The following is a 57,671-nucleotide window of genomic DNA, read 5'->3' on the forward strand; positions in this document are numbered from 1 at the left end:
CAGCAAAAACGTCGTGGTCCGTGATCTGGAACTGGGCAACGGTGCAGGTGGCCTTGGCGGATCAAACATTATCTTCGATGGGCTTGTCTCAACCGAAGACAGCGTCAGCTTTCAGAATGTGGATGGGCTTACAGTCCGCGATTCCTCAATTTATGACATCGCCTTCGACGCCCCGCCGCGCGGCGCGTCGCAATGGGAAACCGAACCGAAACAAGGCTCTTATTTCCACAATGTCGACCACCTCCTGCTGGAGGGCAATTTCTACGACCACAATGGCTGGACCGAAGGGTATGATCCCGATGGCAGCGCCGATTCTGGCATGACGCCCAATGTGTTCAGCCACAACGTATATATTCAACACACCGTGACCGATATCACGGTGCGCGACAACATCATCATGCGCGGGTCTTCCTTTGGCGCTCAGGTGCGTCCCGGCGGGTTCATCGAAGACAATGTCTTCGCCGACAACAACGCCGCGGTAAATTTCTTGGGGGCGCACAAAGCCAATGATGAACAACAAAATGGCCATTTCACGCTCTTCACCGATAACCTAATCACCTCTGGCGGCTCAAAAACCGTCGGCGAGAGCGGCAGCATCGGTACACTGACCCGTGGCGTTGACGCCTATGGCTGGGACTCGATCCTGCATGACAACATCGTCGCCCATCTCGCCGATCCGGACAATCCCGAGGAACAGGCCAGCAAGCTCAGCCCTGGCGGTGCGCTTCGAGTTACCAGCCGGACCGATTACGACGATACGATCGTCTACAATTGGGTCGCTTCAAACGACAATCCTTCGGCCAATAACTTCGACTCCCCCAATCGCAACATCGCAGGGCTTGATACCGAAACCCTCGATCAGACCACGCTGCAGCGGTTTGCGGCAGAATTGTTGGGGAAACCCACCGCCACGATCGACGATTTGGCACAATTTCTGCGCGCCCAGGGGGATGTCGACCCAGATAATCCACTGACCGCCGATGACATCATCGCCTATTTCCAAAACGGGTTTGGCATCGCCGAAGACGTGCGGACCGAAGCAGCGACATTGCGCTTTGTCCCCAACGATCTGGGGGATGGGATCCGTTGGGACAACCGGCTGAACTGGGACACCGAAGATCTCCCAGGCACGATTGACGGCGACTCTGTCGATCTGGCGGGAAATTGGGTGAATTTTGGCGGCACAACACAGGTCGATGATCTGGATTTCGGATCGGGCGGGCGCCTGTCGGTCAATAGCGGCCGCCTTGATGTGACCGGCGACATCGATCTCGGCGCCAATGGCGGGGAGGTCGATATCGACCGCGTCGGCCAATTCTGGATAGATGGTTTCAGTGATACCGACACATTCGACATCGATGTGAACAGCGGGCGCTTTGCCAATACCGGCGATGTAACGGGCCAGATCGATCTGCATGTCACAGGCGGCCAGGCCATCTTGGCCACGGGCGGCGCCGAATTCGAAGTTAACGATGGCAGCCGCATCTTGGTGGATGGCAGCGATGCGCGTGTCGGTTTCGATGGCGATGATGGCGATACGGCGATCCTGGATATTGGCGATAATGGCGGTTTGGCCTTCATCGCCGATGAGAACGGATTGGGTGTGATCAGCGAGTTTCGCTCAGGCGCCCATGGCGACGCCCCCAATGTCCTGTCGGGCATCGATCTTGGGGACGGGACCCTGGCCCTCGATATCTCGGCCCTGGCTGGATCGGCTTTCGAGCAAACGTTCCTGGAGGCCGATGAGATTGTCGGCATGTTCGACAGGATCGAAATCTCGGGCCTGCAGGATGATCAAGATGTAACCCTGACCTTCGACTACGATGCCGATACGGTGATGCTCTCGCTGACGGCTGCAGGCCAAGGCAATGGGGTGGCCAATATCGCAACTGCCGGCGACATGATGAATGCCCAGAATAGCGGGGCCGCACTTTGGGACGCGCTAACCGATGGCCAAGGGACTTATTCGGACACCGAACCGCCGGTGATCGAGCCTGAGGCAGATGGCAATAGCGACCTGCTTTTGGTCTAAAGCATTAAATTTCGCGCGCGAAACTCTCAGGGCTTTCGCGTGCGAAATCGGCTCTATTCAACAGATTCAGAGTCTAACGGGCTGCCAGCCAAGCCACGAGATCGCGCTGCAACGCCTCTGTCACGCGCGGCCCCGAGAGAACAACCTTGCCCTTGCGGCCGTCCAACCGAATACCGGGCGCAACTTCCGGCGGGCTTTGCCGGGGCGCGGCGGAGGGCTTGCGCAAGGCAGCCTCCAACATGGTCCGCTCTGCCTCGGCATCGGTGGGAGCAGCATCGATCAAATCAGCGCGCAGGCGGTCAGCCAGGCCCGGATCAGATCCCAAGGCTTTGACCAAAGCCAAGCCAAGCCGCTCTGGAATGCCCGCAGGAAAGCGCAAAACATCCCCCAGAGCACCGTGCAGGGTTACGAAGGATCCGATCTTGGATCGCTTCGGGGCACTGGCACGCGGAAAGAGCGCCGCAATCGCCGCCTGAGGGCTGGCATAAAGCCCCAACCGCGCGGCTTCGGCGGCCAAATGGGCACGTTCGTAAAACGAGATCCCGGCGCGGATTTCGTTCTCCTCAACCATGGCAAGATACGCCTCGGCCGAGCTGGCCGGCGTCCGTACTAATGCCAAGACCTCGCTGGCCCCAATCTGGCGCAACGCCATCACCCGCCGCAGCCCTGAAATCAGGCCATAGCCACCGGTTTCAAACGTCACCACTTCGATGGGCACTTGCTGTCCCCGCGCCTCCAGCGAGGCGCGCAAGGCGGCCATATCATCGTCATCGAAGGCCATTCGATCCCGCACCAGATGCCCGGTTTCGACAGCCTCCAGGGGCACTCTCTGGATCAGCCGCCCGTCCTCTCGGGCCTCGGTCAGAGTGCGGGCCACTTCGGCAAAGGCCGATTGTTCGGCGGCCTCGCCGGCAACCTGGGCGATCGGAGGCCGGCTACCTGGCCCGGATTGCGATCCCGTATCGCCAGTTAGAGCCGGTTCGGTACTGCCCAGAAGGGCCGGGGACAGACGTTTGCGTTTGGCCATAGGATCGCCCTCTCCGTCTTTGTGCTATTCGGCAGCCTGGGCCTGGGCCCGTTCGTCACGCCGCCACGATCCCACCAGCAATCGCTTAAGCCCGGCATAGGTGGCATCGAAGGCCGCGCGCCCCCTGGCATAGGTTTCGCGGTTGAAATCGCGGTAATCGGCTTCATAGATCCCGGCCACCTGTTCACCTGCCTGCCCGATCAGCGCCGTATAATCTTGCCGCCAGGGGCTGAGCGCGCCGCCCATATAGGCCTGCATCAACGCCGCCATCTCAACCTGCTGGGATCCGTCATAGCGGGTGATCACAGCGCGCACCGCATCCCATTCGAACCGTGTCTCTGCCAGGCCCAGGGCACGCGCGGCCATATTCTCGGTCTCTTCAATAGATGAAAACGTGGCGTGGAGCATATCGAAAAAGCGACCTGTGGAATCGAATTCCAGGAATGAGGCACCAAGGGGCACCAGCAGGATGTCCGCCGCAGCCAGAGCGTTGATTGTCAGATAGCCCAGGGCAGGGGGTGTATCGAGGATCACGATGTCATAGGTGTCCAGGACGCCATCTGCCTCCAGACGGTCGCCCAGGGCCTCCCACAGCTTCCAGCCGCGCCCTTGCATCCGCCAGACAGGGATCTGGAACTCGGCCCAATACAGATCCAGTTGTGCCCCGATCAGATCGATATTGGGCCAATGGGTTTTCTGCACCAGATCCGAAGCGCCGATCTTCAATGCCTCATCCAAGGTTTCGTCCAGGGCTTGCGGCGCCTCCCCTCGGTCCATGCGGCGGCGATTGTCCTCGCGCAGATGCTCACCGTAATGGCGCGCCAGCAGCGGAAAGACCGTCGCCCATTCATCATCCACGCGCCCTCCGAAGATCGAGGTCATCGATCCCTGGCTGTCAAGATCCACCACCAGGACCCGGTAGCCATCCAATGCTGCTGACATTGCCAGATGGGCCGCGGTCGAGGTCTTGCCGACGCCGCCCTTGAAATTCGCAACTGCCACGATCTTTGCGGGCAAGCCTTTCGGGCGGTAGGGCAGGTAATCCTTGGTCTTCGATCCTTCGCTGGCGAAATGAGCCCGCAGCCGCAGCACCTCATCGAGTGTAAACCATTTGGCCCCGCCATCGGTTTCGGTCATGCCTTGGGGCAGATCGGGATTTTGGCGCAGGACCCTGCGAAAATGGGCTGGAGCCACTGGGATAAGGTAGCGCGTGATTTCCCAGGTCGAAAACCGGCGCAGGGATTTTTGTCCCGAGGCATCCAGCCCCCGTCCGATCAGATCATTGCGGCCCTTTGCACAGGCCTTTGACAACGCGGCAAATCCGTCTGTCGTGGTCGGCGCGCTCAACTCATCGGCTGCGCTATCGGGGGCAATCCCCATATAAGGGGGGCTGTCTTCGGTGATAGACATGGCACCTCACGGCTCGATGTGACGCTTTTCTTTCAGCATACCGCAAAACGCGTCACATGGAAGCAAAACCGCAACATTGGCCCCCAAAGCCTCTGTTTTTCTCAGTATATTTCGGTTCTCAAAGCCGATCCCAGAAAAACTTCACGTGTTATTTTCTGTTATCTATTAGTTAAGGTTTCCAGATAGTCAGACAACCCGCTGAATTATAGGTATATTTTTTGCTTCATCAGTGCGTAAGCGACTCTGAACCCACGATCTGCCGACTCCGAACCCACGACAAGGCGATTCCGAAACCCCGACGGGCTGACTTGAAGTGCTGGACGACTTATCCACAGCCCCCTAAGCTCGGTGTCACCGAAACCACGATAACGACTCGGGCAGATAAATATGGTAGCGGCAGGCGGGGCGATGACGCCCCACGGGGATTTTTTCCTCTGCGATATCTTTGATCCCATTCCCAAGGGGGATATGGGCACGATGGAGCATCCGATCTTCTCGCTGGCCACCCGGCCGGATCGGCGGATCTTGGATTATTATCACAACGGCATCGCGGTGCAGGTCGTGCCGTCTGTGAAGGGGCGGGCCACAATCCACGACAAAGACATCCTGATCTTCTGCGTCTCGCAATTAATGGCGGCGATCAATGCGGGCAAACCGGTAGGTCGGACATTGCATCTGGTGGCCCATGATCTTCTGGCGGCCACCTGCCGCGACACGTCGGGCGATGGGTATCGCCGCCTGCGCGACGCTTTCGAACGCCTGGCAGGAACCCGCATCACCACCAATCTGACCACGGGAGGGGTCGAGGTGACCCAGGGCTTCGGCCTAATCGAGGCGTGGCAGATCGTGCGCCGCACCCGCGCGGGCCGAATGATCAGCGTTTCGGTCACCCTGTCGGAATGGCTCTACCGTGCGGCTTTGTCGAAATCGGTCCTGACCCTCAATCGGGACTACTTTCGCTTGCGAAAGCCTTTGGAGCGGCGGATCTACGAGTTGGCGCGCAAACATTGTGGGCGCCAAGATCAATGGCGGGTCTCGGTGGACACATTGCTGAAGAAATCCGGCTCCGCCTCGCCGCGGCGCGTGTTCCGCGCCATGCTGCGCGAGATGATCGCGGCCGACCCGCTGCCCGATTACAGTCTGACAGAAGAGCCAGGGGATATTTTACGTGTCACGCCCCGCGATGCGGTGATCGAGGCGGCAGGCACACCGATTGTGTCTGCGGATACGTTGGATCAGGCCCGTGCCATGATGCCGGGCTGGGACGTCTATGCATTGGAGGCGGAATGGCGGGCCTGGTGGGCCCAGACAGGGCGACCCCGGTTGCGCTCTCCGGATCGGGCCTTCCTGGGCTGGGTTCGGGCCAAAGCGCAATCTGGCGGAGGACAATAGGGCAGGGCGCTGCGCATCACGCCAGCAGCGCAGCCAGGATACATTCGGACCGGGCCACCACGAAACGGTCGGCCACCACCACGTCGCCCGCCACGAAATCGGCGCGGATCTGATCACGTAGATGAGCCCGCAAGGCTGCGGGGCAATCATAGGCTGCAGCCATGCTCAGATAGGGAGTGTCCAAGAATTCCGCAGTCACCGCTGACAGGCCCCGTTCCGCACGATAGGCCCGCCCGATCCGCTCTGGTGCCACGATATCATCCAATGCCGCACGGAGCCGGTCCAGCTGTTCCCCCAGCGCCGCGCTTTCGGCATCGGGCCGACAGGCCAACGCACTGGCCATGCCGCCACCACCCACCACAATGACGGCCCCGATCAGGATATTGCGCCGGTTGAAGACCTTCCGTGTCATGCCGCCATCCTTTGCTTGAGGTGATCGGCCAGCCGGATCGACAGCGCCACCATGGTCATCGTCGGATTGGCCCGCCCGCCCGTGGGCATCACGCTGCCCCCGGCCAGATACAGGTTTTCACTGCCCCATAGCCGACCATCGACATCAACCACGCCATCTTCCGGCGCCGCAGACATTCGGGTGGTGCCCATCTGGTGCCAGGATGTGTTGCTGGCCCAATAGGGCTCGTCAAAATGATCTTCCAATTCGACCCGTCCCAAGCCAGCGGCACCGACGGCTTGACCGATCAGGGTGGTGGTGCGGATGATGCTGTCGCGATCCGCATCGGAGGGCGACCAATGCAGATTGGCCAGAAATTGGCCCAACGCATCGCGCTCGTCCGATAGGGTCACGCGATTGTCGCGATCCGGACGCTGCTCAACCTCGTATTTCAGCAATAGCCGCGTGGTGGCTCCCTCGCGGTCGATCATTCCCAGCGCATCGGCCGCCAACACATCGGCATTGGTGATCGCATTGCAATAGGCTTCCGAGAACTGGAAGTTGCGCCCCGGATCTCCCAACATCCACTTCGCGATCCCGCGCAGGGCGCTCCACCCCTGATTGGCCTCGCGGATCCGTGGATCGCGGGTTTCATCGAAAGGGATCAGGTAGAACTGGATATTGTTCAGCCCTTCACGGGCCAGCACATCTTCCGACAGGCTCCACAGAAAGCGGATCGTTGTGCCATCCGTGTCAGGCGGCAGGCTCCAATAGATCTGCGGCGGCAAGGGGTCGTCCAGCCACAAGAACCCCGCCCCCGCCGCGGGATGATCCATATAGCCACGCCCCAGCAGATCCCCTTCATTTCCCAACTGGGTCGCGGCACGGGCATTATAGGCCAGAAGCTGGCGAGCATTTTCCACCGCACCGCAGGCCAAAACCACGAACCGCGCCCGGAATTCGCGCGCCACACCGGACAATGTCCGCGTGGTCACGCCCCGGATCTGTCCGTCGCCATCGATGTCCAGCCCAGTCACATTGGTCCAGAGCCATAGGTCGATATCCTCGGCATCGGCCAGCGCCTGTTCATAGGTGGGGCCAAATTGCATATCCGACTGCCGGATCACCACGGTGCGCAGGATCTCCGCATCGGGCAACATCAGGTCATCGCGGCTGACATCGCCGATTTCCAGCGGATCATATTCTGGCCGCCCAATCTGAAAATACGGATGGGCCCGTTCGTAATAGGGCCACATCTCATCATAGGAGATCGGCCAGCCGGTCAGCCCCCCCAAAGGCGCGCGTTCGAAATCGATACGGTCCATCGGCACGCAGCGCCCCCCCCAATGGTTGGTGGCACCGCCCAGAAACCGCAACCGAATGGCCGCCAGATCGACGGCATCATGGCCCGTGACAATGCCGTCATTGAGCATCTGCGTATCGGGGTCGAAGTCGGTATCGCCGCTTTCCAGCAGCCCGATCCGCAGGCCCTGACCGGACAATTCCAGCGCCAGCGTAATGCCAACGGGCCCGGCCCCCACGATGAGGATATCGTAATCCTGTGGCGCGGAGGCCTCGGCGCTGCGACCGTCGATGATCATGGGCGGACCTCCTTCATCTGATCCGCGCCTCTATATCAGCGCGCCCATCACCAGACCAGTCGCTGCTCTGCGGCATTGGCGTCATTTTTATCGTTGGTGCAACGGGCTATGCCTTGATAGACCAGCGCGGATCTCGACCGTATGAAGGCCTGCCCGTTCCATGTCTATGCCGCGCCCTGCGCCTGCCTCTGACCGTAACGCCGCTCGGGTCTCTGACGCCCCCGATTTCTTTTTGGTCGGGGCGCCGAAATGTGCGACTTCCAGCCTTCATATGCTGTTGATCCGCCATGGGCGGATTTTCATGTGCAGCCCGAAAGAGCCGCATTTCTTCTGCCCGGATCTGCCCGGCCTGTCGGAAGTGGCCGATCGGGCCGCCTATGATGCATTGTTTGCCGATGCGCCGGCCGATGCGCTTTTGGGAGAGGCCTCGGCTTTCTATCTGATGAGTGCCGAGGCGCCCGCGCAAATCTACGCCGCCAATCCGGAGGCCCGGATCATTCTGTCCCTGCGCAATCCAGCCGATGCGGCCCGTTCGTTGTATCATCAATTGCGCGACGGGTTCCGCGAAGACCGCCCCACCTTCCAAGAGGCTTGGGCCCTGCAAGCAGATCGGGCCCGGGGCCAATCCTTGCCGCCCTATTGCCCCGAGCCGCGGCAGTTGCAGTATCGCGAGGTATATTCCTATGCCGATCAGGTGGCGCGGTATCTCGAGATGTTTGGCCCCGATCAGGTGTTGGTCCTGCGGTTCGAAGAGATCGCGCAGGATCCCTCAGGGGTGGTGTCGCGGGTACTCGATTTCCTGGATCTGCCCGATTTCGACGAACCGGTGAGCCTGCCGCGCACGAATACCCGCCGCGAGCCACGCTTTCCCGGCCTGTCACAATTCATCGCAGCGCCGCCATTCTGGATCCGGCCCCTGGTTTCGCCTGCGAAACGGGTGTTGAACGCCATCGGGATCAAGCCGAGCGTGGTGATGATGAATCATCTGTCGCGGCCCGCCGAACCGAAGACAAGAACAGACACAGATACGCAGTTCAGAGCCGAAATCATAACCGAGTTTTCCGAAGATATCGCTCGGTTGGAGGCGTTGATCGGGGCTGATTTGTCGGCCTGGCGCAACTGAGGGGGCAGGGATGGCGGATCGCCCCTCCTGGAGCTTGTGTATCGCCACGCTCAACCGCCGCGAGGCGCTGTTGCGCACGCTGGATTACGCCAAGCGGCAAACATGTCCTCCGGCGCAGATCGTTGTGGTCGACGTCTCCGACGATTGGCAGGACGTTGCTGTGCTGGCGCAAGCCATCCTGTCCGATGCGCCTGGGATCGTGCTGGATTACACGACCAGCCTGATCCGGTCATCGGCCACGCAACGCAATGAGGGTATCGCGCGCTGCACCGGAGATATCGTCTTTCTGCTTGATGACGACAGTTTCCTGTTCCCAGATTGTGCCGAGCGGATCTTGGATATCTATGCCGCCGATCATCAGGGTGCGGTGGCCGGGGTGGCAGCGGTTCTGGTGCCGGATCTGCCCCCGGCCGCGCCCGATACGGCCCTGGGCGATCTGCCACAACGCAAGGCGTCCGGGCGGCGCGCCGGCGCGGGGGTGAAGGCGCGGGTGCTTCAGACCGGGATAGGGCGATGGTTCAATCGCAAAATCCTGCTGCAAAATAAGGACGAGCTGTTCCTGAAATATGATGAGCCGCGCCATCGCGCCGTGCCAGCTGCCCTGGCGGGTGTGGTGGATGTCACTGCTATCGCCTTCATGCCGGGCAGTGCGACAACCGTGCGCCGGTCCATTGCTCTGGCCGAACCCTTCGATCCGGCGCTGCGCTATTACGCGGCGTTCGAGGATCTGGATGCGGCCTATCGCTATGGGCGCCATGGGGTGGTTTTACGGGCCAATGACGCCCATTTGCACCATTTCGAGGCCGCGGGTGGCCGGCTCAAGCGCCAAAAACTGGTGATCTTCCAGCTTCTCAACATGCTCATTTTCCTCAAACGCCATGCCGCCAATCCCGATACATTCGTGCCACTCTACCGCCGTCTATTGCGGCGGCGTCTATTGGGCGAGGCGTTGAAGGATCTTTTATCGGGGCGGCTTACCCTGCCACAGGCGCGCGGCGTGTTGCGGGTCATGGGCCTGTGGCGCGATGTTTGGGCCCGCGATACCGCCGAGATCGAGGCATGGTATCCCCGCATTCAGCAAGACATCTTGGATCGATTAGATTAGCACCGCCGCACTGGCACAGACCCGACGCCCCAGGCACGACCCTCCGGAGACCCGCCCCGATGCCCATTGCCCGCGTGAACGATACGATCTTGTTCTTCGTGCATGTGCCTAAATGTGGCGGCACTTCGATCAAACGGTTCCTGCAGGATCATGGGCGCACGGCCTTGGATGGGCGCGGGGGACGGGATGATTGGTCGAGATCCACCGCCGACCACGTCCATGCCGCGATCTACGACCATCTTGTGCCGGTGAATTTCTATGATGACGGCTTCATCATTTTTCGCGATCCGGTGGATCGGTTGCGCAGCGAGTTTCGGATGTTTGCCCGCCCGGCCCGGCGCAGTTGGAATCCGATCAATTGGATCCTGGCCGCCCTGGCCCGTTTGCGGGGGCGGCCGCTCTATGGATATCAGTTTTTTCACACGACCTGGTGGGTGGATCCCGATATCTGGGTGCGGGGTGCGCTGTTGGTGGCCCGGTTCATGCCTTACCGCGGCAACAACCATTACCGTCCGCAATCGGAATTCTGGCGCGAGGGGCTGACGCCGTTTTTTCTGGAAGATGGGTTGGATCAGGTCACCGATTGGATCGTGTCACGCACTGGACTTGACCCGGACATATCGGACAAGGCTCCCCCCCGCGAGGCGCCTCGGCTGCGCGCCGCGCAACGTCAGCCTCGGGTTACGGATGTGCCATTTTCCGAGGCTACGATCCGCCACATAAAACGGCACTACGCAGCAGATTACGCTCTGTTTGAGACCTTGCGGGCTAGGGCAGGGGGGCCGACCCGGTGAGCGGCACAGATCATCCAATCACGCTTGTGGTGCTGCCGCGGTTTCCCAGCGAACGCACCGGCACCGGCCAGCGTAGCCGCCTGCTGATGGAAGGCGCCCACGCGGTTGGCCCGGTACATGTGGTGGTTCTGGATGGCGCCCGGGCAATGCCGGACCCTGCCGATGTGATGCCGGGCCTTGCGAGTATGGCGGCGTTTGACAGTGACAGGGTGACCCCCCGCCGCGGCCTGGCGCGGATCTTGGGTGGCGCGGTCCGTGTGCTGCAACCGGCCCGCAGCTATGGCGTTGAACCTGCCTTGCACGCAAATCTGACGGATCATATCGCCCGGCACAGCGTGGATACGGTGATCTTCCGTTATGCGCGGTTGTATTGTGCGGCGGGGATCGAGGCGGGGCAGGGGCTGCGTGTCTTTGTCGATGTCGATGATCGGGACGATCAGAAATACGCCACCCTTTTGAATGGGGCGCTCGGGTCGAAACTGGCTGCGGCTGCCCCGTTCCGGGCCCGGCTTGCCCATCTGGCGACGCTGTTGCAGACCCGACTGGCCCGGGCCAGCGCTGTCTGGTTTGCGGCGCCTGAGGATATTTGGCCGCTTGCCCCCGCCCGGACGGCGCTTTTGCCCAATGTGCCCTATTGGCCCAAGCCCAAAGGGATCGTACCGCCCTCCGGCACTGATGAGGTGCTGCTTTTTGTGGGGATCCACGATCATCAGCCCAATCGCGACGGGATCCGCTGGTTCCTCGATCAGGTCTGGCCCGATATTGTCGCCGCGCGGCCTGCGGCCCGGATCCGAATTATCGGTCGCGGCAAGTGGTCGGCCATGCAGGCGACCTATGCCCAACACAAAGGTGTCGACTTTGTGGGCGAGGTCGCAGATCTGGCCGCTGAATATGCTCAGGCCCGGTTGGCCATTTGCCCTGTGCGCCAGGGGGGCGGGTCCAAGATCAAGGTGATCGAGGCTGCCGCGTTTGGCCGGCCCGTGGTCGCCGTGCCCCATGCGCTGCGCGGTTTTGCGGGTTTGGACGGGACCAGTGGCGCCATAGCGGCGGACAGGGCGCCGGATTTTGCCGCGGCCTGTTGCGCCTGGCTGGCCGATCCCGCCGCCGCCGCCCAAGCGGGCCAGGAGCTGAGCGCCTGGCAATCCGATCATTATTCCCGCGAGGCATTTGTGGATCATGTGGCCACAGCCCTTGCGCCCCCATCCGCACCAGCATCCCGGAGCGCCCCATGATCATCTGTCCCGGCCAGGGTTTCGTCTTTGTCCATATCCCCAAATGCGCAGGCAGCTCGATCCGGCGGCAGATCCTGCAGGTGGATCCCGATCATATCGAATTGGCGCGGTCAGGCACCCATCCTGATTTGGGACAGATCGATTTCGGGCATATCCCCCTGGATCAGCTACGTGTCCATTTCCCGGACCATTACGCCCAGATCCGGGCGTTGGATTCCTTCGCTGTGGTGCGCGACCCGCTGGCACGGTTCGGTTCGGCTTTGCGGCAGGTCCTATGGCAATATGAACAGCGCCCGATGACCCTGATCCCGCCCGCCGAGCTGCGCGAGACGACGTTGCGCATCCTTGATCAGGTTGCTGCCGAAATCGATGCGCCCTCGGCCCCGTTCATCTTCTTCATGCGGCAAGATCGTTTCATCCTCGATGGCGAAGACCAGGTTCTGCGCAATCTGATCCCCCTGGATCTGGTGCCCGATTTCATCGGTTATATCTCGCGCCGGACAGGCGTGCCGATGGAGACTGAGGCGCGCGCCAATCAAAACGTGGATCTGCGGGTGAAGGGCGGGTTCGGAACCTTGGCCTATAAGGTCAATGACCGTTTGCGATCGGTCTTGCCCGTGAATGTGCATACCAGGTTGAAGGATACAGCCCTGCGGGTTCTGGCCACGAAGAAATCCGCCGCTGAAGCCTCGGGCCTGTTGGACATGCCTGAATTGCGGGCTTTCGTGCAGGACCATTATGCGCGAGATGCGGCCATCTATGCCGCCGTGTCGGCCCGTAAAGTGGCCCTGGCCCAGGATCTGGCGCAAGGGCATCTGCCCATCACCGAGATCCCTGCCTAGCCGCCGCGGTCGAGGTCTTGATCGGCCATTCCGGCCCTGCGCAAATGAAACACTGCGAATGACGTCCAGCGGGGCGACCTCCGCAGCGATTTTGCAGAAACCTGGATGGCCACAATGGCAGCATCAACGGTTCCGCCCCGCCTTACTCCTCTGGAATAAAGCGCGGCAGCGGGTCCACCAATTCGCTCAGTACGCTTTGCAAACGGGCTTCCGCCTCGGCATCGCTTTCATCGGTCCCGATCAATGTCGTCAGGCGCACGATGGCTCCATCGGTTGCTCCTGTCGTGATGCCATCCACCATCAGGTAGAACTTGGCCGCTAAATCCCAGGCGACGCGGCGGTCGCCTTGCTGGAACCAGTAATAGACCATCATGCGGGTGGTGCCGCGCTCGATGATGGCGCGGTTGATGTTGAAGGGCGTCGCGGTGCCCATCTGTTCGGTGATGTCGGTCCGCTCAAGCCAGGCGATTTCCCATCCCGTGGCGGGCAGACAGATTTCCGGGCTATGTACGCCGCCCCGGGTCTGATCCTGATACCAGGCCATGAACAGGCCCACATCGGTGCTGGCATCCGGGTTGCGCAGGGTGATTTGATGATAATCGTCGGCCCGCAGGGTCTGTTCGACCGCAGGGTCCAACAATTCACGGGGGCCGACCTGGCTCCATTCCCCCAAGCTGCGCGGGAACACGGCGAAGCTGTCACGCTCGACCGCGGCGCCGCCGCGCTCAGGGACGAATTGCCATGCGGCCAGCGCGGTGATCGCAATCGCGGCCCCGGTGATCATCGCGGCGGATGGCTGCACCAGGCGCAGACGGGCGGCTTGCGTGCCCAGACCATCGGTTTCCAGGTCCAGCGCCTCGGCCAGACCCATCTTCTGCTTCTGAAAGCGCAGCATCACCCAGGCCAGTAGGAACAGCAGAACGATACAGGCGATGAAGATGACCCAACCTTCGAAGAAATGGGTAAAGCCGTTCAGCCAATCGACCCCCCAGGTATTGGCGATGACACCTGCAACCGCGATGCGCACGGAATTCATCAGGATGGTGATCGGCACGGCCGAGATCAGAAGGATCGCCTTATGCCAGGTCGGACCTTTGTACAGAACGGCAAAAATGTAGCTGAACGAGAGGATCGGGAACAGGTAGCGGAGCCCTGAACAGGCATCAGCCACATGCAATTGCAGCACGCCCAGATCGATGATGTTGCCCTGCAAATAGACCGGCACGTTGAAGATTTTCAGGAACCACACACCCAGCTCGGACGAAATCAGCTGCAGGTGATTGGTCATCTTGTAATACAGCGTATCGGGCAGCGGCAGCATGTAGACCAAGTGCAGAACCGGCGGCCAGAAGGCGAGGCCGACCTTGGTGCCGAAGCTGACCAGCAGGATGCCGAAGACCCAGATGATTGTGGCATAGATGATCACATCGGGGATGTTGGCCATCTTGCCCACAGCCGCCACAGCCAGTGACAAGACGATCACACCCACCCCCAGCCAACGATCCCTGACGGGGCCGGGATTTTCGGGCACGCTTTTGAGCTGGCGCAGGAACAGCAGCAGTGACAGAACCGGGATCAGCGGCCCATGGCTATATTCCGGCAATTGCCAAGCAAACACCAACGCATCCAAGCCATCGGCGAAGAACAGGGCCGCCGAGACGACCGACACGATCAGCCAGAACACACCCCAGGTGGTAAATTGTGTGAGCCCCCGGAAGCTGGGGCGCGCGGCCTGCAGAAATGCCATGTGGAGAATCCAGATCAAATCAACAAATAATTTATCCGAGCCTATAGCAGAGATCCGCCACCGACACAGATGAAAAACTTCACGTTTCGGTTAAGGGCCTTGGCAATAGTTTGTTTCTATCGTAACGGCGCGCGTTTCATATCAGGCGCCACACATCCGGCACCGGTCCCTGAAACACGCCGCGATTGTTTCCTCAGATGTGAAATGGCTGGACAAGGGGCGCCTGGTTTGCTGGGTGAGCGCCAGATTGTCCAAGGGCGGCTGAACCCATTTTATGACTGAGATCACATCTTCCTCATCTGCCCGCCCCTCTGTGTTGGTGATCGCCGAAGCGGCCAATCCCGATTGGGTCAGCGTGCCGTTGATTGGCTGGTCTCTGACCCAGGCCCTGCGGCAGGTGGCGGATGTGCATCTGGTCACCCAGGTGCGCAATCGTGATGCCATCGCCGCCCGTGGCCTGGTCGAAGGGCAGGATTTCACCGCCATCGACACCGAGGCTGTGACCCGCCCGATCTGGCGGGCCGGGCAGGTCCTACGCATGGGCAAGGGCAAGGGGTGGACCATGGCCACGGCGGTGGCGGGGCTGGTCTATCCGTATTTCGAACGCTGCGTCTGGCGCCAATTCGGCCCCGATCTGCGGGCCGGACGTTATGATTTGGTGCACCGCATCACGCCGCTGACCCCCACGGCCGTGTCGCCCATCGCTGCAAAATGTGCGCGGGCCGGTGTGCCGTTTCTAATGGGGCCGCTGAATGGCGGGGTGCCCTGGCCCAAGGGTTTCGATGCCGAGCGCCGACGCGAGCGGGAATGGCTGTCCTATATACGCAGCGCTTACAAACTCGCTCCCGGGCGGCGGCGGATGTTCGAGGCCAGCGCCGCGATCCTCGCGGGATCGCACCATACCGCGGGGGAGATCCCCCCGGCCTATCATGGCAAGCGGATCTACCTACCTGAAAATGCGATCGATCCCGACCGGTTCAACAAACGCAGCGTCCAGGATCTGACCGGCCCGCTCAGGGCCTGCTTCATCGGGCGGCTGGTCCCCTACAAAGGCCCGGATATGGCGATCGAGGCGGCCGCGGACCTGATGCGAGCAGGCAAAATGGCCTTTGACATCGTTGGCGACGGTCCGATGCGGGCCGAGCTTGAGGCGCTGGTGGCGCGTGAGGGCTTGGGCGATGCTGTTACATTCCATGGCCAGGTGCCCCACGAACAGGTCCAGGACATTGCCGTATCCAGCAACATCCTGCTGTTTCCGTCGATCCGCGAATTTGGTGGCGGTGTCGTCCTTGAAGCCATGGCCCTGGGCCTGGTGCCTGTGATCGTGGATTATGCGGGGCCCGGGGAATTGGTGGTGCCGGGCACCGGCCTGAAAGTGCCCATCGGCCCGCGCGGGGACATCATCGCCGCCCTGCGCCAGCAGCTCGATCACATCATCGCCCAACCTGACATTCTGCCCGCCTTGGCCGAGGCCGCCCATACCCGCGCCCATACCGTCTTCACTTGGCCCGCCAAAGCCCGGCAGATCGCCGATATCTATGATTGGGTCCTGGGGCACCGCCCCGACAGCCCCGATCCGATCCCCGGCCAAAGTCTTTAACATTGCCCCGCCCCCCTGACGTGGCGGAATGTTCTTCGCTATAGGGTGGGGGCCTTTATTCAGAGATCTGTGTCCATGTCCGATCCCCGCGCCTATGTGCTGATTTCGCCCTGCCGGAACGAGGCCGATTATATGCGCCGCACGCTCGACAGCGTTGTGGCACAGACCGTCCCGCCCGCCCTGTGGGTGATCGTCGACGATGGCTCCAGCGATGCAACGCCCCAGATCCTGGCAGATTATGCCGCGCGCCACGACTGGATCCGTGTCGTGCCCAAGCCCGATCGTGGCCACCGCGCCGTAGGACCCGGCGTGATCGAGGCGTTTTACGCCGGGTTAGAGACGGTTTCATTGGAAGATTTCGCCTATCTCTGCAAACTTGATTTGGATCTGGATCTCCCTCCGCGATATTTCGAAACGCTTATCGAACGGATGCAGACCAATCCCCGTATCGGCACCTGTTCAGGCAAACCCTATGTGCGGCGCGGCGATCAATTGGTGTCGGAACGGCGCGGTGATGAAATGTCGGTGGGGATGACCAAATTCTTCCGGCGCGCATGTTTCGAACAGATCGGGGGGTTCGTGCGCGAAGTGATGTGGGATGCCATCGATTGCCACAAGGCCCGTCAGATGGGGTGGATTGCCGTCAGTTGGGACCACGACGATCTGAATTTCGAGCATTTGCGGCCGATGGGGTCGTCACAGGTTTCGATCTATGAAGGCCGCCGACGCCATGGCCGTGGCCAGTATTTCATGGGATCGGACCCGCTTTTTTATGCAGCGACCTGTGCCTTCCGCATGGCTGAACCGCCCTATGTGTTGGGCGGATTGGCGATGTTGCAGGGCTATCTGGGGGCTTGGTTGGGCGGAGCCCGGCAACTCGATGATCGCGACCTTGTGGCCTTTATCCGCGCCTATCAGCGCCGCGCATTGCGGGTGGGCAAAGCCCGAGCCGTGGCCGAGATCGATGCCCGGGCCGCCCAGGCCTTATCGGCCCAAGCCGAGCCGCATCTTGAAAAACGGCTCTGACAAGCGGATCAGCCTCTGATTATGCGCATGTGTCGGGCACCAGATGCGCCAGAGGGCTTTGGCGCACATGCGCGGCCAGTTCATCGAGATTTTCGACCGTCTGGAGCCCATCTTTGCCCCCCGTTCGCTTCATCTTCGCCTCTACCGGCGCTGAGGGCAGCCCCAGATGGGCACAGACCCGGTTGATCGTGGCCTGGTGCTGCGCGGCGTTCTTCAGATCGTCGTCATAATGCAGCGGCAGATGATCGACATGGTTCATCACCTCACGCTCGTAATCCAAGATGTCCTCGTTCCATTGCAGCAGGGCCAGGAAATAATCGGGATCAATCCGCAGCCCGCCCAGGCCAGCATTGGATTTGCTGAAATACACCCCGCTGCGCTGCGCCTTGGCCAGGGACAGGGTCTGATCCCAGGTGCTCCGTGTCAGGTGCAGCACCGTGTAATCCAACGCCCCGAGTCGGTCGAAAAATGCCAGGGGGCGGCGGATCCGCTGCACTTCGGTCAAGTGATATGAGATCAGCTTGACGCCATAGGCCCGCACATCCGGTTCGGTTCGGCGCGGCAGGCGGGCCAAGAATCCCAGGGGCGAGACAAGGAAATAATGCAGCAATTCCCCATCGCAGCGCAGCCCCGGCACCTGATCCAACAGCCGCACCAACAAGGTGGTCCCAGACCGGGGGCGGCCGTAGATGACAAAGGGCTTGGGTTTGTTTTGGGGGGCGATCAGTGATTTCAGCAAAACGCGGGCTTCCATCTTGACGCCGCGGGCCTTCAGCCGGTCGGGATGAATGCGCCGCGGCCCGTCCAGGCGGGGCTCAGATCCGATTGCCGGATGCCGTTGCAGCCTGTCATCGATCTGCTCGCGCGATTGCATGGGATATCTCCGTGGATCCAGCCGGTTCGGCGCTGTCCTAGCCGATTCGGTCCCGCCCCGCAGCCGCATGCGCCAAGTCTATTCTGCTTTATCCCGATTATCGGATGACGGCAGTGGTCTGGCAGCGATATAGAGACGCAAGGTATTCGCGTTGCGGAGGCAACATGCTGTCTTGGATTCAGACCAACAGGCTCCTGGTTGCGGCCATCGGGATGGCAATGCTCGCATCGATTGGGGCCATGGCGTTCCTGCTGCTTCTGCGCATTCCCGATCATCCCTACCAATTGGGGGCCGCCATCGGGCTGTTCATCGAAGCCATCCTTGAAACCGGCAGCTATGAGGTGGTGCGCGATGACCGGTCCTGGGTGGCCAGCAAGATGCCGGTCCTGCCGCTGCTCTATGCGGCGCTGTGGCAGATCACCGGATCGATCACAGCCATGACGATTTTGAAGAACGTGATCTTCGTGGGCCTGCTTTTGATGTTTCTGCTGCGCTATGGGCGTGTGATGGGGGCTGATCGGCGGGTTCTGGCGCTGAGCGTGGCGGTGATGTTCTGCATTCCGGTCAATGCGTTTGTGATGATGGGCCTGTCCTATGAGGAAGCGATCCTATTCGCCCTGGTGCCCATCGCGATCGGCTTGACGATCATCGCCCGGCGCCCGGCAGATATGTGGATCTTGGCGTTGCTGGTGGCGGCCATGTACCTGACCAAAAGCTCGGTTTTGGTCTTCTGCGCCTGGCTGGCTGTGCTGGCCTTGTTGAACCTGCCCAAGGCCGATTTGGGGATCAGCCGCGCCGCACCCGCCGTGGCGCTTTTGGCGGCGATGCTGGCCTGGGGCGGCTTTACTTATGTGCAGACCGGCCATTTCGCTTTCGGCAGTGGCGCCAGTTCCAATAACGGCATGAACCTGTTCAAGGGCAACAATCCGCAGGTCGCCGATATCTATCCCTGGGGGCATCTGGATATCCTAAACCCCGAATTGCGTGATGGTGCGCCTGATTTCACCGATGAATGGGAAGAGAATGCCTGGTTCGCCGACCGGGCCACGGCCTATATGCGTGAAAACCCCGATGAAGTGCTGCAAAACGGTCTGCTGAAGCTCCGGGTTTTGTTCATCCATGTGGCCGATTTCGATTTCAACCGGAACCGCCTGGTGAAGATCTTGGTCCATGATGTGGGGATGGTGGTCAATCGCATCGTGCAATGGGTTGCGCTGATCGCCGCCGCGGCATGGCTGCTGCGCCGGGGCGATGGTCAGGGATGGCGTGATCCGCGCCGTTATGCGGGCCTTGTCTTTCTGGGGGCCTTCGCGGCCTATGCGCTGCCATATCTTGTCGGCTTCCTTTACATCCGCCATGTGGTGCCGCTGTTTATCAGTGCGTTTTTGATCGTGATGTTGTTGCCTTGGCCATTTCGCGCCCGGACCGGCCTTCCGCAGTCAAACGCGGCTCAATAAAGTAGGATTATGACCATTCAAACCGACCCGAACATGCCGGTTCGTGCCGATATTGGCCCCGGCGATCTTAGCTTTGCAATTCCTACCAATGGGCGTCCGCAAAGCCTGGGCAATGGCATCGCGTCGATCCGGCAGCATGTTGGCCCTAAGCCACGGATCCTTGTTCTCAACAGCACCCCGAAAGAGACCGACGCCGCCATCCACGACCAATATATCCGTTTGGCCGAGGCCGATCCCAACCTGCTCCATATCCGATTGGATCATAATGTCGGCCCCAGCGAGGCGCGCCAGCGCATGGCGGAAGCCTGCGAGACGGATTTCATCCTGTTTATGGATGACGATCACGAGATTACCGCGGGTGCGTTTGAGGTGCTTGGCGCGGCGTTGATCCGCCATGACCTTGATATCGTGGCGGGCCGCTGGATCGAGGAGGACAGCGAACGCGCCCTGGGCTTCGTTTATAAAGACGGGTTTGACCATGATGGCACCCGGTGGATCGAGAAATTCCCGATCCGGTACCACGGAGATTTGGCGGGGCGGGTGATCCGGATGGATGATGTGCTGGCCACGATGCTGTGCCGCCGTACCGTGTTTGACCGGGTGCGCTTCGATGCGGAGTTCGACTTTTTCTTCGAATTGTTTGATTTCTTCATGTCTTGCGCTGCGGCGGATCTGCGGGTGGCGGCGGCCTCTGACGCGGTGTTCTTGCACAAGCCCACGCGGTACCGATCAGTATCGATGCGCCAGACCCAGGATCAACAGGCCGATGCCGCCCGGTTCCGCGACAAATGGGGGGCGGCGCCGAAGATCCACGGATTGCATCTGCCGCCGCCGAGCTTTGTACAACGGATCAAGCGGAAGCTACGGCGCTAGCGCGGCTCCCAACAGGCGCAACCCGAGGTCTTGAAGGGTCAGGCGTCGCCGTAACCTTGGGGATGACGTTGGTGCCAATCCCAGGCGGTCGCGATGGTCTTTTCGATGTCGGTATAGGCGGGCTCCCATCCCAGCTGGGTCTTCAGCTTGGTGGGATCGGCCACCAGGCGCGGCGGGTCGCCGGGGCGGCGTTCGGTCAGCTCCTGCGGGATGGCATAGCCCACAACCTTTTCACAGGCGCTGATGATCTCCTTCACCGATTGCCCGATGCCGGTGCCGATATTGAAGACCTCTGCCGTGTCGGGGGTGGTCGCCTCGATGGCTAGACGGTGGGCTTGGGCCAGATCGGCAGTATGAATGTAATCGCGGATACAGGTGCCATCGGGCGTGGGGTAATCCTCGCCAAAGACCATGATCTTGTCGCGCTGGCCCAGGGCGGTTTGCAGCACCAGCGGGATTAGATGATTTTCAGGCTTATGGTCTTCACCATGGGCGCCCCCTTCATCGGCGCCTGCAGCATTGAAATAGCGCAACAGCGTAAAGCCCAGCCCATAGGCATGGGCGAAATCGCGGATCATCCATTCCACGGCCAGCTTGGTGCGGGCATAGGGCGAAAACGGTTCCTGCGGCGTGGTCTCGGACATGGTGGGGCTGTCGGTCATGCCATAGGTGGCACAGGTCGAGGAAAACAGCATCCGGTCGACATCTGCCGCGCGCATCGCATTCAGCAGGCTGCGGGTCCCGGCGATGTTGTTGCCGTAATGGAAATCGGGGTTTTCGACCGACTCGCCCACATAAGTGGCCGCGGCGAAATGCATGACGGCATCGGCGCCGAAGTCTTTCAAAGTCTGGGTCAGCGTGTCGGTATCGGCAATGTCGCCCTGCACCAGCTTATGGGATCCGACGGCCGCGGCATGGCCCATGGTCAGATTATCATAGGCGACCACCTCGTGGCCCTGGGCGGCCATATGGCGCAAACAGGCGCTGCCGACATAGCCTGCGCCGCCGGTGATTAGGATCTTCATGGGATATCTCCGCTTCGGCCCGTCTGGGCAAGAATGATGGGAAGGGTCTCTGACAGGCTCGGAACTGCATAATCGATACTCTCATCGGGCATGGTGACCTTCGTCCCATAGCCGGTTTCGACCAAAATTGTGGCAGCCACGCCCGCATTCCGACCGGCCAGCATATCGCTGATCGTATCGCCGACCATCACCGAGCGGGTCAGATCAAGCCTATGCTCCTCGGCAGCGCGCGTGAGCATGCCGGGCCCGGGCTTGCGGTCGGGATGTTCGATCACTCTGGGGTCTTTCACTGTCGGCGCTAAGGGGCAGTGATAAATCTCATCGATCCGGGCGTCATGGGCAGCCAGCTGGCGCGCCATTTCTGCGTGGATTTCCGCCAAACCCGCCTCAGTCAGCTTGCCGCGCCCGATCACCGATTGGTTGGTCACGATGATTACCGGCACGCCGGCCCGGTTCAGCTGTGCAATCGCTTCACCTGCGCCGGGGATCAGGGCCACCTTGTCCGGCTCAGCCAGGTGATGGACAAGCTCGATGATCGTGCCGTCCCGGTCCAGAAAGGCGGCACCGCTCATGAAACGTCTCTAAACAGCCGTTTCGCGTCAATCTCGGCTTGGGCGAGGCTCTCATGGGTGCCGATATCGCGGTGATAGCCGGGATGGGGATAGCCCACCATCCGCCCGACAAAGGCGGGGATGATGTCAAAGCCGAAATCGAAGCCCTCCATATCAGCCACCTCGCGCCAGGCCTCGGCATCCAACACATAGATCCCGGCATTGGCCAGATCACTTTCCGGCTGGTCGGGCTTTTCGACGAAGGCGGTCACACGCCCGTCGCCATCCAACGTCGCGATCCCGCATTTTTCAGGGTAGGGGGTGTGGAAGAGCGCCATTGTCATCGGGTGGTCATGGCCGCGATGTAGCGCCACCAAAGCGGCCAGGTCGATATCGCTCAGATTGTCGGCATAGATCACCACCACCTGGTCGGCATCATCGGCCCAGTCGCGATTGGCCGTGACCGTTCCGGCGGATCCCAGAAGCTCAGGTTCCCAGGCTTCGGTCAACTGCAGGCCGCCGCGGGCATTTACCGCGTCGATATAGGCCCGCACTTGATCGGCATGGTGGTGGGTGTTCAGCATCACCTGGGTGATCCCTGCGGCCTCAAGCGCGTCGATCCAATAATCCAGCATCGGTTTGCCCGCCACGGGGATCAGGCATTTCGGCGTGGTTTCGGTCAGGGGACGCAGCCGGGTGCCCAGGCCACCGGCCAATAGGATCGCTTTGACGCTCATGGTTGGCTGACCTCGCGCACGACGCCCAATTGCGCCATCAGTTTATCGGATTGTTCCAGGATATCGGCAGCGGGGGCGGCGCCTTCCATCCAATCGCGGTAGGCGCGCACGCTGTCTTCGGTGCTGCGGGTCGGCTTCCATCCCAGGGCCTTCAGCTTGGAGACATCCGACAGGATATGCCGCGTGTCGCCGTAGCGGTATTTGCCCGACGCATTGGGAGTATAGTCGTTGCGCCCGAAGACACCCGCCACGACCTGCGCAAATTCACCGACCGTCACGGCGCGGTCGCCGCCCACATTGAACATCTCGTAATTGGCGCGATCATCGTCCAGCACCGCCAGATTGGCATCGACCACATCGAGGTAATTGACGAAATCGCGCACCTGTCCGCCATCCTCGTAGATCACCGGATCGCGCCCTAGATGGAAGCTGAGCGAAAAGATCCGGCAAGCACCCGAATAGGCATTATAGAGACTTTGCCGCGGCCCCTGGACGATGGAATAGCGCATCGCGACGCTGGGGATGTCATACATCCGGCCCAGATTCAGCGCGGCATTCTCTTGGGCAATTTTCGAGGTGCCGTAGCAATTTTGCGGATTGGCGATATTTTCGCCCGAAGGCTGATAGCGCAGTGGTCCAGTCTGGCCTGGGCCGGCCTGGATCTCCCACAGGCCCTGGCGCAGTTGGTCATCGGGGCGCAGCCCCGGCAACACCGCCTGCCCATTGGCATCGTGGTAGAGACCTTCACCAAGGGCGGCCTGGCTGGAGGCCACGATCACCTTCCGAATGGGCAGGTTTTCCCGCAGGATCAATTCGTAGATCAGCGCGGTCGAGGCCACATTTACTGAGAAAAATTTTGAAAATTCAGGCAGATAGTCCTGAAAGGCCGCAAGGTGATAAACCGCGTCCACGCCCCTGAGTGCCTGCAATAGCACCGTTTCGTCCCGCACATCGCCCCGGATTTTCTCGATCTCGGGCGACAGATAGGCGGGCCATTCGCCATTGCGGTGGACCGGCGGTTCCAAACTGTCGAGCACCCGCACCGCATAGCCGCGCGCCAAAAGCGCATCGGCCGTATGGGACCCGATAAAGCCCGCGCCGCCAGTGATCAGGATTTTCATATGGATGCCCCTTTCCGCTGCACCGGCCTGTCCTGCCTTTAGACGCCCGCCATCAAAATATCGACCGCCCGCGTGATCAGATCGCCCTGATCTTTCAGCGTGCCGGTTCTACGCAGGCGGGCGCGCTGCACCGCTGCAATGAGGCGGGTTGCCAGGATCAGCGGCTGGCCGTCATAGGTCAGTTCCGGATTCAGATGCTGCACGGCGGGATAATCCCGCAGCAGCGGGATCACTACCACCGCAGGATCGGGTGGCAGAAGGTCACTTTCCACGATGACCATGGACACCCCGTTATATTCCGCCACGTCAAAGCGGGTCAGCGTGTCCACGTGGCCCCCCCGGGGGATGTCATGATATCCGCGAGCGGGTGGCCGTTTTGGGTGTGCCAATCCGATTGTGCCCTGAACGCATCGGCGTTGTCTTCAAGCCATTGCGCATGTCTGGCCTCTGCCACGGCCCGGGACAGCGCCGCATCGGCCACCGACGAGATGTTGATGCCAAGCGCCTTGGCATCGTCCAGCGCCCCGGCATCGAGCGACAGAGACGTTTTACGTTTGATCCTGGGGCCCATGGGATGCTCCAAATCTATACCGTATATTTATACCGCCAAACAGGAAGCGCAATTGCGAAAGCTGTTCCTTCCGCCATCAGAACGCATAGCGGTCTGAGATGAAGATCACGCGGCTGCCGCGCCGATCCACGCGAAATTCCAGCTCTTTGGGGTGGCCGACGGCGGCGCGGATGGCGGCATGTTTGTGTGGCGGCGCCATGACCATCAAAAAGCCCCCGCCGCCTGCGCCCAGAAGCTTGCCGCCGATAGCCCCGTTGGCGCGGGCGGCCTGATACCATTCATCCACGCCCTGATTGGTGATGCCAAAGCCCAAACTGCGCTTTAGCTCCCAACCCTGATGCAGGAGCGTGCCGAATTCATGCAGATCGCCCTTGCCCATGGTGATGCGCATCTCACTGGCCAGATCACGCATCTGCCGCAGCACGGTCATCTTATCCGCCGAGCCGTCGGATTGCTTTTGCAGGATCGCGTCGGCATCGCGCTGCTGGTCGGTATAGAGCAGCAGAATATGCTCCTCCAGCGCCTTGACGAAGCCCGCATCCACCGGGACGGGCTCCACATCCACAGAGTGATCGGGATTGAAGCGCATGTAGTTCACGCCCCCAAACGCGGCGGCATATTGGTCCTGGCGACCAATGGGTTTGCCTAAGATGTCGATCTCGATCTCGCAGGATTTCTCCCCCAGAAGACCGGGGCTCGTGACATTGCCCTTGTAGGCATAGAGTGCGTTCAGCACCCCCACGGCGAGGCTTGACGACGATCCCAGCCCCGTGCCCGAGGGCACATCACCCACGGTGGTGATTTCCAGATGTTCGCCCAGGCCGGTCATCCGCAGCGCCTCGCGCACGATGGTGTGCTCGATATTGTCGATGCCATCGGCGATCTCGACCTTCGTGTAGGCGACCCGCGTGGTCTTGTCGAAACGGGGAGAGACGGTGACATACATGTGCCGCATCAGCCCCACCGACAGCACCGCGCCGTATTCATGTTCGTAGAAAGCCGGAAGGTCGGTGCCGCCGCCGGCAAAGCTGACGCGGTAAGGCGTTTGGGTGATAATCACGTTGCGTCCAATCTCTTGCGATATTGATCAATCAGGGCGTCCAGGCAGGTGTCCAGGTCGAACCTGTCGATAAGATGGCGACGCCCGGCCTCGGCCAAGGTTTTTGCCAGGGCCTCATCCCCGGCCATCCGGTGCAGCGCCTCGGCCAAGGCTTCGGCGTCCTCGGGGGGCACCAAAAGGCCGGTTTCCCCATCGCGGATCAGGTCGGGGATGCCCACCAGCCGGGTCGACACGGCGGGCAGGCCGCAGGCCATCGCCTCCATCAACATCTGCGGGAGTCCATCGACATCATTATCCTCGGCCCAGATACAGGGCAGAGTGTAGATATCGCCGCTGCGCATAAAGGTCGGGATATCCTCCTGTTTCAGGGCCTCGCCGGTCAGAGTGATGTGGCCCTCCAGATCAGCGGCCCTGATCTGTGCACGCAGGGCGGCTTCATCGGGGCCGGACCCTGCGATGGTGCAGCGGAAATTCAGCCCGCGTTCGCGCAGGATCCCGCAGGCTTCGATCAGCACCGGAAAGCCCTTTTTGGCCACCAGACGCCCGGAGGACAGGATATGCACCGGTTCCCCTTCGGCATGGCTGCGCAGGACCGGGCTGAAATGCGTGGTATCGATGCCGCAATAGGCGATGTGCAATTGATCGGGCCGGGCGCCGTTATCCAGATAGAACTGGCGGTGAAATTCCGAGATGCAGATGATGAACTCGGCCCGGGCGATCTTGCTGCGCAGGGCGACCCGTTCGCGGAACAGATCGGCGGCATGGCCGGTAAAGCTGAACGACCGGTTCAGCAGCCAGGCGCCATACATCGCCACACTGCCCGCCGCGTGGATCCATTGCGAATGGATATGCCGCACATCCTGATCGCGCAGGCCCGCCGCCCAATGGCAGGCAACGCCCAGATGCCACAGGGCCACGGCGCGATTGCGCAGGTTTTCCCGCGGGCCCACCAGGGCCTCGCCCAAAGCCGCGAAAAACGGCGCGCCAAACCGGCCAGGGGCGGCGATGAACGCGGCCAGTACGGCGGCCTTGCTGACGGGGTAGATATAGCGGCTGTCCTGTTCCAGGGCCGCGATATCATCGGAGGAGAAATAGGTCTGGCCCGGGCGGTTGAGCGCATGCAGCATCACAGGGATGCCTGCCTTGCGCACGATCCTCAGCTCATTTCCGACCCAGGCGTCGCCCACGCCTTTTGGTGTCATGTAATGGATCATAGCCAGCGGTAGCCAATCTCGTATCGCGCGACCTTTACTAGGCCGATTATAGGCTGGCAATAACCGAGGCGCCGCCACAGAGGCAAGGCACCGGCTAAAACGCAGTTAAACCGGCAGCATCCCCATATTGCCGGGCCAGGGAAGTGGGGGTTTTCCACCCCAGCGTTTCGTTGACAAACGCCTAGGCCCAAGGCACATCGGACCATAACCGGGGGCCATTACAAAAAAGGTGCGCCATGGCGTCTGATGATCTCGATCACTTTGTAGCGGATTACTACCGGCGCTTCGCCGAGGCACTTTTGGCCTTCGACAAAGGCCCGATGCGCGATGTGTTGGCGGTGTTCGACCGCGTCACCGAAGCTGGCGGCACGGTGTTTGTAGCGGGCAATGGTGGATCGGCGGCCATTGCCGATCACACGGTCTGCGATTGTTCCAAAGGCACCCATGTCGATGGCCATCCGCCATTTCGGACCATCTCGCTGGCGTCAAACGTGGCAATGTTAACCGCCCTGGGCAATGACATCTCGTATGACGCGGTTTTCTCTGAGCAACTTAAGTATTACTTAACTGACAAGGACGCCCTGCTGGTCGTCAGCTCGTCGGGGAATTCACCCAATGTGGTCAATGCCTGCGCCTATGCCAACGAAAAGGGTGTGCCGACGATTGCCTTTGTGGGTTTCAAAGGCGGCAAGCTGAAAGAGATCGCCCAGACAGTGGTGCATGTCGATGTCGAGAATTACGGCATCGTGGAAGATGCCCATCAAAGCCTGATCCACTGCCTGACGCAGTATATGAAGGCCCGAAAAACAGGCTGATCGCACAGCTTTCCGGGCCCTTGGACGTGGCTGTGATCAGCTGGGTTCGATCGCCCCGGTCGTGGGTTGGGCGGGTCGCTCGCGGCCAAACACATCCGTTCGCGACAACGGGCCCGTCGGGGCGGTGCGCTCAGCAGGCCGCAAGATCGGCAGATCCCCGAGGCTTGCAGCAAACCCAGTATATTCCACGTGGTTGCGCTCGGCCAATGGATCACGTGTCCCGAGCGTATCCCAACGCGGATTTCGGATCAGAGGAACGAAATCCCCCACTTTGTCCATTGGGCCGATGCCAGGCTCAGGGGAGGCTCGATTTGGCGCATAGATGTAGTTGTCGCGGTTCTCGGCAAACCCCGCAAATTCCTCTCCCAAACTGATCCCGATATATTCGGCCTCGTTCGAGGTCGTCTTGAGATCGATCAAGACGTTGCCGATGATCCGCACCGGTTCGGTATAATTTTCATCGTTCTCGTTGGGCCGGATCACACCGGCGCCGATCCCGATAAAATCATTGCCGCGCGTGCTTTGGGTCGGCAGTTGATTGCCCTTGTTCCAATGCGGCACATCGGGGGCGATCCAGATATTTTCCTGGATCGTGGTGCCGCCATTTTGCGAGAAAATCCCGCCGCGATTGGTCCAGGCCCCCAAAAGCACATTATGCATGAACCGGCCATTGGCAGGTAACGGATAGCCCGCAGACCCAGCTGTGGCATAGGAAATGGCCGATCCGCCGCCACCTTCGATCAAGTTGCCGTAGACATAGGTCTTGGCGGGCAGATCGCCGGGCGCGTCGGGGCTGGGATTGGGCGCGGGATTGGTGTTTAGACGCAGCGCCGGTTGCGTGACCGATCCCCAATCGCTGAAGGACAGAAATTCCGAGGCTTGAATGCTGGTGTAATTGCTCTGTTCGCACCGGATACAGGTATGGGCATTGTGGGATCGATCTTTGTTGTGCCCCCCGAATGCCGCCCCGAGCGTGCGGCTGATTTTCGAGCCGCGCACGCTGAATAGCGCTTGATCTGTACTACCGGCTGCCGAGACGAAGATCCCGTAATTACGAAATCCACGCACCTCGGAATTGATAAACGCCATCGAGACCTGACCCTTGGTGGCCGTCCGCGACGGGGTGAAGGTGACGCAATTGTTGGCGATGCCGGTGGCCAGGCAATCGTGGATCAACATGTGCATGGCACTGTTAAGGCCAAATGGCGCAGACCCGGTTGTGCCACGTTCGTTGACATCGTCCCAACCGCCGCGGGTTTCCAGGCCGGTAAAGGTGAAAAAGCCCCCCCGATCCGCCTCGGCGATATCGGAATTGTGCCCAAATAGGATATCGCTTTCCAAAACCGGTCGCGGGCCGCTGCCATAGGTGCCGATATAGTGGCTGGTGGCGGTCATGCGCAGGCCGTTTTGACCGTCGAAACTGGCGGTGGTGCCCCGTTTGATCAACACAGCATAGGGTCCGCCGGGCCGATTGGTGGCATCCACGGCCTGATAGAGCGTATTGGCGGGCAGATCATTCCCCGTCCGGGCGCCGGCGGCGATTTCAGGCCCCAGATCCGAATAATCGCCAGTCGGATCAAAATAGACGCGTTGGCGGGGGGGGAAAGCCTCGTCGAATGACCGGATCGGCCCAAGCGGAGCGGGATTGCCGTTGGCCAGCGTAATGGTTTTCCGCGCCACGATCTCGATGTCTTGGGTCTCGGTGGTGCTGTCGAACGTGGTGCGGTAGGCGGTACAGGTTATCGTCTTGTCGCCAGGCGTGTCATAGGCATGGGCCACGGTCGGCCCATGGGCGAAATTCTTTGACATCAGGTAATCGGGCACTCGCAACGGAGTGTCCCAGGTGCCGCTATCGCCTAGGCTCCAGACAAATTCCAATTCGTGGAATTGTTGATCATAGATGCCATAGGTGGCCGTGCCCACATCGCCACTTACCCGGCTGGGCAAACCTGTGGAACTGCTGACTTGGGCTTCGAACCAGACCAATTCCGGGGCAGCCGCATTCGGGGCCCGCGTCACGCCGATCGTCATTTGCCCGATATCGGGCCCGTCGACCGCCACGGCCTGTTGCCAAGCCGAAATGGTCAGGGGTCCGCGGCTAATCGGTCCGCTTGAGACGCCAACGGTGACTTCAGATCCGCCTTCAAAGCCAAAGAAACGAACATTTCGCATGATTACAGTTCTCCGCAGGCAAAGTTGCTGAATTGAGCGCCACCGGTATTTTGAAAATACCCGCGAATACCTGGCTTGCCAGTGGTAATTGTCTGGATCGTCGCCGTCATGACGGGCGATCCGTTCAAATATGCCGTAGCCGTTGTGCCCACCACGTCCAGACGCAAGACATCGCCGGGGACCAATGTGTGGGGCACACGCTGGCCGGATTGTCCCGTTTCGACGAGCAAAAGCTCATTGTCGCGTTCGATGTAGATGAATTGAATGCGATCCGTTGAGACTTGGCGCACCGACACACCGAAATTGGCTTGCACGGGTGTGCCAAATATCCCGGCAAAGGTCGCTTGGGCATATTGATCATCCGAGATCGCACCCGCATAGACAACGCCTTGTGCGCCAGTTCCAAGATTGCCGAGCCGCGCCTGACCGGCCCCCTCGGCAGTGAAGTAGGACCCGCCTTGCTGTTCCTCATATTGCCAATCATCCGAGACGGCCGCGATGCTGTCATTGGTGGCATAGGCCGTGAAATCGTCTTCGAAGACAGGCGGCTCAAAGCCCCCGGGCACCGAAACACCCGGCGATGCCACGCTGCGGGCACCAGTTGTGGGCTGGCCCACGGTTTCGACCACATTCAGGTCGGTGCCCAGATCGGCCGATGTCAACGTGTAGCTGTTGCCGGTGGCATTTGCGATATCGGCCCCGTCCCGCTGCCAGCGGGTCTCGACCGCGTCAATCGGCAGTTCAGCATCGTAGATCCACAGGCCACGCGTCATGGTCACTGTTTCACCTTCGGTCGGGCTGCCATCATCGACAATGATCGGCGGCACCAGATTGACCGGCCCAGTGGCCAGGTCATCGGCATTAAACATATAGGTGCCCGCATACAGGGTTGGGGCTACGATGGTCACTTCGACCAGACCCGTGGCAAAGTTGAACACCACTTCCCCGTCGCCGGTGGGGCTCAATTCCAGGGCGTCTTGGACAATACCGCTGCGGATCTCGGTCCAATCCGATTGCGCGCCGCTCCCTTCGGCGACAGTCACCCGCATTTCATAGGCAAAGGGTTGGCTGCCAGTTGTGTTAGGGATCGTCAGGGATGGTGCCGATTGCGGCCCGCCCACGATGCTGCCCCCGACCCGCAGCCGGTATGCACGCTCCGTCACCGTTGCCGGCGCATCATCGTAGCGCCACGTATCGGACGTGTCGGCCACCAGGGCCGTCGCCTCGATCGGATCGCCAGAGACGAGGGGGGCCTGCACAAGGGTTGGCGGCCCCGCCGGTGGGGCGATTTCAGCCACTGTAACAGGCGCACTGGGGGCAGTGCGGCTTGGCCTGCCAGTCTGCGTGGCGATTTCCACCAGCCGTACCTGATCACCCGCTTCGGCATTGGTCAGATTATAGGTTTGATCCCCGGCCCCGGCGATATCGGCGAAATTGCCATCCCCCGCAGCGTCGGCCTGCCAAGCGGTTTGCACATTCGGCACATCAAAGGTCAAATCATACAGCCAAAGACCTGGCTCCGCCGTTAGGGTTTCGCCCGCCGCCGGAGTGCCATCATCGACAAGGCGGGGTTCTAACAGCGCCACGGGCCCCTGGCTTAGTAGTGGCCGCGATGTGGTATAGACTCCCGCGAAGATGGCCGGTGCGGTGACCGTGACGGTGACGTTGCCCCCATCGATTGCGACATCTCCGCTAATCCCGCCGGAGAGCGTCGAAAAGAGCTCGAAACTTGGCGGGGGCGGGGGCACGAAGATGGGAGCCCCGACGACGCCCCCGGCCAAACCGCAAGAGATGGAGATCCCGCTCATCAGGCCAATCCCACAATCCCGGTCGCCGTGGTGCCGGTTGCCAGGATTTGGGTCACCCGCAACGGGAAGGGAATCCCGGCGGCTACGAAGATACGGCCGGTATCGCCACTGGCCATAACAACCTGTAGATGACCCGGCGCTTCGACCGTAATGGCCCGGGTCACGAAACCCAATGTGGATGTGTCACTGGGCACCACTTGTTCAAGGCGCGTGGCCGGGCTTTGAAGGCTTTGGGTATGTGTCTCAAAGGGATCCATCGTCATCAACCTTTCGCAGGTGCGATCGGCCACCACTGCTCTGGCTGACCCAAGGACAATCCGACCCCGTTTCAGTCAATAACCGCCTGTTTAGGATCCATCACCTAGAACAGAGTGCCGATATGAATTTTCTCGGATTGCGCTGTGATGGGAAACTGCGCGGTCTGCAGCAGCATGCCTGTTCACAGAAAAAACATTTATCGCTTTTTCCCTAATAAACTCTTAATAGACCGGCGATATGTCAAAATAGCGTTGAGGAAAGAGCTTGTTCCCTGCCGTGACGCGGCCGGAAGGAGCCCCAAGAGGCATGATGATCTGGAGCCCAGAGACAGACGATCCCCATAGATCCCATGGGCTGCCGCCGGTGCAGGTCACCGTCCCCACGCGCGAGGATCTGTTGCAGGATCTGGGTGCACGGCTAGAGAGGGGACAGGGCTTTTCCATCGCCACGTTAAACCTTGATCATGTCGTCAAGCTGCGGCGCGATCCGGCCTTTCGCCGAGCCTATAGCAGCCATAGCCATGTGACTGCCGATGGCCGTCCGGTCGTCTGGCTGACGCGCCTGTCGGGTGGTGACGCGCGACTGATCACCGGGTCGGATCTGATCGCCCCCCTTGCGGCTCTCTGCGCCAAGACCAACACACCCGTTGCGATGGTCGGCGCCACCGCGCAGGTACTCAAAACCTCCGCCCAGAGACTTGAGGCACAATATCCCGGCCTGCGGGTATTGGCGCAGGTCGCCCCTCCGATGGGGTTCATCCCCGACAGCGCAGATGCAGATGCTGTGATCGATGAGGTTGCCGCCAGCGGGGCACGCGTCTGCTTTCTGGCCCTGGGCGCGCCGAAACAAGAGATTTTTGCCGCCCATGCCGCTGCCCGTCTGCCAAATATGGGCTTTGTATCGATTGGCGCGGGCTTGGACTTTATTGCTGGCACCCAAGTGAGGGCGCCGCGGATAATGCGCGCGCTCGCGATGGAATGGGTGTGGCGGCTGACAACCAATCCAAAGCGGTTGGCGGCGCGGTATACGGCTTGTCTTGCGATCCTGCCACGGCTTTTGATGCGCGCGTTATCGGAGCGGTGGGCTCGGCAGGCCAAAAAGGATCCGGCATGAAACAGATGCGGGCCGGATCGGAGGCCATGCGATGATCAATGCCGCTCTGTTTGGCTGGCCAGTCGTGGCCGCGGTCCTGGCGATGCGTCTCTATTGGCCCCATGCGCTTCTGGCGATCTTGGTCGGGGGATATCTTCTGTTGCCCGAGCAAGGCGGGATCAACTTGCCGCTCATTCCAACCTTCGATAAGGCCTCCATTCCGAGTATCATCGCTGTCATTCTGGCTCTGCTTTTGCGGCCAGGACAACAAACCAACCCATATTCGGGACCGCAAGAGAACGAGACACCCTCTGCACAACCGGGCTGGTTGCCGCGATCGCTTATCGTGCAGGGCCTTCTGGCGGTGTTTATCTTGGGCACCCTTGCAACGGCCATGACCAATGGCGATCGGATCACCTTTGCCGCGACCGATTATTTCCGCCCGGGTTTAACGCTCTATGACGGGTTCTCAATGGCGCTTGCGGCGCTGCCGATGATCTTGCCGCTGCTTTTAGGCCGGAAATTCTTTGCCCATCCCGACACCCATATCACTTTGCTCTGGGGTCTGGTGATTATGGGCCTGGCCTATTCCTTGCCCACCCTGTTCGAGATCCGCATGTCCCCAAGGTTGAACCTATGGGTCTACGGATTTTTCCCCCACGACTGGCAGCAGCATATCCGCTCGGGCGGGTTCCGGCCGGTGGTGTTTTTACGGCACGGGCTGCTTTTGGCGATCTTTATGGCCATGGTCGCCGTGGCGGTCTTTGGCCTGTCGCGGGTGGATAAAAAACGGCGCGGATTGCTGATCCTGGCGGGGCTTTGGATCATGGGCACGCTGGTGCTGTCCAATTCGCTGACCGGGCTTTTGGTGGCGGCGCTCCTGGTGCCGATTGTGCTGATTTTGGGCGCGCGCGGGCAATTGATGGTGGCCGCCGTCATTGCAGGGATCGTCTTGCTCTATCCAATGCTGCGCAATGCCGATCTGATTCCGACGGACCGCATCGTCTCGGTCGCTGAGCAGATCGATCCCTCCCGCGCGCTGTCTCTGAATTTCCGCTTTGAAAATGAAGAATTGATCCTGGCCCACGCGCATGATCGACCGGTATTCGGCTGGGGATCGTTTGGCCGCAATCGTCTCTATGACGATCTGGGCCGTGGCATTGACACCGTGGATGGCGCATGGGTGGTGGCCTTCACCAGCGGCGGGTGGGTGCGGTACCTGACGCAGTTCGGCTTGATGGCCCTGCCGTTGATCGTCTTTGCGATCCGGCGCCGCCGATTTGAGGTGACCATGGCCACCTCGGTTCTGTCGCTGATGTTGGCGGCCAATATGATTGATCTGATCCCCAATGCGGGCCTATCGCCAGTGACCTGGCTGATAGCAGGAGCTCTTTTGGGGCGCTTGGAATTGGGGCAGGTGCGGGTAGAGGACCCCACCGCGGCCCAGGCTGCCTCCACGCCCCGCACCCAACCCGCCTACGCCCTTGCTCGGGATCGCAGCCCAGAGACTGACCTGGATGCAAGCGCTGCCATGGCCGGAACGGAGGATCTTGATCTCGACCCGGATACCGTTGACTCGGCGCTGGCGCCTTATACCCGACAGCGCAAACGGCACATACGGGAGCGCCCCCGCGCGGCCCCAAAGCGCAAAAGGTCTCTCTCATGAATCGTGTCCTTGCCATCTCGATCATCAATTACCGCACGGCGGATCTGACCATAGGCTGCGTTCAATCAGTGCTGGACGATCTGGGCAATCTGGATGCGGAAATCATTGTGGTCGACAATCTTTCAGAAGATGGATCGGCCGATCAGATCGCCGCCTGGATCGACACATTGCCCTCGGGTAGCCCGGTAAGATTGCTGCGCTCGACCAGCAATTCGGGCTTTTCGGGAGGGCATAACCAGGGCATGGCCAGCGCTCACGCCGATTATTACCTGATCCTGAATTCCGATGCGGTGGTGCGGCAAGGCTTCCTGGCCCGGATCTTGGATGCGGCGCGGCGCCACCCCGATGCCGGCTTCATCGCACCACGCCTGGAACACGAGGATGGGGTGACCCAGATCAGCTGTTTCCGCTTTCCCAACCCGCTCAGCGAGCTGATCCGTGGGGCCAATAGCGGACCCGTCACGCGGATGCTGCAGGCCTATGATGTACCCCTTGGCCCCGATCTGGACGAAGATGCCATAGGATGGGCGAGTTTCGCCTGCATCCTGGTCAACGGGGCCATGATGCGTGACATCGGCCCGATGGATGAGGGCTACTTTCTCTATTTCGAAGATGCCGAATATTGCCTGCGTGCCCGCCGGGCGGGATGGCGGATCCGGCGCTGCCCCCAGGCGGTGGCGGTGCATTTCCGCGGCGGCTCGGGCCCGGTGAAATCCATCGCCAAGGCCCGTGGCCGATTGCCCGCCTATTACTACAGTTCGCGGACGCGGTTTTTCTATCAGGCCTATGGGCGAGTTGGGCTCTGGCTGGCCAATATGCTGTGGTCGGCAGGGCGGGGGCTGGCATTGCTGCGTCGTGTCTTCGGGCGGCCATCGGACAATGCACGCGCCTTTGAGGGGCGCGATATCTGGACCAATATCCTCAAACCCCTCGGGCCGCGCCGCGCCCCCGGAGAATGATCCTTGGCTCTTCCTGATTTTGTCATCCTCGGCGCCATGAAATGCGGCACCTCTACCCTGGCGGCCCAATTGGGAGCTCAGGAGGGCGTATTCATGTCGACCCCGAAAGAGCCGAACTTTTTCTCGGACGACGATGTTTATGCACAGGGCCTGGATTGGTACCAAGCGTTGTTTGACGGGGCCGAGGCCGGGGCGCTGCGTGGTGAGGCCAGCACCCATTACACCAAATTGCCCACCCATCCGCATACGTTGGAACGGATGCGCATGGTGCTGGAGGCACCGCGTCTGGTCTATATGATCCGCAATCCGGTGGCGCGCGCCGTATCCCACTATATCCATGAATGGACCGAGGGGCGCATGTCCGCCGATCCTGTATCGGCCTTCGAAACCCATCCCGAATTGATCGATTATGGTCGCTATGCGATGCAGATCACCCCATTTGCCGAAGCATATGGTCCCGAAGCGATCCTGGTGACCAGCCTGGAGCGGTTGACGGGCGATCCGGAAGGAGAACTGGTCCGGATCGGCGCGCATATCGGCATGGGCGCGCGGGCCGTCTGGCAAGCAGATCTGGGGGCAAAGAACGTGTCATCCGAACGCATCCGCAAATTACCGTTGCATGGGCTGTTGGTGGGCAATCCCGTCGCCACCGCCCTGCGGCGTAGCCTGGTTCCCAAAGCCCTGCGCACGCGGATCCGCCAAGCGCGCAGCTTCGGAGATCGGCCGGAATTGCCCGATAATCTCAAAGAGCAATTGCACCAGATCTTTGCCGAAGACCAAGCCGCATTGATGGAATTGGGGTTGCCGGGCGCCCGTGAGGCGCTGTCATGATCGGGCGGGGCGTGTTTTGCCTGCTTGCGTGCAGAGCCGCGGAATGCTTTGCCTGCATCATGCCGCGCGACGATGACAGGAGAGCGTATCAATGACCGCTAGTATCGGGGTTGTCGTGATCGGGCGCAACGAAGGGGAGCGGCTGCGCCGGTGCCTGGATTCGCTGAAAGATAACGTCCAACACATCGTCTATGTCGATTCCGGCTCGACAGATGACAGCCTTGATGTGGCCCGCCAGGCGGGTGCGATTGTCCACGAATTGGATATGTCACGGCCCTTCAATCCCGCCCGGGCCCGGGGCGAAGGATTCGACCGACTGATGGCCGGACCCAAACCCACCTATGTGCAATTCGTCGATGGCGATTGCGAGGTTCAGCCGGGCTGGGTCCCCACCGCCGCGGCCTATCTGGAGGCCCATTCCGATGTGGGGGCGGTCTGCGGGCGGCGCCGTGAACGGTTTCCCGATGCCACGATCTGGAACAAGCTGATCGATCTGGAATGGGACACCCCTCCGGGCGAAATCAAAGCCTGTGGCGGGGATTCCCTGACCAGAGCCGATGCAGTGGCCGCCGTGGGCGGCTTTGACCCCGGTGTGGTGGCTGGCGAAGAGGCCGAGATGTGCGTGCGCCTGCGTCAGGCCGGGTGGCGGATCTGGCGGCTGGATGAAGAAATGACGCTGCACGACGCCGCCATGACTCGCTTTGGACAATGGTGGAAACGCACCCGGCGCTCGGGCCATGGCTATGCCGAAGGTGTTGCCATCCACGGCGCACCGCCCGAACGCCACAAGGTCAGCGAGATGTGGCGGGCGGTGGTTTGGGGCCTTGCGATCCCAGCGGCTGCGCTTTTGGGTGGGCTTTTGATCAGCCCTTGGGCGTTTTTGATCCTGTTGGCTTGGCCCGCACAGATTTTGCGCCTCATCGCCCGGGGGGAATTGCCCCTGCGCGCCATCTTCATGACGATCGGAAAGATGCCAGAGGCAACCGGCGTGCTGGAATATTGGCTCAAACGGCTGTTCCGCCGGGAGTTGAGCATGATCAACTACAAATAATTCTGCGCATATGCGCCGTCTTTTCAGCCCGCAACCAACAGGCTTTCCGGGGCATCCAGTGTCAACAAAGCATACGCATAGAAGGCCGCCACAAGGGCTAGGGCAATGAAATCGATCACGCCGGTCTCGTATCCCCGACGTTTGGCCACCACCACATTGGCCAGGAAATTCACCGAAAATGCGATGCCAACCCCGACGAAACTCCCGATGATCCCCGAAATCTCATAGCCTAATATGATCCCCAGCGTGCCAAGCGCGGCTGAGATGAACATCAACATCGCATGCAAGTCGCTGCGCCCATCGGCCAGAAGCAGGCTCTGATAGGGTTTGGCCAACATGGTGATCGCCCCATTCAGTGTCGTCAGGGCAAGGAACACTCCGGCCGTCGCATAGCGATCATCATAAAGCAGATCGACCAGGGGTTGCGCGAAAAATGACAGAGTAAAATAGACCGGGAAGGTCGCCGCGGCCACGGCCAACCGCACCCGGCGTAAGATCCGCGGCAGATCCTCGGGGCGGTTGCGGCGCACTTCGGAAAAGGATGGAAAGACCACCTGCTGCAATAGCCGTGTGACCAGCGCGGCGGGCAGAGAGGCCAACAGAACGGCAATGGCGATCTGGCCTAAGATTTCGACCGGGACAATCAGGCCGTAGATCGCTTGTTGGCCCTTATCGGCTAGAAACGTGAAGGCGGTCCCAAACAGGATCCAGCGGCCAAATCGGATGATGTCCTTCAGCGCAGAGCGTTCCAGCATCAGACGGTGCTGGAAGGGGGGGAGGATCAGATGGGTGATGGCCAGCTGCAAGATCGCGCCGGTCAGGGCCCCTATGACAAGGGCCCAGACAGATTGCAGCCACCAAGCGGCAAGGATCGTGACCAGCACCGTCACACAACGCGCGACCACGCCGGCCAAAGTACTTTGCCGCAACATCAGCTTGCGGTTCACCGTCGCCAGTGAGACCGAGTTGAACCCCGACAAGATTGGCGTCAGCGCCAACGCACAGATGATCGGAAACAACACTGGTTGTTGGTAAAGTTGTGCGATGGGCCACGCAATCAAACAGGCAATCGCAGCCACCAGACCGCCTCGGATCACCTGAACCGTCCAGGCCGTATTTAAAAAATCAGGATCCTCACCACGTTCGCTGCGAATGACCGACGCGTTGGTGCCCACATCACTGAGCATCCGAATACCCTGCAGAAACACCTGGGCCAGCGCCATCAGACCAAAAATTTCCGGCGAAAGAAGCCGCGTCAGGATCAGATTGGAAATCAGGCGCAGAGCATTGTGGGTGCCAAAGCCGAAGAAGGTCCAAAATGCTGCGCGGCGGCTGCGACCGCCGAGACCTTGGTCGCCTTTCAGCTTACCAATGAGACGTTGCAGCTTGTTCGGGCCCGCTGACCCGTCCATCTCGCTCATCCCATTCCTCGCTGCAGGTCAGATACGTCTATCACATGCTCGACTTACGCGGTTCATTTTGGCTTGCAAAGGGGCTCTCACCATTGAAGCAGAGGCCCAATAGAAAAGGGCTGACCCATGGGCCAGCCCTTTTCATAACGATATGATCTGTCGCTTATGCAGCGTTACGGCGACGCATGGCCGCCAGACCCCCTACGCCAGCCAGCAGCAGCAAGGCGCTTGCAGGCAGCGGGACCGGTGCAATACGGATGGCTGCCAGAGCCGCATCCGGAACACCGAAGTTATCGTTGCTTGTCCCAACGGTGAATGTGAACGATTCACCAACCAGGTCCGCAACGAGAAGGCCACGGCCAGGCTCATCGAATGTGCCAGGGATGTCGTTCACGCCGTCACCGCCGGTCTCGCCAGCGATTTCAGTGCCGAACGTATCTGCAGACCCACCATAATCGGACGTCACGGTAACATGCTCGGCCTCACCTGCATCGCAGCTGCCGATTGCCAGGTCGGAGGCGCATACATAAAGGTCAAGCAGGTAAGCCGAAACCAAGCGTACAGGACCGTTCAGGAAGGTCACGGTGATGCTCTGAAATTCGCCGAATTGACCGATTTCCGAGTTCCGCACACCCAGGCCGTCGTTCAAACCGGCCAGAACGGTGCCATCGGTATATGGCAGCGGGCTAAATGGCGGAAGATCACCAGAAGTGCCCGGGTTCACCGGGGTGCCGGTCACAACATAATCTGCCGTAGACAGGATCGGCACAGCCGCCGACGTAAAATCAATGACAGTAGCGGAAGCTGTTGCGGAAAATCCAACCAGTGCAATAGCCGCTGCTGACATAGAAGAAAGGATCTTGTTCATGATACTACCCTTCAAAACACAATTAAAAAACACCCGCAAAACGGGGAGCTCTTCGTAAATATTAACAGATACTTAAGAAGTTGCCACGGTTTTGTACCGATTTTGGCCGTATTTTTGCGTAAATTTCAGGCAAAAAATGCCACTTTCCTCCGATCATCCGCTTACCTGAGATCTGACGGGGGCGTCGGGTTGCATTCCTCCAACAGGCTCCAGACCTGATTCTTTGGCACTGGAACCAGAGCGAAAACCATCATCTGCACAGATCGCCTTCTCCAGTCTACGAAGGACGCCACATTCGCACCATCGCGATCAATGAGGCTACCGTTTTCTCTGAGATGGAACCACCACCGGTAGCGCGCTCCGGGGTCAGTAAGATACGAAAAGTGCCTACCAATTATGATTTTTTAACATAATTAATATTATGGGTCAGTAAATATGACTAAGAGTTCCGTCGCGTTCATAGCCCTTTGGGTAGCCATACTTACCTCGTCTACCTCAGCACAAGTTAGATGCCTTGATCGTGACGCAGTGGCGATTGAGCTGCTTTCGGGGTCTTGGCGAACGGCAATTGAGAGTTTTGTTGGAGGATGACCAACTGGTACGGCGGAGGCCTCAATGGCAATACCTCGATCTGTTTGATCGATCACGCATAGGTGCGCAGAGGCCAACATTCACGCCATCCCACCCCATATCGGAATACTGGCCGAGCGGCGCGACCTTCATTCGGATTTCGATATAGGCGGACACCTCGGACAATACTTCCCGAACGGATGCAGGCAGGGGAACGTCGCGCTCAAGTCCAGCGATTTGGGCCGGCGATGCGGGCGGATCAATTCGAACGGCGGGCCGAAGATCGACATATTCAACCATCTCGGCTCCCCAAGGTAGATGGCCCATCACGCGGTGGGTCATGGCGTCTGACTGCAGGTGGGCCCCGATCTGAAGCAGGAACTCTCTCAAAGGGTGCACTGCGAAACCTCCTCATTGGTGCCGTGTTTGATGATCAAGACTAAGGCGCTGTCGGGCAAGTAATGGGGCGTATGGTATGGACGCTGAGCGAAAAACACCCCTAAATCACCACTTCAGCTCCCCTCTTCCAAACCGTGCAGACGCGAGATCGGGAGGGCCATGTCCCGGATATCGCTCAGCGGTGCGTGGTGAAGATCGACGCGATAGAAAGACGGGCAGATCTCCATCCAAGCCCGCCAGGTGAGGTCGAGCCGCATTTTGTCGGCCCGGAAATCCAAATGCACACCGTCGAGGCTCAAGACCGCTTGCACCTCTCGACCATCACGGAAATGAAACCCTATTTTCGCCCGACACCCTCATAGGCGACAAAGCCCGCTTTTTTAGCATCGGCGGGGGAATAGACGTTGCGCAGATCCGCCATTTTGGCACTGCGCATCGATTGACGCAGGCGCACCAGATCCAGGGCGCGGAACTCGTTCCATTCGGTTAGGATCACCACCAGATCAGCTTCGCGCACCGCGTCATACGGATCTTCATGCCAGGTCACACCGGGCAGCAGATCCTCGCCCTCACGCCGCCCTTGCGGGTCGACCACACGCACCTTGGCCCCGCCGCCCACCAGTGCGGGCACAATCGTCAGCGACGGCGCATCACGCATATCATCGGTATTGGGTTTGAACGTCACACCAAGCACCGCGACCGTCTTGCCGTTGAACGAACCCTCACACAGGTCGCGCAGCTTTTCGACCATGCGAGTCTTCACGCCTTCATTCACCCGCATCACCGCTTCGACGATGTTCTGGGGCACCGCATAATCCTGGCCGATCCGGGCCAAGGCGCTGGTATCTTTCGGGAAGCATGACCCGCCATAGCCCGGCCCGGCATGGAGAAATTTGTTGCCAATCCGGCCATCCAGACCAATGCCCTTGGACACTTCTTTCACATCGGCGCCGGTGCGTTCGCACAGCGCGGCGATTTCGTTGATGAAGGTGATTTTTGTCGCCAGAAACGCATTGGCGGCGTATTTGATCATCTCGGCGCTTTCCAGATCGGTGGTGATGATCGGGAAATCGCGCAGGAACAGGGGCCGGTAGATATCGGCCATCACCTCGGCCGCACGCTCGCTCTGCACACCCACAACCACGCGGTCCGGCCGCATGAAATCATCGATTGCGGCGCCTTCGCGCAGGAATTCAGGGTTTGAGGCGACATCGAACTCGGCAGCGGGGTTGGCCTTGGCCACCACATCGGCCACCTGCTGGTTCGTGCCCACGGGAACGGTGGATTTCGTCACGATCACCGCATAGCCGGTCATGGCCTTGGCGACCTCTTCGGCAGCAGCCATCACATAGGTCAGATCCGCATGGCCATCGCCGCGCCGCGTGGGCGTGCCCACGGCGATGAAGACCGCCTCGGCGCCATCGACGGCGGCCTTGAGATCGGTGGTAAAGCTCAACCGCCCGGCTTCGACATTCTTGGCCATCAGCGTATCGAGGCCCGGTTCGTAGATCGGCACCTCGCCTGCCTGCAGCATCTCGATCTTACGCGGATCTTTGTCGACGCAGATCACGTCATGGCCAAAGTCCGAAAAACACACCCCAGAAACCAGGCCCACATAGCCCGTGCCGATCATTGTTATGCGCATTGAAAAAACCCGTTTTTAGGACCATGTCGGCCAGCATAATCGCACTGCCCCAAGACCAGGTGAGAGTCAATTCGCGCTTATAATGATCTGGTTTTACAGCAGATTCCTGCGCTTGGGGGATTGAGGACAGCGAGTGCAGGCATCATGGGCCGATGGTTGTCAACGCCCAGTCATGCAGTGACGATCCAGCCAGACCACTCGGGTCGGCTGATCAATCCGAACAAAAAATTTGCCTACGCTTCAACGAGCTTGGGCCTTTCCATTTGGATCTGCGCGACGTGAGAAGCCCCAGTACATCAACGCCCCTATCAGAACCAGCAGCAGAATAAGCGAGGCCAGGAAACTGCCCGGAAAACCACTGGCGGTATCGGTCATTCCTATGATGTCGGATATCCGATTGACCCGTAACATCGCCAGATTGGCCAGTACCGCCGCCACTTTCCAGATGACCCCCGACATAAGCGGCACCAGCAGCACCAATAACGTCAGATCATAGAGATGCAGCGGCACCAGCAGCAGCGTCGCCGCCAACAGCACCGCCAAACGCGCCCGCACATCCCCCTGCCCCGCCAACAGGCCAAGTGCCACCCCCACCAGACCGGCCAGCCCCCCATAGACCAGCCCCGACAGCTCTAGCCTCAGCCCCGCATGGAGCAGGTTCGTCGCCCCGGTCAGAGAAGGCGGGATATTCGCGCCATAGGTACCATAGGCCCCCAGCCCATCCAGATATCCCGCCACCAATTCGGAAAGCGGCGTGCTAAGAAAAACCGGCAAAGACAGAACAAGCGCGATCCCGGCCGCATTTAGGGTGGGCAGGCGTAACGGACGCGCAGCCAATGCAAAGGCCACGAAGGGCAGCGCAAAGCTGGGCTTCAAGGTCAGAACGATCAACGCGATCCCGACAACCCATCCCCGGCTCCGCAATACGCCATAGGCGAAGGCGGCGGCGGCGGTGTAAATCAGGGGCGACAATTGCCCCGTGGAAATCGAGGTGGCCGTGCCAATCGTCACTGCCGCCAGCAGGCTGAGTGCACCATATCCTACCCAGAATGTCGGCTCATCCGGGCGTTGCACCGCCGCCAGGCCCAGATATGTGCCCCAAAGGATCGCTATGGTGCTGCCCACCCCCCATAAAATCCGCGCGGGCGTGTAATCCATGATGCCGATCCCGGTGCTCAGCCCCCAGATATGAGGCGCATAAAGCCAACGGTGGAACCCACCCAACCCCTCCATGCCAGGCGTGGTGGCGGCCAGGTCGTTGCCGATATCGCTGAAGCTGGACAGATAGGGATTGCCCCCCTCCAGCCAGATTTGCCCGGCAATCCAGAAATAACTGAAATCCTTGGGCGCCAGATTGCCCATAAAGGTCCGCCCCATATAGGCGGCGGCCAAAGCGGCACAGAGGGCCGCAAAGCCCCATGCCAATACAGGCGGGATAGCCCAAGGACGCAACATGGACGGATCTTGGCCATGGCTCATGGCGCCACCCGAAAGACATAGAATTTCGACAACACGAAAAAGACCCCGGTATAGACAATCATCGCCACTGCCTGCCACGCCAGTGCCGCCTCCGGCGCCACGCTCAAAAGCCCCAGCAACACGGCTAGATTGGCTCCATAGGCAATGGCAAAGGCCACCAAAAACCGGATCGCCGCGGCAAGGTCACGGGAGGCCCCGCGGAAGGTAATGGCCCGGTTCATGAAGAACGAATTGGTCAGCCCCGCCGCATAGCCCAGGATATTGGACACAACCGGGGGCAGGCCGAAAACGGTTTGTGCCAACACGATGGTGCCGAAGCCAATCGCGGTGTTCAGCACGCCCACAAGCCCGAAGGAAATCGCCTGGCGGATCGTGTCACGCATGACGGCTCGAATTGGAACGGGCTTGGGACGCCACCGCCGGATCGGATATCGGCTGCGCCGCCACGCCGCCCTGGCGTTCGAAACTGTCCACCAGGAACAACGGCCGGTTCTTGGATTGCATATACATGCGCCCGACATATTCGCCGATGATCCCCACAACGATCAGTTGGATGCCCCCGAACAGAACCACAATGCCCGTCAGCGATACCCAGCCCTGCACCGTGCCCCCCGCCAGCCAACTGATGATCACATAGATCAAGAGCGGCACCGACAACGCAGCCGTGATCATCCCCACCCAAGAGGCCAGGCGCAGCGGCACGATGGAAAAGCTGGTCAGCGCATCAACGGTCAGACGCAGCATCTTGCGTAACGGGTATTTGGTTTCACCGGCAAAGCGTTCGTCGCGGTGATATTCGAGCGGCACCTGACGATAGCCGATCCAGCTGACCATGCCGCGGATAAACCGATGCTGTTCGGGCATCGCATTCAACACATCCAGCGCACGGCGGCTCATCAGGCGAAAATCCCCGGTATCTTCGGGGATCGGCACCTCGGAGAGGCGGTTGAGGAAGCGGTAGAACAAGGCCGCCGACGCAGTTTTAAACGCTGTCTCTCCGGCGCGGCTAAGCCGCTTGCCATAGACGACATCGGCCCCATTATCCATCAGCGCCATCATATCTCCCAGCAATTCCGGCGGATCCTGCAAATCGGCATCCAGGATCAAGATACGGTCGCCCTGCGCGTAATGCAGCCCTGCGGTCAGAGCGATCTGATGGCCGTAATTGCGCGACAGGATCAGCCCGCCATAGCGTGGATCATCGGCGGCGATCTCGCGGATTGCCTGAGTGGTGCCATCCTTAGAGCCATCATCGATCAAGATGACCTCCCATGCCCCCCGGGCATGGGCCTCGCAAGCGGCGGTCACCCGCTCGCGAAGGGCGGCGATCCCTTCTATCTCGTTATAGCACGGGATCACAACTGAGAGCTGAACGGACACTGGGTCACCCTTTATCGACGTCACCCCTCACCTCTGCGGGTTCTATGGGACTGGGAAAACATAATCAATTGTCGTGCCGGAGGTCACCTTAATCGCCATGTTGCGAACCGCGGCGGCGCAACACGGCCAGATTGGCCGCGCGGTCATCCACGACAATCTCGAAGGCTTCCGCGAAATAGGGCTGCCCCTCGGGTCGGGTCAACCAAGTGCCAAGCCCCGCCCAATCCACAACATAGTCGATCTCGCTATCGGTGATATAGGCCAAGACGTGGCCTTCATTCTGCCGCGCAGCCAGGGCCTCGGGATTGACCTTTCCGTCGAGATTGATGGTGCGGTCATGCCAATAGCCGAGCGTCCCGGTCTGCACCGCGCCGATCCATATTTCGGGCGGGACGTTATCTTGCACCCACGCGATGACCTGTTCATGGCCCTGGGGCGGCGCGCCAGGCAGAAGCAGCCGGATCAACAGCGCCGCCGACAGCGCGACCCCTCCCCAACCGTAAAGCAGCGCCAATAGCCGTGGCCGGGCGCGCATCGTCAAACGCCCCAGATCCAACGCCACCCAAACCGCCGCCACGATCAATAGCGGCGCCAGGGGGGCCAGATACCGGCTGAGGAAATGCGGCGCCCCGAAGAACAGGCCGTAATAGGCTACCAAGGCCAAGGCGTGGAGCGTATAAGCCGCCACCACCGCGCGCACCACCGGATCGCCCTTCCGCAACACCTGCACCAGGAAGATCAACAGGATCAGGACAGACACCGCCCCAAAGATCACCATCATCACCATCTGGCGCTCGAAGGGGCGCGGCACCGGCACCATCGGGAAGAGATATTCGAAGATCTTGGCCGGGATCAGCTCAGCATGACTGGCAAATTCTGCATTCAGCGATTGCGCCGGCCCGCTGGAGGGCATGATCGATCCGAACCCCAGATAGTTGTTCAACAGCCATGGGGCCGCAACCGCCAGGCTGAGAAGACCCGCGGGAAACAGCCAAGCCAGCACGGTGCCAAAGCCCTGGCGCTGACGGATCAGGATATCGAGCGCCCAGACCGCGAAGATCGCCACCACCAGGATCGCAGCATCGATCCGGGCCAGAAAGACCAAACCGCAAAGCAGGCCCAGGCCCAACCGATCCAGAGGGCGCGCCTGGGCCCCCTGCCCGATCACCCGTCCGAATTGCAGTAGAACCGCCACTGTCACCAAGGTGATCAACCCGGTTTCAAGCGCATTCATCGAATGGCGCAACAGAACTGGCCCCAAAAACCACAAGGCCGCCACCAGCCATGGCAGAAGCGCTCCAGCATCCTGGTCACGCAACATCCGGGCCGCGAAGGCGCGGACGGCAAACAGGCCGCCCACCGAGATCGCCGCCAAGATCAGATGGATGCCCACAAGACCTGCCACCCGGTCCCCCCCGGTTGCCAGATAGGGCAGCGTGAACAGAAACGTCGCCATGGGCTGGACGCCATTGGTGGGGATCGTGCCCTCGGACACGGTCATACCCAGGCCGATGGCCATGTTGCGCGCCACCGTCAGCATCAGGTAGCCATCCTCGGTGATGAAGGCCTCGGCCAGATCCGGCATACCCGTGGCAATGGGATAGATCCGGTATACCAGCCCAAACAGCAGCGCCAACAGGATCAGGCCGATAACGGGGCGCTTGCGGGTCATGGCAAAGCCCCCTCAGGCGAAGGCCGCGACCAACACGGTCACCACCGCCAATACGATGGTCAACTGGCTGGTGCGGTCTTTTGCAGCGAAGACGATCGGGTCATCGGTCATGTGGCCACGATGGGTCGTCATCACCATCCGCAACACCCAATAGAGTACGATTGGACAAACCAGCCAGAGCACTTCGGGCCAGTCGTAAAGCAATTGCACGTCATCGGAGGCGATATAAAGCGCGAGAACCAGAACCGCCGCCATCCCCGACGAAAGGGCCAGACCACGCAGGATCGGCAAATCCTCGACCTGATAGGCCCGGCCGGAGCTTTCGCGCCCGGTGACGAGCTGATCCATCAGTTCCGCCTGCCGCTTCACCGCCGCCAGGCCCAAAAACAGGAACATCGAAAAGCCAAGCAGCCAAGGCGACAGAACCAAAGACGCCGCCACCCCTCCAGCAACGATGCGAATAGTGTAAAGGGCCGCCAGGGTCAGCACATCGACCAGCAACTTGCGCTTGAGCGACAGCGAATACGCGAAGGTGATACCCAGATAAACGGCCAGGACCCCCAAGAAACTGGGATTGCCCGTGGCCAGGCCAAAGATCAGCGCCAAGGCCAAAAGCCCCCCCACCATCGCCAGGCCGGTCATCGCGGTTAGCTCTCCTGCCGCGAAGGGGCGCAAGCGCTTACGCGGATGCGCGCGGTCGGCGGCCAGATCGAACAGATCGTTGATCACATAAACCGCCGAGGCGGTGCAGCAGAACGCAAGAAAGCCCAACAGCACAGCCCAAAACGCGCCCAGATCATGGGACGCCAGCAGCGGCAGAAACAAAAGGACGTTCTTAGACCATTGATGCGGGCGCAGGGCGCGCAGCAGCGGCGACGTCAGGGATTTGGGCGGAGCGATATGTTCGACCTGCGCATTCTCGGCCTCGGCGGCGCGACGCAAGGCGGGGCTGGCCTGCACGGTCACGGCCCTGCGGGCATGTTTCCACACCGCCAGATCGGCCTGGGAATCGCCTATGTAATCAAAGCCCCCTGCCCCGTATCGATCGATCAGAAATTGCGCCTTTTCAGGCCCTTTCAGATTATGCCCATTCCGGCTGCCATGGACTTCGTCAAACATACCCACCGTATCTGCCACCAGATCGGCTTGCCGCTGATCGGATGCGGTGACAAGCGCGGTGCGCCGACCTGCGGCGCGGGCAGCTTCAACCTTGGCGATGACATCGGGGTTCAGGGGCAGATGCTCACCGGGAACGACATAATGCGCGGCGATGGCATCTTTCATGGCCGCTTTGCCCTGAGAAAGCCAGCCGGGGAGTTTGGCCAGCATCACGGGCTGATCCGCAGCCAAACCCAACACCGCCTCATGTAATGTGTCGGTCCGACACAACGTCCCATCCAGATCCACCACCAGGACCACATCCTGATCGGATGGCTGCGCGCCAGACGCAGAGGGGTTCGGTGGAGCATTGGCCGTCAAAGATAAGATCCTAACCGGGTAAGTGAGCCACGAAGGGTCAAATGCGCATTGTAAAACAGGGCCTAGATACGCCGCATTCCAGACAAATCGCAACACTCAGTTCCGGGCAAGCTCTGGACAAGATCTTGCCGGTTTCGGGCGGATCGGGACTAAGCCGGGCAAATTGCGCAGGACGTCCCGTAGGCAGGCTGGCCTGCCGTGACACATCCATGACGGTTGCAGCCTTGTGCATGATATGGTTTCCCGGACAGGCATGAAGTGAGAGGCTGATCCGAATGATCTATCCTGTGGTCCTATGCGGTGGGTCGGGCACACGGCTATGGCCGGTGTCGCGCAAGGCGTTCCCGAAACAATTCGCACCGCTGATAGGCGATCACAGTCTCTATCAGTCGACATTGATGCGGTTCTCGACAGGCACCTTTGCGGCCCCCCTGATCGTGACCGGCCACGATTTCCGGTTTCTCGCCAAGGAACAGGCCGCCGATCTGGGGATTGAAGATGCTCGCGTGGTCGTTGAACCCGAGGGGCGCGACACGGCCCCGGCGATCCTGACCGCGGCCCTTATGCTGGAAGAGGATCCCGACGCAATGATGTTGGTGGCACCCTCAGACCACGTAATCGGCGATCTTCCGGGTTTTTTAGCGGCGGTGGACCGCGGTGCGGCGTCGGCCCAGACGGGCGCGTTTGTAACCTTCGGCGTTGCGCCAGACCGCCCCGAAACCGGCTATGGCTATCTGGAATTGGGAAGACAGGCAGATACGCCGGAGGGGGCCGCGGTGCCGCTGAAAAGCTTCCGTGAGAAGCCGGACCGGGCCAGCGCCGAGCAGATGCTGGCGACGGGCGGGTATCTGTGGAATGCAGGGATCTTTCTATTCCGGGTCGCCGATCTGATCGCAGCCTATGAAACCCATGCCCCCGATATGATGGCCCCGTGTCGGGCGGCTATTTCCGGAGGCGCCGAGGATCTGGGGTTCTTCCGCTTGCAGGCAGAGGCCTATGCAGGCGTGCCAAAGATCTCTTTCGATTACGCGATCATGGAGCATGTGGATAATGTGGTTGCCATAGCTCTGGAGAGTGATTGGTCAGATTTGGGAGCATGGGACGCGCTGTGGCAAATGGCCGATCGCGATGATCAGGGCAATGCCGCCCAGGGGCCTGTGACCTTGATCGACTGCCAAGACAGCTATTTCCGTGCCGAAGATCCAAGCGTTCAGCTGGTGGGTCTGGGGGTAGATAATGTCGTGGCGGTGGCGATGCGCGATGCTGTCCTGCTGGCCGACAAATCCCGCGCCCAGGATGTCAAAGCGCTGGTCGATACGTTGCGCCAGAACCAGATCGCCCAGGCCGATGAATATCCGCGCTTTCATCGCCCATGGGGCTGGTACGAAACCCTATGCCTGAGCGGGCGCTTCCAGGTGAAACGGATCATGGTCAAGCCCGGCGGTGTTCTGTCGCTGCAAAGCCATATGCACCGATCGGAACATTGGATCGTGGTGGCGGGCACAGCCGAAGTGACAATCGGCGACGATGTACGCTTGGTAACCGAAAATGAAAGCGTCTATATCCCACTTGGTCACAAACACCGGATGGCCAATCCTGGGCGCTTGCCGATGTATCTGATCGAGGTGCAGACCGGGGCCTATCTGGGAGAGGATGACATCGTGCGTTACGAGGATGTCTACGACCGCACCTGATCTCACCTAGGCGCCCAAAAGGATGCTCCACCGGTTTTGCCCAAACCCATCGCATGTATGGGCCAGGCCGATATGGCGCGCGCCAGGCTCCAGCAGGACAGCGCGGGTCTGTCCGTGATCGTGCCATGCAGAGACAACCGACCGCGGATCCTCGTCGGGGCCGACAGCCAAAAGCTCGCCCAGGACATGCCCGGTATATCCTGCCTGACGGCCACGCTCTGCAGGAGTGGTGCCCTGCAAATCGACATGGTTTATCCTATCCTGCTGCGCCAGCGCCCCGATATGGGTCTGGGCTGCGCCCCTCAAATGGGGGTCATGGTGCAAAACAGAGACACGCGCCGCCGCGCGCATATGGGCGATCAAGGCGTATAACCCATCCATGGGCGTCGCTGCATACCCAGGTGTCGCCAAAGGCAGGGCCAAACTGGCCCCCAATCCCAAAATGACATCACGGCGATCTGTCTGCATGCCGTCACAATGGCAAGAAATACGCCGTAGGAAAAGCATCAGTGCGTCCGGCACTTGCTTGAATATCGATACATGTCGAGGCGGCGGCGGGGCTTATTGATCCAAATCGGCGGGGCTTCGGCCCCGTGGATCGATTAAAAGCGCCATGATCCAACCCACGACAAACCCGCCCAGATGGGTTTCCCAGGCCAATTGTCCGTCCAGCGCCCACCACATCGCCACATTCATCGCCACCAGAAACAGAACCAGGCGCGCGACGGGCCAGAGCCGGTCGCGGAACGTATAGCGATCGACATAATCCCAGGCCAAAAGTCCTCCGGCCAATCCGAAAAGCGCGCCGGACGCCCCGACCATCGGGCGGAAGGATTCAACCAAGATGCCGAAACCGATGGCGCCCCCGATCAGCGCCCCGAAATAGAGCACCACAAATCCCTTCAGGCCAACACGGTTCAGCACAGCCCGCCCAAGCGACCATAGCGTGATCATATTGACCACCAGATGCTCCAACCCGCCATGCAAGAAGCCATAGGTGGCAAACATCGCAATCGGTTGGCCGGTAAAATTAGGCTGCCAACCCTGCAGCAGGCCTGGCCAGAACCCCCCCCATTCATAGGCGGTCTGGCGCAGGCGCGAGATGCCGATCCATCCCCAATCACTGGCGCTCAAGGCGAATTCGACCGAGACGCACATCGCTATCAGGATCCACAGAACGGCATGGCTCTGCTGTGGCGCGCCCGGGGTCTCGTTGGTTGGAGCGTCAGGCGCCATCGGCCGTCATGGACGGAAGGTGAAACTGCGCTGAAGATTCAACGACACACGGTTCGACCGCGTATCATCCGCATCGTCCCGTGTGGTGACCCGGTGACTGAACCGGGCGGACAGATCCCAATCCTGGGTCAGGGCATAATTATATCCCAGGCCGAACTGGCGTCTTTGCACATCACCAGTGGTGCCACTGACGCTTGTATTGGTGATCAATGCGCTATCAATCGACCAAGAACTGCGGCTGTTGATTTCCGCATTATAGGCGGCATTGAGGCGCGTATTGATGATGTTGTCGTCATCGGCATTGACCGACCCGGTCTGTGAAAGGCCGAACGAGAAATTGCCGCGCGGCGTGGGCCGGGTATAGGACACCGCACTCAACGGTGACACATCGCCATTTTCAAACGCGGCCAGGCCCAAGGACCAGGACAAAGCCGCGCCCTGCGGAAGATCCAAGGCCCGGGTGACCCGGAATGTGTCGCGGGCGCCGTTGCGCTCAATCTCACGGGAATACGACAAATCGAGGGTACCGTTTCGAAATGTCCGCTCCGCCCCGAGCTGAATTCCGATCCCGTCGGTCACCTCAACGGTGGTCACCCCCAACACGGTCTGCTCGGTGCGGATCTCATCGAAAGACAGACCTGCACGGGCCTGCCAGAGCGGATCAACGATGATGTCCGCATTGACACCATAACGCGTAATCTCCCGATCCGTCGGATCCGTCCCCTCTTCTTCGGTTTCAGTCCGATCCGCATTCAACCGCAGGGAAATCCGCGGATGCACGTCCATGCGGATCGTGCCGCCGTAACTCAGGGTCGTGCGGTCGATGAGATCCGGATCGGAGGTGCCTGTATTGATGACCTGATTTCGGCTCAGGCGGCCTTCAAATCCCAATGGCGCATCAATCCCGGTGGCCACGTTCAGCGCAATCTGGCTTTGTTCGCGGGATCCGTCATCTTCAATCAGAAGCGGTCCAAAGACGGGATCCTCGATAATAACGTCACCGTCGATATCGGTCTCCGTCCGGCTAAAGCTCAGATCCAGGGTCGAACTGCGACTGAACAGGCCAAAGGCGCCGCTGACATTGGGGTCGGTAAACCCGGATTCTCCATCATCGCGGATTTCATAGCCAGTTCCGAACGAAAACTCGAAGCGCGACCGGTGCGTGACGCTGGACAGGCCAAGGGTGACATTGGTCTGGGCCACGGTTTCGTTTTCGCCGGACGAATTGGTTTCAAACGAAGCGCCGTTCGACAGATCCAGGGTGAACAGCGCCCCCCCTTCCCCGGTGGTTTGGGCCGCAGCCAGCCCAACGCCCAGACACAGGCCGGTCGTCAGACACGCCATCGTGACGCCGCTGCGGCTTGCAACCTCGGTCTTGGCTTTGGGGTGTGCCATTGCGCTAGGCCCCGCGGGTTTTATTCAAACAGGCCCCGTTCAGGCACCAAAATCACATCTCCATCGGCCAATGGGATATCGCGAGAGAGCCGTGCCCCACGCTCAAGGGCGCGGTAATTCAACTCGGTCAGGGATTGCTGGCCGGTATGGGGATCGGTGCGGCGCAGCTGCAACCGACGTGTGGCCGCAAAGCTTGTGAACCCGCCAGACTGCGCCAGCCCCTGAAGAATTGTCGTCCCCGGCGCCACCTCGATAAGACCGGGACTATTCACTTCACCCAGGAAGTAGATTTCGATCGTGGGCGGTGCGGTCGGCCCGCTGCGCACCGTCGGTGTCACTGGGGTCGTCTGGCGAACGGTCACGAAGACATTCGGCTCGACCGCGAAATTAGGGGCGATCCCCGATGCGATCCGCTGTTGGACCTGTGCCACTGTCTGCCCATTGGCGAAAAGCGTGCCGGCGAATGGAAACGAGAAACTGCCATCGGGAAGCACCAGGACTTCGCGGTTCAGCGCGGGATCCTGCAGGACCTCAACCGACAGCACATCGCCCGGCCTGATCTGGTAGCTTTGCTGTGCCACCACGGTGCCTGACATCAAGAAAAGACCCGCCAGGGCCAAAAGAAGCCGTTTCATTGATTTAATCCGTTTCTTGCCTCTGCGCGATATATGACTCGTTAAGGACAGCACGGGAAAGGGCGATGTCCACAGGTCAGCCCCGATTTCCCGCCATTTGTCGCCGGGGTATCACAGATTAGGCTCTATTCCGTGGTTTCTGCAGTGGCTTCGGCTTCCAGACGGGTGATTTCCGACCGGGCCGTATCGAATTGCGCGCGGTCATCGTCGGGTCCGGCCAAGTCCAGTGCCACGCGGAATCGCTCCAATGCATCCTCCGGGCGGTCCAGGGCGACATAGGTCATGGCCAGATGAAACTGTACCAGGGGATCATCGGTCAATTCGGCCGCGGCAGGCTCCAGATGGGCCAGCGCTTCGGCATAATCCCCGCGCCGATAGGCGATCCAGCCATAGGTGTCTTGGAACGGGGCAAAGTCGCTGTCGCGCAGGCGGCGGGCGATCGTATAGGCGCGTTCCAGACTTTCGGCGTCATCGTTATAGGTCGTCAGAAGGCTGGCGAGGTTATTGGCCACGACCGGTGAGCCGGGCGCCCGTTCATACATCATCTCATAGATCGCGATGGCCTCGGCAAGCTCACCGCGCTGTTCCATGAAACTGGCCTGGGCCCAGAGCAGGCTCAGACCCTCGGGCAGGGTTTCCAGACCTTCGGCCAGGGCCGCATCGGCGCCATCCAGATCTCCCTGGGCGTAAAGCGCACGCACCAGATCGGTCCAGACCTGCTCGATCAGAGGCTGCGTCTCCAGGATCAACCGGTAATTGCCGACCGCATCTTCATACTGGCCAAGCGCGGCCTGGGTGGCGGCCAGCACATAGCGGGCGGTCAGATTGTCAGGCGCCTCTTCGACAATGGCTTCGGCCAGGGACAAGGCACGCTCTTCCTGACCATTGGCCAGGCGGGCGCGGATCACCGACACCTGGGTGCCGAGATCCGCATCGCCTTCCGCCGCGAGCTCTTCCAGGAATGCAATCGCATCATCAAGCCGCCCCTGAACCGCCAGGCGTGTGGCCTGCAACCGGTCTGCTATGGCGACAGCCTGCTCGGTTTCAACGCGTCTGAGCGTCTCTTCCACTTGTTCAGCACGGGACCAATCTTCCATGCGAATATATAGTTCACCCAGATGGCTCAGCAGGGTCAGGTTATTGGGCGCCAGGCGCAGGGAGTCGATCAGAACCTCCTCCGCCGCCAGAAACGAGTCATTGGCCATCAAACGGTTGGCATATCGAATAGATTCCTCCGGCGCGGCGTTGGACGCCTCAACAGCCAGGGCCAAGAATTCATTGGCCAATGCAGCGGTGCCGTTGCGATCATGGGCCACGGCCATCAGGGTCAGCGCTTCGGCATCCTGGGGGTTTTCATCAATGGCACGGCGCAACAGGCCGATCGCCTCGGCCGTTTCATCTTCATCGATCAACCACCCGGCCCGCATTTTCAACGCATCGACCTGACCTTCATCGGCGGCCAGAACTTCATCGACCAGCGCACGTGCGCCGACATGATTGCCCGATTGCAACAACATCTGCGCCAGCGCCACACGGATGCGTCCCGTCTGTTCGGTGGCCTGCTCTTCTTCAGGGATGCTGGCCAAAATCGTTTCCATCTCGGTGATGGCCTCTTCGCGGTCCCCAGTGTCAAACAAGATCCCGGCCCGCAATGTGCCAAAGACTTCGACATTTTCGCCCGCGGCGATGATCGTATCCAACTCGGTCAGAGCCGCGGCGGTACCCTCTTGCTGCAACAACAATTGTACCAAGGCCGTCTGCGCATCGCGCCGACGATCGGGATCTTCGTTGGTGGTCACGATCTCGCGCAGATAGCTTTCCACTTCGTCGATCTGGCCACGCGACACATAGAACCGCAGGAGTGTGGCGGTCAGGTCCTCGTCTTCCGGGAACCGTGCGATCATGTCTTGAAGCAGAAGCTCAACATCTTCGGCGCGTTCAAGCTGTGCCAGAAGACCCAGACGTGTGTTGTAAAGCGCGCGATCATTGGGCGCGAGTTCCAGCGCTGCATCTACCTCGGTCAAAGCGCGATCAGCATTGCCAGCGCGGACCGCATCATCCACGAGTATCCGGCGCAACAGCAGATCGTCAGGATGCTCGGCCACAAGTGCCTGGGCCTGTTCATAGGCGGCAGCCCGGGCCAGCTCATCCTCATTCTCGATCGCACGGGCATAATCGAGATTGATCGCAATCACCGCCACCCGAGGGTCATCGGGGGCCAATTCGACAGCCTCATCGCCATGGCGAAACGCGTCTTCCCAGCTTTGAAAGCCGATCGCCATCTCAGCCAGCGCAACCCGCCCTTCTACGTCATCGGGATATTGCTCAACCAGACGCAGATACTGACCATAGGCTTCTTGAAGCCGTTCATCGGCCCGCAACAACTCAGCCAGATCGCGGCGCGCCTCACGGTGTTGGCCATTATGCTGGAAGACATTGCGGAACTCGACCATGGCGCGGTCGGTATCGCCCTCTGCGATCAGTTGCAGCGCATTCTGATAATATCCCTCGGCGCGTTCCTCCGAGGATTGGCATGCGGCAAGTACGGCGACAACGGCAAGGGCAGCAACGGGGCGAAAGAGGGAAAGGGAAAACATGTAAGTCCGTCTCTAATCTAGAGGCAATGAAAGGGGCATCTGGTCACGGTGCTATCTACACCCCCAGGCCCCCAAGCTGCAAAAGAATTTGGTGTCACAGATATGTCAGGCCCGACGACCGACGCAGCGATCTGTGGGTCAGTAGCCCGTCCCGCGCACGATGACAGCAACCGTGCGGAACAGCACCGCCACATCGGTGATCAGCGACAGCGACCGATCATAGGCTTCGTCAAAGCGCACACGATCCTGGAACCGGCACTCATTGCGATCCGAGATCTGCCAAAATCCCGTCACGCCGGGGCGCAGGCGGAAATAGGCTTTGCCGTGATACATGTCTTGCTGGTCCAGCATCATCGGGCGCGGGCCAACCAGGGCCATGTCGCCGAGCAGGACGTTCAACAATTGCGGCAATTCATCGAGCGAGCACTTGCGCAGGATACGACCCAGACCGGTGATCCGCGGATCACGCTTGAGCTTCTGATCTTTGGTCCATTCCGCCCGCGCATCAGGGTTGGCCTGCAGGTAAGCCTGCAGCCGTGTATCGGCGTCGGTAACCATAGTGCGCAGCTTCCACATGCGGAATGCCCGGCCATTCCGGCCCACGCGCGACTGCAGATAGAATGGGTTTCCGCCATCTTGCAGGAAGATCGCAAGCGCCATCAGCACGACCAGGGGCAACACCAGCGGCAGGGCCAGCATCACCAAGGTGATGTCCAGGGCCCGCTTCACCACCCGGCGATACATCTTCGACTCGTCCATGTAATCCACCGGCTGCGCGGGGACGACAGCGGTTACTTGTGCCGATGTAACGGGGGTGTGCGCCTGCGACGAAAATCCGTCTAAACGCGTGGAATGAAACGTCATTATCCAAACTCCTGCCCGTGAAAATACGGGTCCGACACTATTTTGATCCGGCAAAAAGAATGGGTGCTGGATCTAGTCACTTATCTGGGTCGGGCGCCAGGTCAGAGCTGATAGCTCTGCCGGGTGATCGTCCCCCTAAATTAAACACTCTCGTTGTTTAACGGCTTAAATGACAAATTTACATGAAATTTGTCAGGCAGGTTTCCCCGCACCGCCACAATCCTTCTAAAATGCATAGCAAAAACAGGCTATTTTGTGTGATTAACCCTACGTAAAAATTCTCAGATGTCCATCCTGCAGATGCAAAGACGGGCATATCTGTCCACCTGTGCACAACAATTTTACACAGACCGAAGGGTTTGTTGCGACTTCGTGATCGGACAAGGGCCTGAAAGCGAATCGCAATGCAGGGGCCGCGCCGCCGCGCAAGGGGCGTATTTCTGCCGTGCAATGGCCTGCCGGAGCATCTATATACTTGCCGATAAGCCGGGCCGCAGACGCTCGGAAAGGGGCGTAGAGCTTTTGATCCGGATCACCGTCCATGTCAGATTCTGAATTTTTTGCACGGCATTTCGGGCTGCGCGAGCGGCCGTTCACGCTGTTGCCGGATCCTGACTTCCTGATGTGGACCCGCGCCCATAAGCGCGCCTTCTCGATCCTGGAATACGGCCTGATGAGCCGGGCCCCGATCACCGTGGTCACCGGCGAGGTCGGGGCGGGCAAGACGACATTGTTGCAAAAACTGCTGACCAGCATGGATGACGATGTGTTGGTGGGGTTGATCTCCAATGCTCAAGGGGGGCGCGGGGATCTGCTGCATTGGGTCTTGGGCGCGCTGGATATCGAATGCGATCTGGACGTGGCCTATGTAGCCAAGTTCCAGTTGCTG

Annotated in this window: 51 protein-coding genes and 1 pseudogene (1 of these 52 running past the window's edge); 19 read left to right on the forward strand and 33 right to left on the reverse strand. The window is 60.3% G+C overall.

The annotated features are described in order from the left end of the window. Positions 1 to 2,032, forward strand: a pseudogene (locus V8J82_RS23280) (right-handed parallel beta-helix repeat-containing protein); the annotation flags it as partial. 73 nt (positions 2,033 to 2,105) lie between these two features. Here V8J82_RS23280 and V8J82_RS23285 read toward each other — a convergent pair. Continuing rightward, positions 2,106 to 3,059 (reverse strand): ParB/RepB/Spo0J family partition protein, encoded by a 954-nt coding sequence (locus tag V8J82_RS23285; RefSeq protein ID WP_339979433.1) that lies wholly within the window; start codon positions 3,057 to 3,059, stop codon positions 2,106 to 2,108. 24 nt (positions 3,060 to 3,083) lie between these two features. Further along, positions 3,084 to 4,469 (reverse strand): AAA family ATPase, encoded by a 1,386-nt coding sequence (locus V8J82_RS23290; protein WP_339979436.1) that lies wholly within the window; start codon positions 4,467 to 4,469, stop codon positions 3,084 to 3,086. Positions 4,470 to 4,877: 408 nt separating this feature from the next. On the opposite strand from V8J82_RS23290, the gene V8J82_RS23295 reads away from it, so the two are divergent. Next, the gene (locus V8J82_RS23295; RefSeq protein ID WP_339979438.1) at positions 4,878 to 5,861 is read left to right on the forward strand and encodes a replication initiator protein A; all 984 of its coding nucleotides are present in this window, start codon (positions 4,878 to 4,880) and stop codon (positions 5,859 to 5,861) included. Between the two features lie 16 nt (positions 5,862 to 5,877). On the opposite strand, the gene V8J82_RS23300 is transcribed toward V8J82_RS23295, so the two are convergent. Together V8J82_RS23300 and V8J82_RS23305 are read right to left on the reverse strand one after the other, a co-directional pair. Then, a complete protein-coding gene (locus tag V8J82_RS23300; protein ID WP_339979440.1) occupies positions 5,878 to 6,273 on the reverse strand; it encodes a hypothetical protein in 396 nt (131 codons plus the stop codon). Further along, on the reverse strand, positions 6,270 to 7,853 hold the full coding sequence (locus tag V8J82_RS23305; protein ID WP_339979442.1) for a GMC oxidoreductase: 1,584 nt from the start codon (positions 7,851 to 7,853) through the stop codon (positions 6,270 to 6,272). Before V8J82_RS23305 ends, V8J82_RS23300 begins: the two co-directional genes overlap by 4 nt. A gap of 160 nt (positions 7,854 to 8,013) precedes the next feature. Here V8J82_RS23305 and V8J82_RS23310 point away from each other — a divergent pair, with 160 nt between their 5' ends. The 5 genes from V8J82_RS23310 to V8J82_RS23330 are packed head-to-tail and all read left to right on the forward strand — an operon-like array spanning position 8,014 to position 12,949. After that, positions 8,014 to 8,976, forward strand: coding sequence for a sulfotransferase (locus V8J82_RS23310; protein ID WP_339979444.1), 963 nt, complete (start codon positions 8,014 to 8,016; stop codon positions 8,974 to 8,976). Between the two features lie 10 nt (positions 8,977 to 8,986). Next, a complete protein-coding gene (locus V8J82_RS23315) occupies positions 8,987 to 10,081 on the forward strand; it encodes a glycosyltransferase family 2 protein (RefSeq protein WP_339979447.1) in 1,095 nt (364 codons plus the stop codon). A 59-nt stretch (positions 10,082 to 10,140) separates the two neighbouring features. Then, positions 10,141 to 10,875, forward strand: a complete 735-nt coding sequence (locus V8J82_RS23320; RefSeq protein ID WP_339979449.1) for a sulfotransferase family protein — start codon at positions 10,141 to 10,143, stop codon at positions 10,873 to 10,875. Next, entirely contained in the window at positions 10,872 to 12,107 is a 1,236-nt protein-coding gene (locus V8J82_RS23325) for a glycosyltransferase (RefSeq protein ID WP_339979451.1), read from the forward strand. Before V8J82_RS23320 ends, V8J82_RS23325 begins: the two co-directional genes overlap by 4 nt. Then, a complete protein-coding gene (locus V8J82_RS23330; protein WP_339979453.1) occupies positions 12,104 to 12,949 on the forward strand; it encodes a sulfotransferase family protein in 846 nt (281 codons plus the stop codon). Before V8J82_RS23325 ends, V8J82_RS23330 begins: the two co-directional genes overlap by 4 nt. Positions 12,950 to 13,091: 142 nt before the next feature. Here V8J82_RS23330 and xrtD read toward each other — a convergent pair whose 3' ends face one another. Continuing rightward, positions 13,092 to 14,696 carry a VPLPA-CTERM-specific exosortase XrtD gene (gene xrtD / locus V8J82_RS23335; protein ID WP_339979455.1) on the reverse strand — a complete coding sequence of 535 codons (1,605 nt, stop codon included), beginning with the start codon at positions 14,694 to 14,696 and terminating at the stop codon, positions 13,092 to 13,094. Positions 14,697 to 14,970: 274 nt separating this feature from the next. Between xrtD and V8J82_RS23340 the strand changes: the two genes are divergently transcribed. Both V8J82_RS23340 and V8J82_RS23345 read left to right on the forward strand, forming a co-directional pair. Beyond that, the gene (locus V8J82_RS23340) at positions 14,971 to 16,296 is read left to right on the forward strand and encodes a glycosyltransferase family 4 protein (protein ID WP_339979460.1); all 1,326 of its coding nucleotides are present in this window, start codon (positions 14,971 to 14,973) and stop codon (positions 16,294 to 16,296) included. A gap of 75 nt (positions 16,297 to 16,371) precedes the next feature. Next, positions 16,372 to 17,322 carry a glycosyltransferase family 2 protein gene (locus tag V8J82_RS23345; RefSeq protein ID WP_339979462.1) on the forward strand — a complete coding sequence of 317 codons (951 nt, stop codon included), beginning with the start codon at positions 16,372 to 16,374 and terminating at the stop codon, positions 17,320 to 17,322. Between the two features lie 19 nt (positions 17,323 to 17,341). Here V8J82_RS23345 and V8J82_RS23350 read toward each other — a convergent pair whose 3' ends face one another. Next, positions 17,342 to 18,196: a sulfotransferase gene (locus tag V8J82_RS23350; protein WP_339979465.1), complete on the reverse strand. Its 855-nt coding sequence runs from the start codon at positions 18,194 to 18,196 to the stop codon at positions 17,342 to 17,344. A gap of 164 nt (positions 18,197 to 18,360) precedes the next feature. Between V8J82_RS23350 and V8J82_RS23355 the strand changes: the two genes are divergently transcribed. After that, positions 18,361 to 19,653 carry a hypothetical protein gene (locus tag V8J82_RS23355; protein WP_339979468.1) on the forward strand — a complete coding sequence of 431 codons (1,293 nt, stop codon included), beginning with the start codon at positions 18,361 to 18,363 and terminating at the stop codon, positions 19,651 to 19,653. 9 nt (positions 19,654 to 19,662) lie between these two features. Continuing rightward, positions 19,663 to 20,526: a glycosyltransferase family 2 protein gene (locus V8J82_RS23360; RefSeq protein WP_339979470.1), complete on the forward strand. Its 864-nt coding sequence runs from the start codon at positions 19,663 to 19,665 to the stop codon at positions 20,524 to 20,526. 38 nt (positions 20,527 to 20,564) lie between these two features. Here the strand turns inward: V8J82_RS23360 and galE are convergent, their stop codons facing one another. The 8 genes from galE to V8J82_RS23400 all read right to left on the reverse strand — a co-directional run bounded on the left by galE (position 20,565) and on the right by V8J82_RS23400 (position 26,805). Continuing rightward, the gene (galE, locus tag V8J82_RS23365; RefSeq protein WP_339979473.1) at positions 20,565 to 21,551 is read right to left on the reverse strand and encodes a UDP-glucose 4-epimerase GalE; all 987 of its coding nucleotides are present in this window, start codon (positions 21,549 to 21,551) and stop codon (positions 20,565 to 20,567) included. Beyond that, the gene (locus tag V8J82_RS23370) at positions 21,548 to 22,123 is read right to left on the reverse strand and encodes a D-glycero-alpha-D-manno-heptose-1,7-bisphosphate 7-phosphatase (protein WP_339979475.1); all 576 of its coding nucleotides are present in this window, start codon (positions 22,121 to 22,123) and stop codon (positions 21,548 to 21,550) included. The genes galE and V8J82_RS23370 overlap by 4 nt, the downstream gene beginning before the upstream one ends. Next, positions 22,120 to 22,839, reverse strand: a complete 720-nt coding sequence (locus tag V8J82_RS23375) for a nucleotidyltransferase family protein (RefSeq protein ID WP_339979478.1) — start codon at positions 22,837 to 22,839, stop codon at positions 22,120 to 22,122. Before V8J82_RS23375 ends, V8J82_RS23370 begins: the two co-directional genes overlap by 4 nt. Further along, the gene (locus tag V8J82_RS23380; protein ID WP_339979480.1) at positions 22,836 to 23,960 is read right to left on the reverse strand and encodes an NAD-dependent epimerase/dehydratase family protein; all 1,125 of its coding nucleotides are present in this window, start codon (positions 23,958 to 23,960) and stop codon (positions 22,836 to 22,838) included. Before V8J82_RS23380 ends, V8J82_RS23375 begins: the two co-directional genes overlap by 4 nt. A gap of 38 nt (positions 23,961 to 23,998) precedes the next feature. After that, positions 23,999 to 24,289 carry a CcdB family protein gene (locus V8J82_RS23385; protein WP_339979482.1) on the reverse strand — a complete coding sequence of 97 codons (291 nt, stop codon included), beginning with the start codon at positions 24,287 to 24,289 and terminating at the stop codon, positions 23,999 to 24,001. After that, positions 24,277 to 24,531 carry a type II toxin-antitoxin system CcdA family antitoxin gene (locus tag V8J82_RS23390; protein ID WP_339979484.1) on the reverse strand — a complete coding sequence of 85 codons (255 nt, stop codon included), beginning with the start codon at positions 24,529 to 24,531 and terminating at the stop codon, positions 24,277 to 24,279. The genes V8J82_RS23385 and V8J82_RS23390 overlap by 13 nt, the downstream gene beginning before the upstream one ends. 76 nt (positions 24,532 to 24,607) lie before the next feature. Further along, positions 24,608 to 25,591, reverse strand: coding sequence for a GHMP family kinase ATP-binding protein (locus V8J82_RS23395; protein WP_339979486.1), 984 nt, complete (start codon positions 25,589 to 25,591; stop codon positions 24,608 to 24,610). Further along, a complete protein-coding gene (locus V8J82_RS23400) occupies positions 25,588 to 26,805 on the reverse strand; it encodes a glycosyltransferase family 4 protein (RefSeq protein ID WP_339979488.1) in 1,218 nt (405 codons plus the stop codon). The genes V8J82_RS23395 and V8J82_RS23400 overlap by 4 nt, the downstream gene beginning before the upstream one ends. Positions 26,806 to 27,041: 236 nt before the next feature. Here V8J82_RS23400 and V8J82_RS23405 point away from each other — a divergent pair, with 236 nt between their 5' ends. Continuing rightward, a complete protein-coding gene (locus tag V8J82_RS23405; protein WP_339979490.1) occupies positions 27,042 to 27,620 on the forward strand; it encodes an SIS domain-containing protein in 579 nt (192 codons plus the stop codon). A 36-nt stretch (positions 27,621 to 27,656) separates the two neighbouring features. Here V8J82_RS23405 and V8J82_RS23410 read toward each other — a convergent pair whose 3' ends face one another. Genes V8J82_RS23410 through V8J82_RS23420 form a run of 3 tightly spaced genes read right to left on the reverse strand, consistent with a single transcriptional unit; the run spans position 27,657 to position 31,857 of the window. After that, positions 27,657 to 29,792: a hypothetical protein gene (locus tag V8J82_RS23410; protein WP_339979492.1), complete on the reverse strand. Its 2,136-nt coding sequence runs from the start codon at positions 29,790 to 29,792 to the stop codon at positions 27,657 to 27,659. Positions 29,793 to 29,794: 2 nt separating this feature from the next. After that, entirely contained in the window at positions 29,795 to 31,600 is a 1,806-nt protein-coding gene (locus tag V8J82_RS23415; protein ID WP_339979494.1) for a hypothetical protein, read from the reverse strand. After that, positions 31,600 to 31,857 carry a spike base protein, RCAP_Rcc01079 family gene (locus V8J82_RS23420; protein WP_339979497.1) on the reverse strand — a complete coding sequence of 86 codons (258 nt, stop codon included), beginning with the start codon at positions 31,855 to 31,857 and terminating at the stop codon, positions 31,600 to 31,602. Before V8J82_RS23420 ends, V8J82_RS23415 begins: the two co-directional genes overlap by 1 nt. 310 nt (positions 31,858 to 32,167) lie before the next feature. On the opposite strand from V8J82_RS23420, the gene V8J82_RS23425 reads away from it, so the two are divergent. From V8J82_RS23425 to V8J82_RS23445, 5 genes are all read left to right on the forward strand, one after another. Then, positions 32,168 to 32,971 (forward strand): WecB/TagA/CpsF family glycosyltransferase, encoded by an 804-nt coding sequence (locus tag V8J82_RS23425; protein ID WP_339979500.1) that lies wholly within the window; start codon positions 32,168 to 32,170, stop codon positions 32,969 to 32,971. A 31-nt stretch (positions 32,972 to 33,002) separates the two neighbouring features. Next, positions 33,003 to 34,616, forward strand: a complete 1,614-nt coding sequence (locus V8J82_RS23430; RefSeq protein WP_339979503.1) for an O-antigen ligase family protein — start codon at positions 33,003 to 33,005, stop codon at positions 34,614 to 34,616. Next, positions 34,613 to 35,575, forward strand: a complete 963-nt coding sequence (locus tag V8J82_RS23435; RefSeq protein WP_339979505.1) for a glycosyltransferase family 2 protein — start codon at positions 34,613 to 34,615, stop codon at positions 35,573 to 35,575. The genes V8J82_RS23430 and V8J82_RS23435 overlap by 4 nt, the downstream gene beginning before the upstream one ends. A 3-nt stretch (positions 35,576 to 35,578) precedes the next feature. Continuing rightward, the gene (locus V8J82_RS23440; protein ID WP_339979508.1) at positions 35,579 to 36,406 is read left to right on the forward strand and encodes a sulfotransferase family protein; all 828 of its coding nucleotides are present in this window, start codon (positions 35,579 to 35,581) and stop codon (positions 36,404 to 36,406) included. Between the two features lie 91 nt (positions 36,407 to 36,497). Then, positions 36,498 to 37,457 carry a glycosyltransferase family 2 protein gene (locus V8J82_RS23445; RefSeq protein ID WP_339979510.1) on the forward strand — a complete coding sequence of 320 codons (960 nt, stop codon included), beginning with the start codon at positions 36,498 to 36,500 and terminating at the stop codon, positions 37,455 to 37,457. Positions 37,458 to 37,480: 23 nt separating this feature from the next. Here V8J82_RS23445 and V8J82_RS23450 read toward each other — a convergent pair whose 3' ends face one another. The 10 genes from V8J82_RS23450 to V8J82_RS23495 form a co-directional block, all read right to left on the reverse strand. After that, positions 37,481 to 38,878 (reverse strand): oligosaccharide flippase family protein, encoded by a 1,398-nt coding sequence (locus tag V8J82_RS23450; RefSeq protein ID WP_339979512.1) that lies wholly within the window; start codon positions 38,876 to 38,878, stop codon positions 37,481 to 37,483. A gap of 154 nt (positions 38,879 to 39,032) precedes the next feature. Continuing rightward, positions 39,033 to 39,737, reverse strand: a complete 705-nt coding sequence (locus V8J82_RS23455; protein ID WP_339979514.1) for a VPLPA-CTERM sorting domain-containing protein — start codon at positions 39,735 to 39,737, stop codon at positions 39,033 to 39,035. Positions 39,738 to 40,349: 612 nt separating this feature from the next. Continuing rightward, positions 40,350 to 40,706, reverse strand: coding sequence for a hypothetical protein (locus tag V8J82_RS23460; RefSeq protein ID WP_339979517.1), 357 nt, complete (start codon positions 40,704 to 40,706; stop codon positions 40,350 to 40,352). 113 nt (positions 40,707 to 40,819) lie between these two features. After that, positions 40,820 to 41,005 (reverse strand): hypothetical protein, encoded by a 186-nt coding sequence (locus V8J82_RS23465; protein WP_339979520.1) that lies wholly within the window; start codon positions 41,003 to 41,005, stop codon positions 40,820 to 40,822. Between the two features lie 38 nt (positions 41,006 to 41,043). Continuing rightward, positions 41,044 to 42,351, reverse strand: coding sequence for a UDP-glucose dehydrogenase family protein (locus V8J82_RS23470; RefSeq protein ID WP_339979522.1), 1,308 nt, complete (start codon positions 42,349 to 42,351; stop codon positions 41,044 to 41,046). A gap of 240 nt (positions 42,352 to 42,591) precedes the next feature. Then, the gene (locus tag V8J82_RS23475; RefSeq protein WP_339979524.1) at positions 42,592 to 43,830 is read right to left on the reverse strand and encodes a glycosyltransferase family 87 protein; all 1,239 of its coding nucleotides are present in this window, start codon (positions 43,828 to 43,830) and stop codon (positions 42,592 to 42,594) included. Continuing rightward, on the reverse strand, positions 43,827 to 44,213 hold the full coding sequence (locus V8J82_RS23480) for a GtrA family protein (RefSeq protein WP_339979526.1): 387 nt from the start codon (positions 44,211 to 44,213) through the stop codon (positions 43,827 to 43,829). Before V8J82_RS23480 ends, V8J82_RS23475 begins: the two co-directional genes overlap by 4 nt. Beyond that, positions 44,206 to 45,210 carry a glycosyltransferase family 2 protein gene (locus V8J82_RS23485; protein ID WP_339979528.1) on the reverse strand — a complete coding sequence of 335 codons (1,005 nt, stop codon included), beginning with the start codon at positions 45,208 to 45,210 and terminating at the stop codon, positions 44,206 to 44,208. Before V8J82_RS23485 ends, V8J82_RS23480 begins: the two co-directional genes overlap by 8 nt. An 88-nt stretch (positions 45,211 to 45,298) precedes the next feature. Next, positions 45,299 to 46,882: a DUF8728 domain-containing protein gene (locus tag V8J82_RS23490; protein ID WP_339979530.1), complete on the reverse strand. Its 1,584-nt coding sequence runs from the start codon at positions 46,880 to 46,882 to the stop codon at positions 45,299 to 45,301. A gap of 12 nt (positions 46,883 to 46,894) precedes the next feature. After that, the gene (locus V8J82_RS23495; protein ID WP_339979532.1) at positions 46,895 to 48,361 is read right to left on the reverse strand and encodes a UbiA family prenyltransferase; all 1,467 of its coding nucleotides are present in this window, start codon (positions 48,359 to 48,361) and stop codon (positions 46,895 to 46,897) included. Between the two features lie 275 nt (positions 48,362 to 48,636). Between V8J82_RS23495 and V8J82_RS23500 the strand changes: the two genes are divergently transcribed. Next, a complete protein-coding gene (locus V8J82_RS23500; RefSeq protein WP_339979535.1) occupies positions 48,637 to 50,055 on the forward strand; it encodes a mannose-1-phosphate guanylyltransferase/mannose-6-phosphate isomerase in 1,419 nt (472 codons plus the stop codon). Positions 50,056 to 50,061: 6 nt separating this feature from the next. Here V8J82_RS23500 and V8J82_RS23505 read toward each other — a convergent pair whose 3' ends face one another. The 6 genes from V8J82_RS23505 to V8J82_RS23530 form a co-directional block, all read right to left on the reverse strand. Next, positions 50,062 to 50,436, reverse strand: a complete 375-nt coding sequence (locus V8J82_RS23505) for a CAP domain-containing protein (protein WP_339979537.1) — start codon at positions 50,434 to 50,436, stop codon at positions 50,062 to 50,064. A 180-nt stretch (positions 50,437 to 50,616) separates the two neighbouring features. Next, positions 50,617 to 51,291, reverse strand: a complete 675-nt coding sequence (locus tag V8J82_RS23510) for a rhomboid family intramembrane serine protease (protein ID WP_339979542.1) — start codon at positions 51,289 to 51,291, stop codon at positions 50,617 to 50,619. A 6-nt stretch (positions 51,292 to 51,297) separates the two neighbouring features. Then, positions 51,298 to 52,686 (reverse strand): hypothetical protein, encoded by a 1,389-nt coding sequence (locus V8J82_RS23515; RefSeq protein WP_339979545.1) that lies wholly within the window; start codon positions 52,684 to 52,686, stop codon positions 51,298 to 51,300. Positions 52,687 to 52,706: 20 nt separating this feature from the next. Beyond that, a complete protein-coding gene (locus V8J82_RS23520) occupies positions 52,707 to 53,321 on the reverse strand; it encodes a polysaccharide biosynthesis/export family protein (protein ID WP_339979548.1) in 615 nt (204 codons plus the stop codon). A 125-nt stretch (positions 53,322 to 53,446) separates the two neighbouring features. Beyond that, a complete protein-coding gene (locus V8J82_RS23525) occupies positions 53,447 to 55,918 on the reverse strand; it encodes a tetratricopeptide repeat protein (protein ID WP_339979550.1) in 2,472 nt (823 codons plus the stop codon). A 138-nt stretch (positions 55,919 to 56,056) separates the two neighbouring features. Beyond that, complete coding sequence (locus V8J82_RS23530) at positions 56,057 to 56,782, reverse strand: sugar transferase (RefSeq protein WP_339979552.1); 726 nt, start codon at positions 56,780 to 56,782, stop codon at positions 56,057 to 56,059. A gap of 541 nt (positions 56,783 to 57,323) precedes the next feature. On the opposite strand from V8J82_RS23530, the gene V8J82_RS23535 reads away from it, so the two are divergent. Continuing rightward, a protein-coding gene (locus tag V8J82_RS23535) for an ExeA family protein (RefSeq protein WP_339979555.1) crosses the window boundary here: on the forward strand, positions 57,324 to 57,671 show its 5' end (the start). It continues 507 nt past the right edge of the window; only the first 348 of its 855 coding nucleotides appear in the window; its start codon is at positions 57,324 to 57,326; the stop codon falls past the right edge of the window.

Origin of the sequence: Gymnodinialimonas mytili (assembly GCF_037544085.1) — a bacterium.
Classification (GTDB): domain Bacteria; phylum Pseudomonadota; class Alphaproteobacteria; order Rhodobacterales; family Rhodobacteraceae; genus Gymnodinialimonas; species Gymnodinialimonas mytili.

Bases quoted from the DNA above. Each gene is read 5' to 3' on its own strand.
- V8J82_RS23285 (WP_339979433.1), bottom strand. From the start codon at position 3,059: ATGGCCAAACGCAAACGTCTGTCCCCGGCCCTTCTGGGCAGTACCGAA.
- V8J82_RS23290 (WP_339979436.1), bottom strand. From the start codon at position 4,469: ATGTCTATCACCGAAGACAGCCCCCCTTATATGGGGATTGCCCCCGAT.
- V8J82_RS23295 (WP_339979438.1), top strand. From the start codon at position 4,878: ATGACGCCCCACGGGGATTTTTTCCTCTGCGATATCTTTGATCCCATT.
- V8J82_RS23300 (WP_339979440.1), bottom strand. From the start codon at position 6,273: ATGACACGGAAGGTCTTCAACCGGCGCAATATCCTGATCGGGGCCGTC.
- V8J82_RS23305 (WP_339979442.1), bottom strand. From the start codon at position 7,853: ATGATCATCGACGGTCGCAGCGCCGAGGCCTCCGCGCCACAGGATTAC.
- V8J82_RS23310 (WP_339979444.1), top strand. From the start codon at position 8,014: ATGTCTATGCCGCGCCCTGCGCCTGCCTCTGACCGTAACGCCGCTCGG.
- V8J82_RS23315 (WP_339979447.1), top strand. From the start codon at position 8,987: ATGGCGGATCGCCCCTCCTGGAGCTTGTGTATCGCCACGCTCAACCGC.
- V8J82_RS23320 (WP_339979449.1), top strand. From the start codon at position 10,141: ATGCCCATTGCCCGCGTGAACGATACGATCTTGTTCTTCGTGCATGTG.
- V8J82_RS23330 (WP_339979453.1), top strand. From the start codon at position 12,104: ATGATCATCTGTCCCGGCCAGGGTTTCGTCTTTGTCCATATCCCCAAA.
- xrtD (WP_339979455.1), bottom strand. From the start codon at position 14,696: ATGGCATTTCTGCAGGCCGCGCGCCCCAGCTTCCGGGGGCTCACACAA.
- V8J82_RS23340 (WP_339979460.1), top strand. From the start codon at position 14,971: ATGACTGAGATCACATCTTCCTCATCTGCCCGCCCCTCTGTGTTGGTG.
- V8J82_RS23345 (WP_339979462.1), top strand. From the start codon at position 16,372: ATGTCCGATCCCCGCGCCTATGTGCTGATTTCGCCCTGCCGGAACGAG.
- V8J82_RS23350 (WP_339979465.1), bottom strand. From the start codon at position 18,196: ATGCAATCGCGCGAGCAGATCGATGACAGGCTGCAACGGCATCCGGCA.
- V8J82_RS23355 (WP_339979468.1), top strand. From the start codon at position 18,361: ATGCTGTCTTGGATTCAGACCAACAGGCTCCTGGTTGCGGCCATCGGG.
- V8J82_RS23360 (WP_339979470.1), top strand. From the start codon at position 19,663: ATGACCATTCAAACCGACCCGAACATGCCGGTTCGTGCCGATATTGGC.
- galE (WP_339979473.1), bottom strand. From the start codon at position 21,551: ATGAAGATCCTAATCACCGGCGGCGCAGGCTATGTCGGCAGCGCCTGT.
- V8J82_RS23370 (WP_339979475.1), bottom strand. From the start codon at position 22,123: ATGAGCGGTGCCGCCTTTCTGGACCGGGACGGCACGATCATCGAGCTT.
- V8J82_RS23375 (WP_339979478.1), bottom strand. From the start codon at position 22,839: ATGAGCGTCAAAGCGATCCTATTGGCCGGTGGCCTGGGCACCCGGCTG.
- V8J82_RS23380 (WP_339979480.1), bottom strand. From the start codon at position 23,960: ATGAAAATCCTGATCACTGGCGGCGCGGGCTTTATCGGGTCCCATACG.
- V8J82_RS23390 (WP_339979484.1), bottom strand. From the start codon at position 24,531: ATGGGCCCCAGGATCAAACGTAAAACGTCTCTGTCGCTCGATGCCGGG.
- V8J82_RS23400 (WP_339979488.1), bottom strand. From the start codon at position 26,805: ATGATCCATTACATGACACCAAAAGGCGTGGGCGACGCCTGGGTCGGA.
- V8J82_RS23405 (WP_339979490.1), top strand. From the start codon at position 27,042: ATGGCGTCTGATGATCTCGATCACTTTGTAGCGGATTACTACCGGCGC.
- V8J82_RS23410 (WP_339979492.1), bottom strand. From the start codon at position 29,792: ATGCGAAATGTTCGTTTCTTTGGCTTTGAAGGCGGATCTGAAGTCACC.
- V8J82_RS23415 (WP_339979494.1), bottom strand. From the start codon at position 31,600: ATGAGCGGGATCTCCATCTCTTGCGGTTTGGCCGGGGGCGTCGTCGGG.
- V8J82_RS23420 (WP_339979497.1), bottom strand. From the start codon at position 31,857: ATGGATCCCTTTGAGACACATACCCAAAGCCTTCAAAGCCCGGCCACG.
- V8J82_RS23425 (WP_339979500.1), top strand. From the start codon at position 32,168: ATGATCTGGAGCCCAGAGACAGACGATCCCCATAGATCCCATGGGCTG.
- V8J82_RS23430 (WP_339979503.1), top strand. From the start codon at position 33,003: ATGATCAATGCCGCTCTGTTTGGCTGGCCAGTCGTGGCCGCGGTCCTG.
- V8J82_RS23435 (WP_339979505.1), top strand. From the start codon at position 34,613: ATGAATCGTGTCCTTGCCATCTCGATCATCAATTACCGCACGGCGGAT.
- V8J82_RS23445 (WP_339979510.1), top strand. From the start codon at position 36,498: ATGACCGCTAGTATCGGGGTTGTCGTGATCGGGCGCAACGAAGGGGAG.
- V8J82_RS23450 (WP_339979512.1), bottom strand. From the start codon at position 38,878: ATGAGCGAGATGGACGGGTCAGCGGGCCCGAACAAGCTGCAACGTCTC.
- V8J82_RS23455 (WP_339979514.1), bottom strand. From the start codon at position 39,737: ATGAACAAGATCCTTTCTTCTATGTCAGCAGCGGCTATTGCACTGGTT.
- V8J82_RS23470 (WP_339979522.1), bottom strand. From the start codon at position 42,351: ATGCGCATAACAATGATCGGCACGGGCTATGTGGGCCTGGTTTCTGGG.
- V8J82_RS23475 (WP_339979524.1), bottom strand. From the start codon at position 43,830: ATGAGCCATGGCCAAGATCCGTCCATGTTGCGTCCTTGGGCTATCCCG.
- V8J82_RS23480 (WP_339979526.1), bottom strand. From the start codon at position 44,213: ATGCGTGACACGATCCGCCAGGCGATTTCCTTCGGGCTTGTGGGCGTG.
- V8J82_RS23490 (WP_339979530.1), bottom strand. From the start codon at position 46,882: ATGACCCGCAAGCGCCCCGTTATCGGCCTGATCCTGTTGGCGCTGCTG.
- V8J82_RS23500 (WP_339979535.1), top strand. From the start codon at position 48,637: ATGATCTATCCTGTGGTCCTATGCGGTGGGTCGGGCACACGGCTATGG.
- V8J82_RS23505 (WP_339979537.1), bottom strand. From the start codon at position 50,436: ATGGATGGGTTATACGCCTTGATCGCCCATATGCGCGCGGCGGCGCGT.
- V8J82_RS23510 (WP_339979542.1), bottom strand. From the start codon at position 51,291: ATGGCGCCTGACGCTCCAACCAACGAGACCCCGGGCGCGCCACAGCAG.
- V8J82_RS23515 (WP_339979545.1), bottom strand. From the start codon at position 52,686: ATGGCACACCCCAAAGCCAAGACCGAGGTTGCAAGCCGCAGCGGCGTC.
- V8J82_RS23520 (WP_339979548.1), bottom strand. From the start codon at position 53,321: ATGAAACGGCTTCTTTTGGCCCTGGCGGGTCTTTTCTTGATGTCAGGC.
- V8J82_RS23525 (WP_339979550.1), bottom strand. From the start codon at position 55,918: ATGTTTTCCCTTTCCCTCTTTCGCCCCGTTGCTGCCCTTGCCGTTGTC.
- V8J82_RS23530 (WP_339979552.1), bottom strand. From the start codon at position 56,782: ATGACGTTTCATTCCACGCGTTTAGACGGATTTTCGTCGCAGGCGCAC.